We start from the raw sequence: 57,671 nt of genomic DNA on the forward strand, positions 1-57,671 counted from the left end.
TGGCATTCGCCAATGTGGGAAGAACCGATGGATTCAGGTAGCACATGTTCTCCCGTTACGCTCTGTTCAGCCAGGTGGTCGGAGTGTATTTGGTTTTTGGCGATATGCCGGCTGTGGATGACACTGTCCAAGAGATGATCACTGCGGACACTGTGCTGTCCCAATTTGCGGGAGGTGACGGATTCATCCGCCAGGTGCTCCGAAGTGACGGAATGAGCTTTGATTTTCTGGCTGGTCACGCTTTGATCCGCCAGATGAGCCTGTTGGATTTGATTGTCAACGATATGAGCAGCCCGGATGGACTCGGCTTGCAGATGTTGGCTGCCTACACTGTTATCAGCCAAATGGGAGGCTTGAATTTGGCATTCGCCAATGTGGGAAGAACCGATGGATTCAGGTAGCACATGTTCTCCCGTTACGCTCTGTTCAGCCAGGTGGTCGGAGTGTATTTGGTTTTTGGCGATATGCCGGCTGTGGATGACACTGTCCAAGAGATGATCACTGCGGACGCTGTGTTGTGCCAATTTACCAGAGGTAACGGATTCATCTGCCAACTTGGTACTGGTTACTGTATAATCGATCAGTTTATCCGTCGAGACGGATTCGGGGGATAGTTTGGAAGTAGTGACGGATCGGTCTGCCAGCTTACTTCCCGATACAGAATCATCCGCCAGATGGTGTTCGGTCACCGTGTTTCCTTTGATGTGGTAGGTATTGATGCATTCCGGCGTCAAGTGACGTTCATCTAACAACTGCTCAGTCAAGTGCTCTTTCGTAATGCTTTGTTCCGCGATCATAGAAGAACGGACAGAGCGAGGGGCGATTTTAGATTGGGTGACGGATTGGTCTGCCAAATGTTCTTCTTGGATGGTGCCAAAACGAAGGTGCTTCGGTTCGATGGTTTGTTCTTGAAGGTGATCAGAGCGAATAGAGGAAGTGGCCAGCTTATCTTGTGTGACAGACCCCTCCGTCAAGTGGCGTGCGGTTACGGACTGTTCAGCCAAGTGGTGACCGGTCACGGAATGAGGTTGCAAGTGGCCGGAACCGACGGAATCAGAAGCCAGCTTCTTTTCGGTGACGGCATCATCCTTCAGGTGGTATTCGGTCACCGTGTTTCCTTTGATGTGGTGGGTGTTGATGCATCCCGGCGTCAAATGACGTTCGTCTAAACACTGCTCAGTCAAGTGCTCTTTCGAAATGCTTTGTTCCGCGATCATAGAAGAACGGACAGAGCGAGGGGCGATTTTAGATTGGGTGACGGATTGGTCTCCCAAATGTTCTTCTTGGATGGTGCCAAAACGAAGGTGTTTCGATTCGATGGTTTGTTCTTGAAGGTGATCAGAGCGAATAGAGGAAGTGGCCAGCTTATCTTGTGTGACAGACCCCTCCGTCAAGTGGCGTGCGGTTACGGACTGTTCAGCCAAGTGGTGACCGGTCACGGAATGAGGCTGCAAGTGGCTGGAACCGACGGAATCAGAAGCCAGCTTGGAGGAGGTGACGGCATCATCCTCCAGGTTTTCAGCTCCCACCGCGCCAGTATCCAGGTGGGCCTGTTGGACCGATTTTTTGGCCAGCTTTTTTTCGGTGACGGATTCATCCGCAATATGCTCAGTGTGTACAACCCCCTTTTGAATATTTTCGGCCCCAACGGCGTGGCTGGCTAGTTTAGCCTGATCTACGGCATTGTTGGCCAAGTGCGCGTTACTAATCGCCCCATTGCGGATATGGCGATCCAGTATGGATTTATCCGCGATATGACTGGTTAAGACATGGCCGTGAGCCAAATGGTGGGATTGCACGGATCCTGTTTTGATTTTCTGTCCGTCAATACTGCCATCTTCCAGCCTGCTACCGGAAATGCCGTTTTCTTTGAGGTGTTTGTTTTCCACGGATTCTCTTTGCAGATGTTCTGAACGAACCGTTTCGGGAGCAAGGTGGGTTCCTTTAATGGAACAGGGTGCGATCTTAGCATCGGTCACAGCTTCATTGGCCAATTTGGAAGTACTGACGGACTGATCCTGAAGATGATCTTGACGAATGGCCCCAACTTGGATTTTGGTGCCATCGACACTGTTGGCATCCAGTTTTTCATTGGTGATTGACCCGTCTATGATATCATTGGTGTGAAGGAAAGGGTCGTGGGGCCGATTAGGTGCTCGTTTTTGCTGGATGTTGCGGAAGTACGATTCCCGCTGTTGGGTTGGTTCCGAAACCGGTGGAGATGAAGGCTCTGGTGGATTCTGTGCAAGACTTGTATTTGGGGGGGGCACTTGGCTGGATGGATGTACTGATGGCGTTGGGGCAGGGGATGGGTGTTTCGTCTTCCCTTCCTTCCGGTCCCGTTTTTCCTGTTGAATAGGTGGATTCTGTGCAAGACTTGTATTTTGGGGGGGCACTTGGCTGGATGGATGTACTGATGGCGTTGGGATAGGGGATGGGTGTGCCGCCTTCCCTTCCTTCCGGTCCCGTTTTTCCCGTTGAATCATTTGTTCCAAAGCCCATTCGTCTTCCCATAAATGAGCCGGCTTTTTTTTATAAGGGGATTTCTTTTTACGATAGGTCACGATGTCCATCCTTTCCTGATGGTGTTCACACCTATAGGTATATTCATCAGGGACGGGAGTGGAAACGTCTTAAGGAAAATCTGGGCCCTGGATTAGAAGAAAAAAGTCTCTAGAAAGTTTTCTGTTGACCGAAGGTTTGATTAACAAGAAAAAAGACTGGGATTAAATGTCCCTGTCCATGTCACCGTAAAGGTACATGTTCGTGAATTTGGAACAAAAGGAGCAAAAGGGATCGGTTTTAGGCCCGGTTCAAAAGAAAAAGCCCCTAGTCCTCGGATTAACGGCGTGATCCGCGGGCGGGGTCTTCGGTTACATCATGACGGTTCCAATTTCCGCCGCCAAGCCATAAGGTGGGCTTTCCCGTCGGACCGGTAAACATTCGGAAGGCAACCAATCCGGTGGAAAAGCACAGTCTTAGACTGGGGATATTGTCGCAGGCCACACGGGTGTACACCTTGTCGAGTTCCTCCAAGGCATGGTAGAGAAGCGTTTCCCCGACATTGCTTTTACGGTGGGAAGGATGCACTACGATCAATGCTTCATCCAAACCATACCGGCCAAAGGCGATAATTCCGGCGAGACGTTTCTGTATGATGGCGACGGAAATCAACGTTCCTTCCGGAAATTCGTCAGCGGATAAATCTCGTAGCCAACGTAGGGCCTGGTGGGTGATGCGTTTATCTCCATAGGTTTTGGCAAATCGAAGGAGCATCGGTTTCAGTCGGTTGAGCTGGGATGGGGTGAGTACCTGGATTTCCATTGCCATCACCCCCGCTCTTGTGCGGCAGCCCGGGAAAAGCCGCTTAGGTACAGGCAGTATTGAATCAGTTGCTGCAAGGAGCGCTCCCGGATATCCGGTTCATCAAATTTCATCGGCTTGGCGTTGGCTTCAAAAAACCACAGTTTTTCTTGGTTATCTATACCCATATCCATCGACATTTCCCCGAGAGTGTGTCCTTGTTGCTCTTCAATATGCCGGGCGATCCGGATGGCGGTATTCTCCAATTTTTCCATCTTCTCCGCCTGTCTTTCACTGAACAAATAACCTAGAACCACCTCAGCATCTTCAATGGACCCGCCCATCGGCACATGGGTGCTGATAGCCTTTTGTCCAGCCAAACGAATACCCTTGCCGGTTATCTGCCACGTGCCGGTTCCGTCTTTTTGCAACAAAAGGCGCAAATCAAACGGGCTGCCAAGATAGCGGGCGAGCGGGATTCCTTGTTGCAGCACATATTTACGGGACTGGATCAACGTCTGCAGCAAGCGGTAAAGTTCTTCCCGTGTTTGAGAGAGGAAGCGCTGCTTTTGTTTCAATGTCTGGTAGATCGTTTCAAAGTGTTGATCTTGCTTGGTTACACGGATCATTCCATGTCCTGCTTTGCCGTCAATCGGTTTGAGATACAGGATGGAGTGCCGCTGCAACAACTGAAAGAACGCTTCCCGATTGCCCCATTGGACGGTTTCGGGAAGCAGGTCGCATAATTCGGCTGAGCGCTTGAGATATAGATATAAGGTCCATTTATCGAAGAAGCCCGGATTGAACAGGTGGACGTTTTCCATTTTGGTCAGCAGACGGATCGCATCTTGCTCAGCCTGTTGTTGTTCGGCGAATCGGGAAGGAATTCGGTTATAGACCACGTCCGGAAACGGCAGGGTTCCGCTGATCCACCCTTTTCCTCCTTTGCGGGTATCCAGCATATATCCGCGGACGGTACGGGAATCAGGCTGTAATCCCTCTGGCGTGAGTACAAATACGGTGACGCCCATCCGTTTACCCATTCGGATGATATCGATAAAATTTTGCCGGTTTCCACAGAATGTGCTGCCATTTCCCTTGGAGGTAAGGATGGCAATGAAGGGTCCGGCTTTGTAAGTACCTTCTTTCCATTCTATCAGCCGGGTAGGTAACAGTCGCGGTGACGAGACAGGGATGGCTGGGGTTTGAACCGGCAGCGTTTTCAGCAGCCTGTGACCCAACAAGACACGAAGCGCTCCCGGATAGTCTGATCGGGGTTTGGAGCGCGGATGGGGAATAAAGACCAGTGAATTTGCTCCTTTTTGCAAAGCGATCCAGCCCGCTTTGGGATAAGACATGAACCCAGCTCCTTTCTTAAACGAAATTGGCTAACTTTAAGCTGTATTCAGTAATGTAGCGAGCGGATTGCTTTCCTGCATCCCGGAGAGTGGGATGAAGAAAGATATGCCGTCCCGGTTTGGAGTTAACCTCAAATAACCAAACATGTTGATACCGGTCTATACCGATATCCAGTCCGAGCTCCCCCAATGGGCCGTTTACTTCTTCTTCCAAAGTACGGGCGATCCGAATCGAAGCATCCCGAATTTTGTTTTCGATTTCGGATTCCGCTCCCGGAAATTTCTTTTGCAGCAGCTCCGACGTGGAAATCATGGATCCTCCGGTTCGGCCATGAGTCGTCACGCAGCCGACCCCGGCCACTTTGGCTCCAATGCCGACGACCTGCCATTCTTCGCTGCGATCTTTGTGCATGTGAACGCGAAAGTCCACGGGACGCCCGTCGTATTTGGCCAGCCGAATTCCTTGCTGGACCAGGTAACGGTTGAGGCGGTGCATCTGCTGCCCAAAAATGTGCCAGACCAATTTTTCCATCGAGTGGAACAATCGCAGCACATTTTTCTCCCCGTCCCGGAATCGGCAGTAGTAACCGCCTTGGGGGTGTCGCGTAATCCGGAAAATCCCCATCCCCAGACTGCCGCCGTCCGGTTTTAGATAGATCATCTGATGCCGGTCAACCATTTTCTTAATGAGGGGTATAGTCGGAGATGGATAGGTTTCCGGTATATTTTCTGAAGTTAAAGGGTGCTGATATAATTTTTCGTGGACGGACCACTTATTGAAGAATCCTTGGTTGAAAATCTGGCAACGGGTAATGGACTGTATACGCTCCCGGCACGCTTTCACTTGTGGGAGCGATTCGGCTTTCCGGTTGGGGATCCGTTCGTAGATCACTTCGGGCAGAGGCGCTGTCCGACGAAACCATTGACAGACTCCGTTTTTTCCTTTCCCGTAGAACCATCCGTTGACGGTTTGTGTATTCCAGTCCACCATTTCCGGAGTAAAAACATAGAAAAAGGGACGGTCGGTCTGTGCAGCCAACAGGAAGCTCTTAAATAGCGAACTTCGGTTACCGAAGGGGGTGGTGGAAGAACCAGTATATCCGGTGGTCAGGATGGCGAGAACGGGTCCGATGCGCAGCTCCCGGTTTTGCAGACTCGTTCTGATCTCTGAAAAGTAGGGAATCGCCAATTGGCGGGCGATATATTTTGGAAAATAGATGGCATATTCATTACGGTTGATACCCAAGATCCGGGTGATTAAGGTCCGGTTGCCCACCCGAATTTTGATGGACTGTCCGGGGTGGCATCCCCACTCTTTCATCAACGATGTGCTCAATTTCACGGCTTTTGCTGGCATGGTGGAAGACAACGCTTGTATTTTGCAGATAATCGAACTCATACTTACCCTCCTGTCTGCCTCTTCAACAACGATCGGGCGTATTGGATAGGAAGTTGAATGGAGCGCTGACGGGTTTCATTCTCTTTGGTGAAAAGAAAGACAGTACGCCCGGGCTTGGAGTTGACTTCCAACAACCATACGCGGCCTTTGCGGTCAATGCCAACGTCCAGCCCCAGTTCCAATAAACGGCCATGCATGCTTTCGATATGCCGGGGGACATGGGCGGCCAATTGGCGAAGGTCATGCATGATCGACTGTATCTGTTCCCGGGAATAGTAACGGGAAAGAAAGGGGCCAGGCCGTTTTGCTTGACCGCCCCCGTGCAGGTTGGATGTCAGTGAATGTTGTTTTCCTGCGCGGACGGCTGCACCGGTGGTGACCCAGTTTCCCTGTCCATCCTTTTGAACGAGAATGCGCAGATCAAAAGGGTAACCGTCAGCGGTGGTGAGCTCCAAGTACGGTTGGATGATATACCGGGTGGTGCCGACAAACCCCTTCACCCAGTGGACTAGCTGGCTGTGGGAACGAAGTGGAGCGGCAACCGTCCCGTTTTGTCGGGATCTCCCTTTGACCACCCATCCTTCATCTTGAGGGAGAATGGCGGCCACTCCTTTTCCGTGGCTGCCGCCGTTGGGTTTGATCACCACAGCGGAGTGCTGTTTCAAAGCGGTGATCACATCGGCGGGTGAAGTGTATTTGATGGTATCGGGCAGATACGGGCGTATTTCGTAATGTTTGTACAGCATCTGGTGGGTTTGCATCTTCCCTCCCAATGGCCGCCCGAGCAGCTGGATGGACGGATCTTGGGCAAAACGGGACACAAAGGGTTTGTATTTCATGTAGTGGGTTGAATCGAGGTAGTAGCATCGGTCGTAAATTAACGAAGGTAACGGCTCCTGGGAACATATCCACCGCTTCGCCTTCATACTGTATTGCCAGGCGGGAGTGCGACGCCGGCTCCAATCTACGTCCATCGGAGAGAAAACGATGATGCGGATGCCAAAGGGCTTCCCTGCCAGCGTCAGCTGTTTAAAATATCCTGTTTCTTGGAAGGGGGGGGGTGCTTTTTGTCGCACTTTGCACACAATGATGCCTAGTGTGTGCGGAAGACCGCCGCTCATCGGGATTTCCTCCTCCCCTTATTCAGGGGTTTTGATGACTTTTTACGGGGGATCGGGGGTTGAATAGGCCATCCTGTCGCATACAAAACATAATCGACTAAACGGTTGACCGACGGACGAATGGTGTGTACCGGCTGTGTGACCACGGTGTCGTCCGTTTTGGAAGGTTTGGAGTTCATCTCGATCATCCACAGACGCCCCCAGTTATCCAATACCAAATCGATTCCCAATTCTGCAAAATGTCCTCGTGCGAGCCTTTCGAAGGTTTGGGCGATCTCTAAAGCCGTGTTGCAGAGCATAGTTGCGGTGGGCTTGTTTGACAGGGCCGGAAGGGAGTTGAGAACTTCTGACGCTTTACGAAGAGTGCCGCCGCGGGCCAAATTGGATACAAACTGCTGATCATTGGCGATTCGTCCAACACAGGAAGTGACCCTCCATTGCCCGTAGCCGTTTTTTTGAATCAGCACACGAAAGTCCACAGGCCGTCCGTCATAGGTAACCAAATCCAACCCCTGCTGGATCACGTACTTGGAAGGAATCACTTTCCGACGGAGCTGCCGCAGTATCTCCTTAAAAGTAGCAAACTTGCGGGTAATGGTCCCTGTCGGTTCCGAGTGTTGGCAGATGAAGAAACCGTCGGCCCGGGTGATCCGGATAATCCCGTGTCCTAGACTTCCGTTTGTGGGTTTTAGGAAAACCACCTGATACTTTTGCAACATCGCTTGCAGCCGGGCCGGATGATACGGAGAGGTTTCAGGCAACATGCGCTTGGCTTTTTCATCCCTGCTCAATAGTTCATGGACTTCTTTTTTATCCAGAAACGTTTCGTTAAAAATTTTCACGCGTTGAGATCGGAGTTGCTGCAATTTCTGCTGGATATCCGCTTGTTGTTCCAAGCGGCGGGAGGTCAAACGATTGTAAACGATATCCGGCAAGGGAGACGGGGTCTGCTTCCATTTGCTGTTTTCATAGGTCCAACCTTGGATACATTTATTGGCCAAGGAGATATCTTCCGGGGCGAAGACGGTGAAGGATGCTCCTTTGTTATAGCAGGCTTGGGCGCATTCTTCGAAGAACCGGGTCATCAGACCATAAGGTTGATCCTCGGTTTCGCCCACTTTAGGATCCCGGTTCATCATGACTCCCAGCAACGGTCCCAACTGCAAACGGCGGCTTTGGGGATCGTACCGTGCATTCAGGGATCGTTGACCCAATAACTTCAGTTTCTGGGCCAGCGTGGGATGAAGGAGAATCCTTGGTCGCTGAATTTGAGATCGAAGGATAAAAGCGGTGTCTGCTGCGGAGCCGAAAGTGATCCAGATCGGATGGGTGGGAAGGTTGAGCCGGTTGGCGAGTGTATGGCTTATAATCAGATTGCTGTGGGGTGTAAAATATCGATACGCAACGACTTGCGTCATCACACGTGACTGCCCCATGAAGATCCCCTTCCGCTTTTGTGACTAATTCATGGTATGTAAGCATGTTTCTCCGGGTGAATAAAAGGGGCTAAGTGGACAGCGGACGGGATTTCGGTTTCAATGATGAAAGAGGGTTGAATGAAACCTGAAGTGGGAAATACATCATGTCGGGAGGGACTCTTGTGAGCAATGTATATGATCAGGCTCATGCTTTGGCCCGGGCATTGCGGGAATCTGAAGAGCTGAAGGTTCTGGAACAAGCTTGGACTTCCATTTCCAAGGACCAAGCCAAACGGCAGTTGTTGGATCAATTCCGGCAGTTGCAAATGGAAGTACAGATGGCACAGATGTCTGGGCAGGCACCGTCCCAGGAAGCAGTGAAACAGTTGAATGGACTGTTGGAAAAAGTTCAGGCAGATCCCGGATTGAAGTCCTTTTTGGAAGTGGAGCAACGCCTGGGGACGATGATGAATGACTTAAATCGAATCATTTCGGAACCGCTGGAACGGATATATCGTTCCTGATAATACAGAGAACAAGCGGCAAAGGAGGAAGCTTTGTTGAAAATCCTTTTCCATGGACACAGTTGTTTTGAAATTCGTCATGAGGGACATACCTTGTTGATTGATCCGTTTCTGACGGGAAACCCGGCAGCAAAGGTGAAGCCGGAGAAGTTGAAGCCCGACTTTATCCTGCTTACCCACGGTCACAACGATCATGTGGGGGATACGGTTGCGATCGCCAAAGCAAATGACGCGATGGTGATCGCTCCCTTTGAGCTCGCGACCTGGCTCGGCTGGCAAGGGGTCAATGTCCATCCGTTGCACATCGGGGGTGCGCATGAATTCCCCTTTGGCAAGGTGAAATTGACTCAGGCCTTCCACGGCTCCGGATACACCGTGGACGATAAACAACAGATTGTTTATCTGGGGATGCCGGCAGGCCTGCTGTTGACCCTGGGCGGAAAGCGAATCTACCATGCCGGTGATACCGGCCTTTTCTCCGATATGAAACTGATCGGAATGAAAGGGGGAGTCGACCTGGCGCTCCTTCCCATCGGCGACAACTTTACCATGGGTCCGGAAGATGCTTTGCTGGCTGCGGAGTGGGTCGGCGCCAAACGGGTGATCCCGATGCACTACAACACGTTCCCGTTGATTGAACAGGATGCTTCCGCTTTTGTAGCTGAGCTCGAGAAGAAAGGCATTCAGGGAGAGATCCTGCAACCCGGTCAAGGGACAGAGCTTTGACAGATCGATAAGAAAATGTAAATGGGATGTAACCTCGCTGTAATATGGGAGACCTAGCATAGAACTAGGATGAAAACCCCCTATTTTTTGAGACGGTGGTGGAAGCGCCATCGTTTTTTTTTTTTTTTGCATGTTTTCCCGACTCGTCCCGTAGATATGGGATGAGGGAAAGGGGGGTGGAACCTTGACCAAAAGCAAACACGCCATCGCTTTGGTACTGGCTTTGTCGATGCTGTTCTATGCCCTGCCGAAGCTGTCTGTATCCGGAGAGTGGTCGCCGTCTTCTCTGTTTGCCTGGCTGTGGCTGGCTTTTGCCTATTTGGTGATTGCAGCCAATTGGCGGGCGGTGCTTGAAGTGGACCGGGAGCAAAAAGTACAGCGGGAATACGCTCGCCGTCTTCGTTGGCTGGAGGTGCAAAAACAATCCCGGTACGGCAGTTGGAGAACGGGAGAACGCAGACGGATGTTTGGTGCAAGGCGTTGATGAATGCTTGGAGGTTCAACCTCCTTTTTTTTGTAAAAGAATCGCTTCCTTGTGTATAATGTGAGGGTAAACAGGGAGCCGATTCCATGCAGAAAGAAGTGAACACGTGTGGCCACAAAGCATGAACAAATTTTGCAATACATAGAAGGGTTGGATATCGGTCACAAGATTTCTGTGCGACAGATCGCCCGGGAATTGGGCGTGAGCGAAGGGACGGCATATCGCGCGATCAAGGATGCGGAATCCCAGGGATTGGTTTCCACTGTGGAACGGGTGGGAACCGTGCGGATCGAGAAAAAACATCGTTCCCAGATCGAACGCCTCACCTTTGCCGAAGTGGTCAATATCGTGGACGGCCATGTGTTGGGTGGGCGGAGCGGTTTGCATAAAACCCTGAACCGCTTCGTCATCGGCGCCATGAAGCTGGAAGCGATGATGCGATATGTGGAGCCGGGCAACCTCCTGATCGTCGGCAACCGGGACAATGTCCACCGGATTTCCCTCGAGCGGGGGGCAGCCGTCTTGATCACCGGGGGATTTGATGCCACGGAAGAAGTTAAGGCGCTGGCGGATCAATTGGAACTGCCGGTGATCTCCTGTAGCTACGATACCTTTACGGTGGCTGCCATGATCAACCGTGCGATTTATGACCGATTGATCAAAAAGGAAATCCTGCTGGTGGAGGATATGCTGTCACCGGATCATCCCCCCGAGTATTTGCGGCTGGATGAACCGGTATCCCGCTTTCATCAGCTGGTGCAAGAGACGGGTCACAGCCGTTATCCGGTTGTGGATGATGCCGGAAGGCTTCACGGGATCGTTACCGCCAAAGATGTGGTGGGTCATGATTCCGAGGAGATGATTGAACGGGTGATGACGAAAAATCCCATCACCGTCACTCCAAAAACCTCCCTGGCTGCCGCTGCCCATGAAATGGTGTGGGAAGGGATCGAATTGTTACCGGTTGTCAACAGCCAGCATCACCTGATCGGTGTGATCAGCCGACAGGATGTGATCAAATCCCTCCAATACATGCAAAAGCAGCCCCAGGTGGGAGAAACCATTAACGATCTCATTTTCCGGGGATTTGAAGAAGTGCGGGAGCGAAACGGGGGCATTGCTTTTCGGGGGACAGTAACCCCGCAGATGACGGATCCGTTGGGCACGCTGGGAACAGGGGTATTGACCGGATTGTTGACCGAGGCAGCCTATCGATTGTTGCGGCGGCATCACCGGGGCGATATGGTGGCCGATAATTTTACGGTCTATATGTTGAAACCCGTTCAGTTGGAAAGCGAAATCGAAGTGGTTCCCCGGTTGATCGATATGGGACGCAAATTCGGAAAAGTGGACGTGGAAGTGTTTCATAACGGACAAGTGGCAGCGAAAGCTCTTGTTACCGCTCAGATGATCGAACGGTGATATCGAATAATATGGTATAATGGACCATCGGGTTGGTGAAACTCACCAACCCTTTTTTGTTGAAGCGGTGAACAGGAGCGTTTAACAGGTTTTGCTTTGTGCAGGAAAAGGTATAGTTTTTGATGGACTCTTTTCACAAACACATAGGTAAAGGAGCGATCTACCAGTGGGTGGTATTTTGTGAAAAAGATTGAAGTGAAAGGTTTAACGAAGGTTTTTGGACGCAACCCCCAAAAGGCGCTGGAATTGCTGATTGAAGGAAAGACAAAAGAAGAAATTTTGCAGCAAACCGGAATGACCGTCGGGGTCAATCAAGCTTCTTTTTCTGTGAATGCCGGTGAAGTGTTTGTGATCATGGGATTGTCGGGCAGCGGCAAATCCACATTGGTTCGGCTCTTAAACCGGCTGATTGAGCCGACGGCAGGCTCTGTGCTGTTGGATGGGGAAGATATTACCCGGATGAATCGGCGGCAGTTGCGTACGATGCGGCGGACCAAAATGTCGATGGTGTTTCAGCGGTTTGCGCTCTTCCCCCATAAAAGTGTGCGGGAAAACGTGGAGTACGGTTTGGAGATTCAGGGCATCTCCAAAAAGGAACGACAGGAAAAAGCGCTGGAATCACTGGAACTGGTCGGTTTGAAGGACTATGCGGACAGCCGGACCAATCAGTTGAGCGGCGGGATGCAACAACGGGTGGGTCTGGCTCGGGCCATGGCCAACGACCCCGATATTCTACTGATGGATGAGGCGTTCAGCGCGTTGGACCCTTTGATCCGGAAAGATATGCAGGATGAGTTGATCGATCTGCAGGCCAATCTGAACAAAACCATCGTTTTTATCACCCATGATTTGGATGAAGCTTTGCGGATCGGTGACCGGATTGCATTGATGAAAGACGGCGTCATTGTGCAAGTGGGTACTCCCGAGGAGATCTTGACCAATCCGGCCAACAGTTATGTGGAGCGTTTTGTTGAAGATGTCAACTTAACCAAGGTATTGACAGCGGAAGCGGTAATGAAGCGTTCGGAAGTCATCATCTGGGATAAAGAAGGTCCCCGGGTTGCCTTGCAGCGAATGAAGGAAAAAGGGTTGTCCAGTGTCATGGTCGTGGACCGGGAGCGGAATTTTGTGGGTATCCTGACGGCAGAAGAAGCCCGTAAGGTGAAAGAGAAAGAAAAGTCGCTGGAGGATGCCGTGATCAAAGATGTTGTGACGGTACAACTGGATACCCCGGTCAGCGAATTACTTCCGTTGATGGCGGAAAAGCAGTTTGCCCACCCGGCGGTTGTCGTTGATGAAAACAACAAATTGCGTGGTGTGGTTGTGAAGGGTTCCGTTTTCGCCGCGCTGGCTGGAAATGGAGTGAATGCTCATGAAACTTCCTAAACTTCCCCTTGACAAGTGGGTCGATCACGGAGTTGCTTGGCTGCAGAACCACTTGAAGCCGTTGTTTCAAGGAGTTACTGCTGTCGTTCAACCTACTGTGGACTTTTTTCAGCACTTAATTCAATGGGGCTCTCCTGTCATTATCGCCGTGCTGTTCAGTTTGATCGCCTTTTTTGCCAGCAACTTTCGAGTAGCCTTTTTTACGTTGTTCGGGTTATTGTTGATCGATAATCTCGGCTACTGGGAAGAAAGCGCCGAGACGATCTCTTTGGTGTTGACGGCTGCCATTATTTCGGTGGTAGTGGGTGTTCCGCTGGGGATTTTGGCTGCCCGCAGCAAGGGTGTTCAGAATGTGTTAAATCCGATACTGGACTTTATGCAAACGATGCCGGCGTTCGTCTATCTGATTCCCGCCGTCTTTTTCTTCACTCTGGGGGCGGTTCCAGGGGTGATTGCTTCCGTGGTATTCGCGATGCCTCCGACTATCCGTTTAACCAATCTGGGCATCCGACAGGTGGCGCCGGATCTGATCGAAGCGGCGGAAGCCTTTGGATCTACCTCCGCGCAAAAGTTGTTCAAAGTACAGTTACCCTTGGCGAAGCCCACGATTATGGCGGGGGTGAACCAGACTATCATGCTTTCGCTGTCCATGGTGGTGATCGCTTCCATGATCGGGGCCGGCGGATTGGGTGCGGTCGTTTTGCAAGCGATCAGCCGACTGGAAGTAGGAAAAGGGTTTGAAGGCGGCTTATCCATTGTGATCATCGCTATTGTTTTGGATCGCATCACGCAAGGGCTGGGAACAACGAAACAGAAAGCGGTCTGAACGACCCCGAACAAAACCCGCACCTCGATAGGTGCGGGTTTTTTAGACTTAGCCGCTGACACTTTTCTTTTTATGTATGCCGATGGCAATTATGCTGACGGTGAGCAAGGCGTAGAGTCCCACTTTTAAATAGTTCCCTTCAACCAATAAGTTGTAAGTAGTCATAACGGCGAAACAACCGCCGATTGCATATTGGATTTTGGCATGAACGAGTACCTTGTCGTCGCCTTCACTTTTTCGGTAGGCAAACCAGAGTTGAATCGTCCAGATCAACAGGCCCAGCATGGCAGCGACACAGAGGAGTACGACAAGCGCTGTCAAGTCTTCACCTTCTTTCCAATATTTCAAACGGTCAATAACGCCCCCCCCCCCCCCCCCGCCGAAACGACAGGGGGGTTGTTTCTGATTCGGTTACGACGGGTTGCTTTCAGATGATGCAATTCTACGGTACTGCCGCATACCGTGAACCAGGTTGTACAAACCGACGGCTGCGATGGCCGACAGGAGAACCATCCGCAGACCGGCAGTCGGGAGAGCAAAGGCCTGCAAACCGGCCATGGCGATAAACATACTTCCCATGGCCATGTTCATTTTCGCACGGTTTCTGGGGCGGTCATTTCCTTCCGCCTTGCGTGAGCGCAGACTGTATACGAAGGTTAGCACCGCTGTCACCAGAATGATCAGGGTGAGGGATATCCACAAAAGTTTCATGCTATCGACGCGGTTGTCGGGCAATGTTGACGATTGCTCGTTCCGCACTTGCCTCCTTTGCACAAGGTCCGGCTATGTAGAAAGGCACCGCCATGATCACGCGGTGCCATGGAAAAGAAGGGCTTATTGCAAGGGCTCCTCCATGGAATCCGGGGGGCATTGGGAGGGAGTGATCATGTCGCGCCCCTTCGGGATAAACCAAGTGCCGACGGAGGTGCGGTCGATGTGGACTTGAAGGTCCAACCCGTCCAGTTCCTTTTCGATCAACTCGGCGACTTCTTCCGTTTCCGCAAAGGCAGAGTAACCACGCTTCAACTTTTCCAGCTTTGCTCGAGCCAGCTTTTTGCGGCTGATGATCAATGCCATTCCCCCCTTTACTTCATCTAGTATAATAATACAATGAAACGAGGGGAATTGCGAATCTCTTTCGACCGACAGTCACACCTTTTTCAGAAATTTCGCGTGCTTTTACCCATATTTTCAGGGTATTGTCGATAAAGGCCAAATATTTCAGCTCGATTTTCAGCTCCACCGGCCGGTTTTGCTCCGACAGTCGGATCGTACGTTCTTTGAACAACGTATCCAGCACGTCCGGATTGTTGCTGACCCATTCCACCGATTTACCCCGAAAGGGCTCTACGATTTCCTCCACTTTTTCTTTAATCAACTCCTGACCGAACTTTTCACTGCTCTCCACTTCCACCGCAATCTTCTGGATTTTGCTCGATGTTTCTCTGCGATGGGCATCCTGTTCTGCATATTTGTTCAATTCCTGTTGCAACAGCTGAATTTCTTTGAGCTTCTGGTTATTGGCGTAATAGATCGCATCCCGTTCCAGATACAGCCCGTCCAAGGTTTGGCCGTATAAAAGGGTCATCCACACCGCTCCACACAAGATTCCCAAAATAAAGGAAACCAATAGACGAAGCCGGGAGCCGTTCATTCGCATCATCCTCCCAGGTCTCCCTGAATCAGCCAGCGAATGAGCAGGGTGCCGAAATGGGCGCCGGAAAAGGCACTCAAAATAAAGATCAGCTGTTGAAACACCTGGCTCAGCTCCCCGCCCAGGATATGGACCTCAAAGGTGCGAATCGTATCAAAGGTTCCTCCCAATGCGGCAACCAAAGCCCAGATTTTCAGCTGTTCACTTAGATTCAACATCGCGTCCATGGGCGGCTTGTTTCCAAAAAAAGCCCCTATTCCTCCTAAAAAAGATCCGCCCAGGACGACTCCCAGGGCAATGCAATAGTTCAGGATGGTGGTGGACCAGAAGTCGCCCATACTTTCCCGCCTTCCTTCCGTATACCCAATCGTTACTATACACTCTATGATGGACAGGATGGAATTATGTGGACAGGGAGTAAATGGGGGAAAATGTGTTCGCATGGGGTCCGATTCGTTATAATAGGAAAAAAGAGTGATACAGGCACCGGAAGGTGACAAACATGAAACGTTCGTCTTTTGTTCACTTACATGTACATACCGAATACAGTTTGCTGGATGGCGCCGCCCGGATCAACGACTTGATCCGGGAAGCGAAAGCCCAGGGATTTGATGCGCTTGCCGTGACGGACCACGGAGCGATGTACGGGGTGATCCCCTTTTATGAGGCATGCAAGGAAGCGGGCATTCATCCTATTATCGGGTGTGAAGTCTACCTTGCCGAAGGGCCCATGGAAGAAAAGCCCCCTGCCAAGGATAAAGGGATTTATCACCTGCTGTTGCTGGCAGAGACTTTTGAGGGGTACCAGAACTTGATGAAGCTGGTATCCGAAGCACACTTGCGGGGGTTTCATTATAAGCCTCGCGTGGACAAGGCCCTTTTGCGCCGTCACAGCCGCGGGTTGATTGCGACCAGTTCCTGTCTGGCCGGGGAGATTCCCCAGGCGATTCTAAAGGGAAATCTGTCTCGCGCTCGGGAATTAGCCGAGCAATATCGGGAGATTTTCGGGCCGGAAAACTTCTTTTTTGAGTTGCAGGATCACGGTCTGCATGAACAGCAACAGGTTAATCGGCAATTGATCGGATTGTCGCAGGCGATGGGGATTCCCCTGGTAGCGACCAACGATCTGCACTATGTTCAACGGGAAGACGCAGAAGTGCATGATTGCCTCCTCTGCATTGGCACTGGCCGGAGGGTAGAGGAGGAGGACCGGTTTCGATTTCCGACGGATCAGGTTTACCTGAAACCGCCGGAGGAGATGGAACGGCTGTTTGCCCATGTTCCGCAAGCTATCCACAATACCCGCCGCATTGCCGATCGGTGCCGGGTGGAGATTCCGATGGGGGAGAGGCTGTTGCCTCGCTTTCCGGTGCCGGAGGGCCATACTTCCGCTACCTACCTGCGTCACTTGTGTGAAGCGGGAGCTCGAAAACGGTACGGGGAGCTTCGAGAAACGGTGCAAAAGCGCCTCGATTACGAGCTGTCGGTGATTGAGGGGATGGGGTTTAGCGATTATTTCCTAATCGTGTGGGACTTTATACGCTTTGCCCGGGAACGGGGAATCGCGACGGGGCCCGGGCGCGGCTCCGCTGCCGGAAGCTTGGTCGCTTATGTGCTGCAGATTACCGATGTGGACCCGATCCGTTACAAACTCTTGTTTGAACGTTTTCTCAATCCCGAACGGATCAGCATGCCGGATATCGATATTGATTTCAACTATGAGCGGCGGGACGAAGTGATCGAGTACGTTACCCGAAAGTACGGCTCCGATCGGGTGGCGCAGATTATCACGTTTGGAACGATGGCTGCCCGTGCCGCTGTGCGGGATGTGGGCCGGGTCATGGGCCTCCCTTATGCCGAGGTGGACCGTACCGCCAAAATGATTCCCGCCGGACCGGGAGTGAAGCTGAAGGACGTGATGACACCGGGGTCCGAGTTGGATCAATGGTGTAAGGAGCATCCCCGAATCGCCCGGATGATGGAAACCGTACGAAAGGTGGAAGGGATGCCCCGCCACGCATCCACCCATGCGGCGGGAGTGGTAATTTCCCCGGATGCGCTGACCAACCATGTTCCCTTGGAGCGGGGCAGCGAAGGCAACAGTTTGACCCAATATCCCATGGAAGCGTTGGAAAAGATCGGCCTGTTAAAGGCGGATTTTCTGGGGCTCCGCAATTTGACGGTGATTGAGCGGGCGATTGAATTGATCCGGAAAACAAAGGGAGAAGAGGTTGATTTTGCAGGTTCTCGATATGATGACCCGGCTGCCTACCGCCTGCTGTCGGAGGGAGAGACCACCGGAGTATTTCAGATGGAATCGACGGGGATGCGGCGGGTGTTGCGGGAGTTGAAGCCCAGCAACTTTGAGGACATCATCGCTGTACTAGCGTTGTACAGACCGGGCCCGATGGAGCAGATCCCCCGTTTTATCCGGGCAAAACACGGGCGGGAAAAGGTACATTATCCCCATCCTGATCTGGAGCCCATTTTGAAGGATACCTACGGAATCATCGTCTATCAGGAGCAGATCATGCAGATTGCGGCCCACATGGCAGGATTCAGCTTGGGGCATGCCGACTTGCTCCGGCGAGCGGTATCCAAGAAAAAGCGGGATCTTCTCGATCAGCAGCGCGAGGCATTTGTGCGAGGCTGCATGAAGCAAGGGTATGACGAGCAGACAGGGCGGGAAGTGTATGATTTGATCGTCCGTTTTGCCAATTACGGATTCAACCGAAGTCACTCTGCTGCATACGCTGTGCTGGCATACCAGACAGCCTATTTGAAAGCCAACTATCCGTTGCAGTTCATGGCTGCCCTCCTCACCACCGTCATGGGCAGTCACGGAAAGATGGCGGAGTATATCGAGGATTGCCGCCGGATGGGCATCAAGGTCCTGTTGCCTGACGTACAGGAGAGTGAACGGGCTTTCTCCGTCAAAGACGGTGCCATACGGATGGGACTTGCAGCTATAAAAAACGTCGGAACCCATGCGATTGAGTCCATTATCGGGCAGCGGAAAAAGGGACCCTTTGCCGATCTGTTTGACTTTTGCCGGCGAGTGGACTTGCGGACGTGCAACCGCCGGGTGATCGAATCTATTATCCAATGTGGGGCGATGGACTCTCTTCCCGGCCATCGCGCTCTGAAACTGGCCATGTTGGATGAGGCGATGGAACAAGGAGCTGCCTTCCAAAAGCGGCAAAAGGAGAACCAGCTCCGCCTGTTCGAAGAACAGCAAGAGAATAGTGCCCCGCGATACAAGTATCAGGTGCAACCCTTCACGGAGAAAGAGCAGCTGGAGCTGGAACGGGAACTGCTGGGTCTGTACGTTTCCGGCCATCCTTTGGACGCTTATCGGAACATCATTTCCCGCTTGACGGACCATTCCCTCGGCAGCCTGGGCGAGACACGGGACGGGGAACGAGTGCATGTGGCAGGAATCATCACGGAAGTAAAGCCTGTCACTACCAAACGCGGAGAAGCAATGGCCTTTGTCCATTTGGAAGATCACTCCCGCCAAGCGGAAGTGGTGATCTTCCCCCGCGTGTTGCGGCAATATCGGACCTTATTGCAAACAGATCGTCCCGTCAAAGTCTCGGGCAAGGTGAATCATCACGAGGAGGGCGTCAAGATTTTGGCCGATACGTTGGAAGACTTGGAGAGATTGGCGAGATCGGGAGAGCAAAGGGATGATGGGTCCGCTCATAGAGAGCCGAAGGTTCCTTCTGCTTCAGATCAAACGGATTCTTCTCCGCCGAACCCGATACCCGCCAGGGGAGAGGTCCTCTACCTGCGGATCGCACCGAAACGAGAAGACGCTGCCACTTTGGAACGGCTGAAGCAATGGCTGACCTCCCATTCCGGGAACATGCCGGTGGTGTTGGTGTATCAGCGTTCACGGAAAGTGTTGGCTCTTCCTGTAGCCAAGTACGGGGTCCATCCCTCACAAGAATGTCTTGCGGGCATCGAGGAAATCCTAGGAAAACATTCCTATCACCTAAAGGGTTGATTCCTTCGGTACCTTGCCGGGAAAACAGACATAGGATGGTTTACGACTTGTTTTCAGAAGAGGGTGGAAACCGTTGTTTTACCACCACGTAACGAAACTGTTGCAACAACGGGGTGTCCCATTGGAATCCATCGCCGATATCGTCTATGATCTGCAACGGCCATACAATGATGAACTGAAAAAGGAACAATGTTTGGAAAGTGTACGCCAGGTGTTGAAAAAAAGAGAAGTACAAAACGCGATTATCACAGGCATCGCCATCGATGAATTGGCTGAAAAGAAATGTTTGCCGGAGCCGCTGCAACAGATGATGGAAGTGGATGAACCCTTGTACGGGGTTGATGAGATTCTCGCTTTGAGCATAACCAACGTATACGGTACCATCGGCTTAACCAGCTTCGGTTATCTGGATAAAACCAAGCAAGGAATTATCCATCAGCTTAACAACCATTCGGGAGAGGTGCATGTTTTCCTGGATGATCTTATTTCCGGCATCGCCGCTGCCGCTTCTGCCCGCATCGCCCACCAGAACCCCGACTGGGAACGATACCATGCGGATCGGGATCCTTTGCCCGACAAGGGGGAAGCAGACTCTTCCCAGGGGAAGTGATGTCTCTTTAGTCGAACAACCGGACCTTATCCCAGGTCCGGTTGTTTTTTGCGGTGTGTTTGTAACTAAAGGAATAAATCCGATCAAAAAACTTGGGAAAATGGGTTGACTTTGTGTCAGGCAGTCGTTAAGATTAAGAACAAATCGAACCATCTTATCAAGAGCGGCGGAGGGAACTGGCCCCATGAAGCCCGGCAACCTGCACGGATGTTGTATGTAAGGTGCCAAGTCCAGCCATTTTGGGAGATAAGGTAGGTACCCATATGTATCGCCTCGGTCTTTCCAAAATGGGAAGGCTTTTTTCATAGCCGTGAGTATAGGAGGACGCAGAGGTGAGTCAAAACAACCGGCAATCCTTTGAAGAGGTGGTCGAGCATATTCGGGCGATGTTGGAATCCATGCGGTATGGCTCCATCACCTTGGTCGTACAGGACGGAAAAGTGATTCAGTTGGAAAAAAACGAAAAAGTACGTATCAAATGACAGGGATACCCCGTGAAAAGGTTGCTGACTAGACAAACTAGAGGCGCCTTTATTCCGGGCACCGGCCGGTGCTGTGCCCACGGCTTTAAAGCTGTGGCTTTAGCGGAATAAAGGTGCCTTTTTCGTTGTTTGGAAAAGGAGGGGAACCAAGTTGGCACCGTTGACGTATCACAATTGGGATGACATCAAAAAACCGGTTTTCTCGATCAACGATCCAACCCATGGTGCTCAGAAAGTACTGGAATGGGCCTTCAGGGAGTATGGAGAGCAGGTGCTGTATGCCTGCAGTATGGGAGCTGAAGGGATGGTACTGCTCGATTTGATTTCCCGAATCCAGCCGGATGCGCATGTTCTTTTTCTCGATACGGGGCTGCATTTTCAGGAGACCTATGAAGTGTTGGAACAGGTACGGGAGCGTTTTCCCCAATTGCGGCTGGAGAGCCGACAACCGGCCCTGACGGTAGAAGAGCAAGCAGAGAAATACGGGGAAGCCTTGTGGAAAACAGCACCGGATCAGTGCTGCCGCCTGCGGAAGCTGGAGCCGCTGACGGAAGCGCTGCAAGGTGTGGAAGCCTGGATTTCCGGTTTGCGCCGGGAACAGTCCCCCACCCGCCGGTGGACGCAGTTTTTGAACAAAGACGAAAAATTCCACACAGTAAAAATTTGCCCCTTGATTCATTGGACATGGGACGAAGTTTGGCAGTATATCCGGGAGAGAGATCTGCCGTATCACGTGCTTCATGATCAGGGATATCCCAGTATCGGATGCGCTCCCTGCACTCTTCCGGTAGCGGATGGAGAAGATTTTCGGGCGGGACGCTGGGCCAATTTTGCAAAAACGGAATGCGGTTTGCACTCCAAGTAGGAAGAATGTGAGTCTATGTCTTTGATGATCATTATCGCTTACAGCGTGGCTTTTTTCTTCGCCATGAACATTGGTGCGAGCGGAGCTGCTGCCTCGATGGGCATTGCCTATGGCGCCGGTGCTGTTCCCCGAAGGAGATGGGCTCTGCTCTTGTGCGGAATCGGGGTGTTCCTCGGGGCGGTGTTCGGCGGGGGCGAAGTGGTGAAAACGATCGGTTCCGGACTGATCCCTTCCTCTCTGATCACAGTGAAACTGGCGGTCATTATCCTTTCTTCCGCGGCGTTGTCTTTGTTTCTCGCCAATCTGTTGGGAATTCCTTTATCCACCAGCGAGGTGACCGTCGGGGCTGTGATTGGGGCGGGAATCGCCTTTCAGTCCTTTTATGCGAAAAAACTACTGGTGGTCGTCTCCTTTTGGGTGCTTGTCCCTGCAGCTGCCTTTCTGTTGGCTCTGGCGGCGGGGAAATGCGCTGCTTATCTGGAAGGACGGAGATTTCGGCGGCCGGGGTGGAAGAAAGGGCTGACGTTTCTGTTGGCAGGAGCCGGATTTCTCGAGGCCGTCTCCGCCGGAGCCAATAACGTGGCCAACTCCGTCGGCCCTCTGGTGGGTGCGGGGCTGATTTCGGTGAATCAGGGTGTGATATTCGGCGGGGCGTTTGTCGCTTTGGGTGCTGTATTGATGGGCGGAAAAGTACTGGAGACCAACGGAAAGCGGATTACGGACATTACCTTGTTGGAGGGGACGTCCATTTCCGCTACTGGTGGCGCTCTGGTGCTGGCGGCCTCCTTTATGGGGATGCCGGTTCCTCTGACGCAAGTGACGACATCCGCCATCATCGGGATCGGGACAGTCAAAAGAGGGATGTCCATCTGGCAGAAACGTGTGATTGTTCAGATGATGAAGGTCTGGTTGGTTTCTCCGGTGATCTCGCTGGTCATCGCTTATGGATTGGTCAAAGTGCTGATCGACGGGGACCTTTATTCCCTGATTGTTGTCAGCAGTGTCTTTATTGCCACGGTGGGCACGATCAGCTTGTGGCAGTCGGTTCGTAGGGAGAGAAGGTCCCTGCATGAGCATGGAGGCGGCATTTGAACGAATGATGAAGGAGGATGATTCATGAGTGGCAACAACAGTATTCCTCACGGAGGACGCTTGATTTACCGGTGGCAGCCCGATTTGGCTTATAAGGATGTGCAGCACCAAGTAGAGTTGGACGGGATGGCCTTGAGCGATCTGGAGTTGATCGGGATCGGGGCATACAGTCCGTTGACCGGATTTATGGGGCAGCGGGACTATGAATCCGTGATTCATCAGATGCGTCTGGAAAATGGCCTACCGTGGAGCATTCCTATTACATTGCCGGTCAGCGAAGAGCAGGCGGAAACATTGCCGCTGGGAGAACAGGTGAAGCTGGTCAAAGACGGCGTGGTTTACGGAGTGCTGGAGTTGACCGAAAAGTATGTGCCGGACAAAGAAGTGGAAGCAGAAAACGTCTTTCGTACCACGGAATGGGCTCATCCCGGTGTGAAGAAGCTGTATGAGCGCGGTCCCGTTTATCTGGCGGGACCGATCACCTTAGTCAACCGGCCTCGGAAGGATCGTTTTGTCGAATTTTATTTGGACCCTGCGGAGACCCGTGCCCGGTTCGATGAGCTGGGGTGGAAGACGGTCGTCGGATTTCAGACACGCAATCCGGTTCACCGGGCCCACGAGTATATCCAGAAAACCGCTCTGGAGATTGTAGACGGTCTGTTTTTGAATCCCTTGGTGGGAGAAACCAAATCCGATGACATTCCCGCCGATGTTCGGATGGAAAGCTATCAAGTTCTGCTGAAACACTATTATCCGCAGGATCGGGTATTTTTGGCGGTATTCCCTGCTGCCATGCGCTACGCCGGTCCCCGGGAGGCGATCTTCCACGCGCTGGTTCGAAAGAACTACGGGTGTACACATTTTATCGTGGGGCGTGATCATGCTGGCGTAGGCAACTATTACGGCACGTATGATGCGCAACGGATCTTCAGCCATTTTGAACCGGAAGAGTTGGGGATTACGCCGCTCTTTTTTGAACACAGCTTCTACTGCAACCGATGCGGCAATATGGCTTCCACCAAAACCTGCCCTCACGGGAACGAGGACCGGGTGATCCTGTCCGGTACCAAGGTGCGGGAGATGTTGCGCAGCGGCGAAAAGCCTCCGGTCACCTTCAGCCGGCCGGAAGTGGTGGAAGTGTTGATCCGGGGGATGCAAAAAACACCTGTCACTCAGAGTTGAAAGGGGAAGTAGAGGATGACCACTGCCAACATCGTCTGGCACGAAACTTCCGTTACCAAAGAAGAACGGCAACGGAAAAACGGCTACCGCAGCAGCTGCATCTGGTTTACGGGGTTGTCCGGTTCGGGGAAATCCACTCTGGCCAATGCACTCAGCCGGGCTCTTTTTGAACGGGGAATCCAGAGCTATGTGCTGGATGGGGACAATATCCGACACGGCTTGAATCAAGGACTGGGCTTTTCCCCGGAGGATCGCAAAGAGAACATTCGGCGGATCGGGGAGGTGGCCAAACTGTTTGTGGACAGCGGGCAGTTTGCGCTGACAGCTTTTATTTCTCCGTATCGGGAAGACCGTGCACGCGTGCGGGAGCGGCTGGAACCCGGCGAATTCATCGAAGTGTATGTGAAGTGCGGTTTGGAAGAATGCGAACGGCGGGATCCCAAAGGGCTGTATCAAAAGGCGCGTCAAGGAAAGATTCCGGAATTCACCGGCATCAGTTCGCCGTATGAAGCACCGGAGCAGCCGGAACTGGTGTTGGAAACCGACCGAAAAAGCTTGGATCAATGTGTGCAGGATTTGCTCGTCTATTTGGAAGAGCATGACTATATTCCCGCCGGTTAACGGATTGCACCCAGGAGCATGACGATTGGAAAGGAGCCGATAAGATGGCTTATGTAAAACATTGGGCGAACGAAGAAAAGCTGAACGCCACAGAAAAGCAAAAACTTGCCCGGGATGGTCTTAAGATCTTTGAAGACATTCCCCGCTATGCAAAGGAAGGGTTTGAGGCCATTCCCAAAGAAGAGTGGCCGATGTTCAAATGGGCGGGGCTGTACCTCCAACGTCCCAAGGAAGACGGCTACTTTATGATGCGGGTGTGCGTCCCTTCCGGTATTTTAAACTATGAGCAAGCGGTCGCTTTGGCAAAAATTAGCCGGGATTACGGACGGGGGATTTTTGATGTGACCACCCGTCAAGCCGTTCAATTTCACTGGCTGCGTATTGAAGAGATTCCCGATATCTTTGAGCGGTTGAAGAAAGTGGGCTTGTCCACCGCAGGAGCCTGCGGCGACATCGCCCGGAATATCACCGGCAACCCTTTGGCAGGGATTGATCCGGCAGAAACAATGGACACTGCGCCGATTGTGGAAGAAGTGTTCCGATTCTTCCAGCATAACGAAGACTTTTCCAATCTTCCACGAAAGTATAAAATGTCCATCAGCGCCAATGTGCATAATGCGGCCCACGCAGAAATCAACTGTCTCTCTTTTGTACCGGCGGTCAAAACGATCGATGGTGAGGAAGTGCTCGGCTTTCATGTGAAAGTGGGCGGCGGTTTGTCGGCCAAGCCCTATCTGGCACAAACATTGAACGTGTTTGTCCGCCCGGAACAAGTAAAAGAGGTGGCCGTGGCCGTTACCACCATTTTCCGGGATTACGGATACCGGATCAAGCGTCACCGGGCCCGTCTCAAGTTCTTGGTAGCGGATTGGGGTGCAGAGAAGTTTACCGAAAAGCTGCTGGAATACACAGGACCCCTGCCGGAAAAAGGGAAAGAGCTCACCCGGGAGTGGAATGCCGGCTATTTTTACGGGGTGCATCGGCAAAAGCAACCGGGTCTCAACTATATCGGCTTCAATGTCCCCGTCGGCAGACTGACGGCAGAAGAAGTGTTGGAGCTGGCCCGTATCTCCAAAAAATACGGAACAGGCGAGATCCGCAACTGCAACTCGCAAAATATCATTTTGCCCAACATCCCCGATGAACACGTGGAGGCCCTTCTCGCGGAAGAGATCTTTCAGGAGCGCTTTCGTATCGATCCTCCGCAGTTTACCGCATTTTCTGTCTCCTGCACCGGTATTGAATACTGCAATCTGGCGATTGTGGAGACCAAAGAGCGGATGCGCCGCTTGGCGGAATACCTGGATGAGCACGTTTCTGTAGATGTCCCTCTTCGCTTGCACATGGTGGGTTGTCCCAATTCCTGCGGTCAACGGCAGATTGCCGATATCGGGTTGCAGGGTATCAAAATGCGGACTGCCGACAAACGGATGGTGGAAGCATTTGAGATTTATGTGGGGGGCACATTGGATCACGGAGGCGAGTTCAACCAGAAGTTGAAAGGGAAAGTGGATGCTCAGATTCTCGGACCCGTCTTGAAAGAGTTGATCACGTACTTTAAGGAGCAAAAAGAGCAGGGTGAATCCTTTTATGATTTTGTGCAGCGCGTGGGAACGGAGCCGCTGCAGGAAGAGTTGACCCGTATTTTGGACGAGATCACTGCACCTGCTTCATAAGGGAGAGGGACTCTGTGTATTTATATCGTTTTGAAGTCACCCTTGAGGACGGGGTGGTTCCGGTCATCATTGTCGCGGAGAATGATGACCGGGCGTTCGGTCAAGTGGATGTGGAGCTGGAAAAGCATTTTCTAAGTGTGCCGGATGTTGAAGAGATCACATTACATGAGAAAAAAAGAATCGGTAAAGGATGCGGGTTTGTCTTACAGCCCGCATCCGAATGAGGATTAGACTGAAAAAGGAGGGATCGGGTTGGGGAAAGTTTATCTGGTGGGGGCGGGACCGGGCGATCCTGAACTGATTACCATCAAAGGGGTACGGTGCATCCGGGAAGCCGATGTCATTTTATATGACCGCTTAATCAATAAAGAGTTATTGGAGTATGCCAAACCGGACGCTGACCTGATTTATTGCGGCAAGCTGCCCCATTACCATACAATGAAACAGGAAACCATTCATCATTTTCTGGTCAAACATGCGGCCGCCGGAAAAGTGGTTACGCGCCTGAAGGGCGGTGATCCCTTCGTTTACGGAAGAGGCGGCGAAGAAGCGGAAGCACTGGTACGACACGGGATTCCTTTCGAAGTGATCCCCGGGATTACGGCGGGCATTGCCGCACCCGCCTATGCCGGCATTCCCGTTACTCACCGGGATTACGGATCCACCTTTGCTTTTGTGACAGGACACAGGAGAAAGGGAGAAGAAGAGTCCCTCCGCTGGGAAAGTCTGGCCAAGGGGATTGATACGCTGGCCATCTACATGGGGGTCAGCAACCTTCCCTATATCCAAGACCAGCTGATCTGTCACGGCAAAGATCCCTTTACCCCTGCGGCGTTGGTACAATGGGGCACTACCCGGGGACAAGTGACGGTGACGGGGACGTTGGGCAATTTGACCGAAATCGCTGAAAAACACCGCATACAAAACCCGACCATGATCCTGGTGGGTCCGGTGGTGGCGTTGCGGGAAAAGCTGCGCTGGTTTGAACAAAGTTTTGAGCCGGGCAAGATGGGCGAAATGGCTGTAGCGGAGTCGGGAGGAGTTGGTTAAGGAGGCAGAAACATGAGTGAATACCCCCTTATGTTGTCGCTGGAAAAAAAGCCTGTTCTGGTGATCGGCGGCGGTAAGGTGGCGGCCCGTAAAATCGCCGGTCTGACAGAGGCTGGAGCGAAAGTGACAGTGGTGGCTCCGACACTTTCTCCCCCGTTGGATCAATGGCATCGGGAGCAACGGTTGGTGTGGCGGAAGAAACCGTTTGCTCCTGAAGATGTCCAAGGGTTTTGGGTGGTGGTGGCCGCGACGGATTCCGCCGAAGTAAATCAACAGGTGGCGGACAGCGTACAACCTCATCAACTGGTAAACATCGCTGACCAACCACAGTCCGGCAACTTTACCATTCCGGCTCATTTTCGACGGGGAAGGTTAACGGTTGCTGTGTCCACGGGTGGGGCCAGTCCCTCTCTGGCCGTTCGAATTCGCGACCGTTTGGCCGCGATGTTCAGTCGGGATTGGGCGGATGCACTGGATACCTTAATGGAAAAACGGAACCGATTGTTACGAGAACCAACCGATAAGAAGGAAACCCGGGCGAAGCTTCGCCGTATGGCGGATGAGGCGTTGGAAAGCTTATGGGACACCCGGGTGGATTGATGCTGATAAAGTCCATCTTCGGGAACGAAAAATTCGGGAACGAAAAAGCTCTTCTACCAAGAAGCGACCTTTGAACGACGTACCTAGCGATGAAACGGGACCAAGGCAAAAATGGCACGATCTGGAGCGAAAGAGAGGCCTATGGGTGCTCATCATGCCTGTGGGTGCAACACGGGCTTTTCCTTTTGCTTACCCCTTGGTTATTGCACTCAAAAAGCGCAAGTCGTGCTTTTTGTCGCTCCGCTCCAAAGTCACGCTATGTTTCGGAGCGGATCGTATCGCATCGGTGACGTCGGAGAGGGAGTGACACGGGTAGAAGAGCTTTTTGCTGGGTTCAGAGGTTTGTCATCAAGCGGGATTCCGGGTGTTTTTGTGGATCAAAGGAACAAGATTCGCGCAATATTCGTTCCTATAGAAAAGGAAACGACGAACAAAAGACCCTGAGAGAACAAAGTTTGTCATCAAGCTGATCCGTTTCTTTTGTTGCGGGGGAAAGGAGTTTGGTCGCAAAGAGCGAAAAAGTATCACAAAGGTGCGGCTGTGGGTCCATGCATCCGTATTTTCTTCCTTTTGGGTTTCTGCTATAATGAAAAACATTGTGAGTGGTCAGACCACCGTCTCGGAAAAGGAGTTGAAAAGGCTTGGCCTCTTTACGCGAAGAATCGTTGAAACTGCACCGTGAACATCAAGGAAAGTTGACTGTAAGTTCCAAGGTCGCTGTTCATAACGCCCATGATCTTAGCCTGGCCTATTCTCCGGGGGTGGCTGAGCCCTGTAAGGAGATTCACACCGATCTCGGCAAAGTGTTTGACTATACCATGAAAGGAAACTTGGTAGCGGTGGTTTCCGATGGCACTGCTGTGCTGGGACTGGGCAATATCGGTCCTCACGCGGCGATGCCCGTGATGGAAGGAAAAGCGGTTTTGTTTAAAGCTTTCGCCGGTGTGGATGCTTTCCCGTTGTGCGTGGACACTTCGGAGGTGGACCGAATTGTGGAAACGGTTAAATTGTTGGCTCCCACCTTCGGTGGGATCAATTTGGAAGATATTGCTGCTCCGAAATGCTTTTTGATTGAGGAGCGATTAAAGAAAGAGATCGACATTCCCGTATTCCACGACGACCAGCATGGTACTGCGATCGTTACTTTGGCCGGACTGATCAATGCACTGAAAGTGGTAGACAAGCGGATGGAAGAGATCCGTGTAGTAGCCAACGGAGCGGGTGCGGCCGGGATTGCGATCATTAAGTTGCTCTTAAATCTCGGTGTCCGGGATGTCATCATGTGTGACAGCCGCGGCATTATCTTCGAGGGACGGGCTGAAGGAATGAACCCCGTGAAGGAACGAATTGCCCGCATGACCAACCGGGAAGGCCTGCAGGGGAGTTTGGCAGATGCCATGAAAGGGGCCGACGTCTTCATCGGTGTATCGGTGGCAGGTGCGGTTACCAAGGAAATGGTGGCCTCGATGAACCGGGATCCGATTATTTTTGCCATGGCCAACCCGGTGCCGGAGATTATGCCGGAGGACGCGTATGAAGCGGGAGCCAAAGTCGTGGGCACCGGACGATCCGACTTTCCGAACCAGGTAAATAATGTGCTGGCTTTCCCGGGGATTTTTCGGGGAGCACTGGATGTTCGCGCCCGTAGTATAAATGAAGAGATGAAAGTGGCCGCCGCATATGCCATTGCCGATCTGATCCAACAGGAAGAGCTGTGTCCGGAATATGTGATTCCCGCTCCGTTTCATCCTCAAGTTGCTCCGCAAGTCGCCCGGGAAGTGGCACGTGCGGCCATGGAGACCGGCGTGGCCCGGATTCAAGTGGATCCACAGGAAATCTATGAAAAAACAATGAACCTATCAGCGATTACACAGGACTCATCATTGGGTTGATTCATAACAGGTGGGTGAACGATGTTTCCTGAAGCTGGCTCCAACAAATTTCAAACCATTTTACGCGGTATTCATCAGATCATCGAATCAGACGGCTTACAACCGGGAGACCGGCTTCCGTCAGAGCGGGAGCTGGTCTCCCGCTTGCAGGCGGGCCGTTCTTCCGTTCGGGAAGCGTTGCGGGCGTTGGAATTGCTGGGTATCATTAAAACCCGCAGAGGAGAGGGAACGTTTCTGCAACCCCGCAACACCCATCATTTGGTGGATTTATTGGCGTTTTACATTTTGCGAGACCCCCCTTCCCGCCGGAACTTGTGGGAGATTCGCGTGTTGTTGGAAGTGGCGGCGGCGGGAAAAGCTGCCGTCCTCTCCGATAAGAAAGAGATCAAAGAACTGGAACATCAGCTGAACCAAATGGAGAGCCTGGTGAAAAAGGGAGAGACACTAAACGCGGCAGACACAGAATTTCACCGCCGGGTGGTGGAAGCATCAAAAAACGACTTAATGCTTCGGATTTGGCACCCCGTCCATCAATTGATCCATGCAGTCCAAACCGAACCGATGGATCGGGAAAAAGCGCTCCAGGTCTTGGAGGAACACCGGGGAATTTATACGGCTATCCGGTCGGGCCGTCGCGAACAAGCAGAATCGCGCATGCGTTCGCACCTGCTGAAGGAAAGTCCACTGAACACCGATTGAAATAGGTGAAAAGAGGAAAACCTGCTGTATAATGAAACATGTACCGGATCGTCTACTCATGGATTTGAGACAATCGTTCATCTGTGCTATGATGTCTCCGGTGTGAAGCGGCCGAAGAAGGAGTAGGTACGTATGTGGACGGTGATCTACATTTCTCCCACATTGAAATTGGCCGAACGGATTCGGGACAGGCTCACCCAAGAAGGCTTTTTGGTTCAGATCCGGTCGATAGGTTCCCGTGGGGAACAATATGAAATCCGTGTACCTGAGAGCGAGCTGCATGATGTACGGGAGTTGATCAGTTCCCTTTTCGGGTAGACGGCGGCACCGGAAAGTATACGTTTGGATGAGGTGTTATCGTGTTAAAGGACCTGTTTCGAAAGCAACGTAAATACGCAACCATCCCTTCTGAACAAGCCAAACGGGATATTCCAGAAGGCCTGATGCAGAAGTGCCCCCGTTGCGGTACGATCGGATATACCAAGGAGTTGGAAAAGAACTTGAAGGTCTGCAAATCCTGTGACCATCACTTTTCCATGACCGCACCGGAACGAATTCGGGCCACAGTCGATGAAGGGCGTTTTTTTGAATACGATGCGGACCTGATGTCCGAAGATCCTTTGGAGTTTCCCAACTATCGGGAAAAAATCAAAGCCGACATGGAAAAGACCGACCTGACGGAAGCAGTGGTCACCGGTGAAGGAACGCTGGGTGGCTATCCCGCGGTTGTCGGCGTGATGGATTCCCGCTTTCGCATGGGAAGCATGGGGTCTGTCGTCGGAGAGAAGATCGCTCGAGCGGCGTACCGGGCAGCAACCAAGCGATATCCTTTTATCCTGTTCTCCGCATCCGGAGGCGCCCGTATGCAGGAGGGCGTTTTGTCTCTGATGCAGATGGCCAAAACTTCTGCAGCTTTGGAACGTTTGCATCGGGAGAAAGTGTTGTTTGTATCCGTGATGACCAATCCGACGACAGGGGGCGTATCGGCCAGCTTCTCCTCCCTCGGAGATATCAACCTCGCCGAGCCGGGTGCGCTGATCGGTTTTGCAGGCCGGCGTGTGATCGAACAGACGGTGCGGCAAAAGCTCCCTGATGATTTTCAAACCGCAGAGTTTCTGCTGAAACACGGTCAGTTGGATCAAGTGGTGCACCGTGCCCAGATGCGGGAGACCCTGATTCGCATTTTGGACCTTCACGCCGATGGGAGGGAGCGTAATGAGTAGCGGACAGTTGCCTTTTGAGCGGCCGCTCGTGGAACTTCGTCAAAAGATCGCAGAGCTAAAAAAATTTACCTCTGAAAAATCCATTGACCTTTCCGATGAAATTGCTACGCTTGAAGAGAAAGCGAAGCGGCTGGAAGAAGAGATCTACGGCAATCTGACTACATGGCAGAAGGTTCAAATCGCCCGCCATCCCTCCCGGCCAACCACATTGGACTATATCCAACGCATTTTTACTGACTTTATGGAGTTGCATGGAGATCGTCTTTACGGGGATGACCCTGCGATTGTCGGAGGAATCGCCAAATTCAACGGCATGCCCGTAACCCTGATCGGGCATGAACGAGGGAAAGACACGAAGGACAAAATCGCACGCAACTTTGGTTTGCCACATCCTGAAGGCTATCGGAAAGCTCTCCGCCTGATGCAGCAAGCGGATAAATTTGGTCGTCCCATCATCTGCTTTGTGGATACTCAGGGGGCCCATCCCGGAGTGGAGGCAGAAGAGCGGGGACAAAGTGAAGCGATTGCCCGCAATTTGCGGGAAATGGCCGGATTTTCGGTTCCGATCATCTGTGTGGTGACTGGAGAAGGAGGCAGCGGAGGGGCATTGGCGATCAGTGTGGGCAACCGGTTGCTGATGCTGGAGCATGCATATTACTCCGTCATCTCCCCCGAAGGCGCTGCAGCGATTTTGTGGCGGGATGCAGGGAAAGCGCAGGAAGCGGCGGAAGCATTGAAGATTACGGCCCAAGATCTGAAAAAGCTGGGCGTTATCGATCAGGTGATTCCGGAACCCAGAGGCGGAGCCCATCAAGATCCGGATATGCAAGCCCAACAGATCAAGGCTGCGATTGAGGAAGCTTTGCCTCCGCTGTTGGCGATGGAGCCCCACCAACGGGTGGAGGATCGTCACCGGAAGTTTGAGAAAATCGGTACATTCACGACCGTGGGCTGAACAGCCTCCACGGTTTCTCTTTTTGTCCCGCATGGACAAAAAACGTCCCGCGGGTTGTTGAGGATTTTTGGGGAATCTATATAACGAGGTGATAGGAACATGAAGCGAATCGCTGTGTTGACAAGCGGAGGAGATGCACCAGGCATGAATGCCGCGATTCGTGCGGTGGTGCGGAGCGGCCATTACCACGGGTTGGAAGTATACGGCGTTTATCGGGGATACAGCGGTTTGATTCAAGGGGATATCGTTCCCTTGAAATTAGGTTCTGTGGGCGATATTATTCACCGGGGAGGAACGGTGCTATATAGCGCTCGCTGCGAGGAATTCAAAACCGAGGAAGGCCGTGCGCGAGCAGTCGAAAACCTGCGTCGGGAAGGTATCGAAGCGCTGGTTGTCATCGGAGGGGACGGCAGTTTTCGTGGAGCACAAAAGCTGACGGCTCTCGGGTTCCCTACGATCGGTGTTCCGGGTACCATTGACAACGATATTCCAGGAACCGATTTTACTATCGGTTTTGATACAGCCGTCAATACGGTGATTCACTCCATCGATAAGATCCGAGACACGGCTACATCCCACGAACGCACTTATATTGTTGAGGTAATGGGTCGTGATGCGGGAGATATCGCATTGTGGGCTGGATTGGCCGACGGCGCCGAATCGATTTTGATTCCGGAAGCACCCTATAATCTGGATGAAATCGTGGAACGGTTGCAACGCGGGAATAAGCGGGGCAAACGCCACAGCATCATTATCGTAGCAGAAGGTGTCGGCAGCGGTGTGGATATCGGTCAGCAAATCAAAGAACGGACCGGGATGGAGACGCGTGTCACTGTACTGGGACATATTCAGCGGGGTGGATCGCCGACTGCCTTTGACCGTGTGCTGGCCAGCCGGATGGGAGCCAAAGCAGTCGATCTGTTATTGGAAGGCAAAAAAGATCAGATGGTCGCGATTCGCAATAACCAAGTGATGGGTATTGAATTTGAAGAAGCATTTAACTCCAAGCACCAGCCGGACATGTCGTTGTATGATTTGGCTGGGATCTTAGCGATTTAGGGGGAAACACCATGCGGAAAACCAAGATCGTATGCACCATCGGACCAGCCAGTGAAGACTTGGAAACCCTGCGACAGCTGGCATATGCAGGAATGAATGTCGCCCGCATGAATTTTTCTCATGGCTCCCACGAGGAGCACGGACGCCGGATCGAACGAATTCGTCAAATTGAGCAAGAAACAGGAAAAACCATCGCTTTACTGCTGGATACCAAAGGGCCGGAAATTCGAACCGGTGATCTGAAAGAGGGAGAAGTGGAGCTGAAAGAAGGGGAAAACATCACCCTGACTACCGAGCCGATGCTCGGAGACGCCTCCAAGGTGTCCATCACCTATAAAGGATTGCCGCAGGATGTTCATCCCGGTTCTACTATTTTGGTGGACGACGGTCTGATCAGCCTTCGCGTGGAAGAAGTGGAAGGCACTGAAATCCGGTGCATCATCGAAAACGGAGGTCCTCTGAAGAACAAAAAAGGAGTCAACGTTCCGGGTGTTTCCATCAATCTCCCGGGCATTACGGAAAAAGATGCAGAGGATATACGCTTCGGCATTGAACAGGGTGTCGATTTTATCGCGGCATCTTTTGTGCGGAAGCCGGAAGATGTGCTGGAAATCCGTAAAATTCTGGAAGAATATGATGCTGACATCGACATTATCGCCAAAATTGAAAACCAGGAAGGGCTGGATAATCTGGATGCCATTCTGGAAGTGGCGGATGGCCTCATGGTGGCACGGGGCGATCTAGGTGTGGAAATCCCGGCAGAAGAAGTGCCCGTTGTACAAAAAGAGATGATCCGTAAATGCAACCACTTGGGCAAACCGGTTATTACTGCGACACAGATGCTGGATTCGATGCAGCGCAATCCCCGTCCGACCCGTGCCGAGGCCAGTGACGTGGCCAATGCGATTTTTGACGGGACCGACGCCGTCATGCTGTCCGGTGAAACGGCCAGCGGAAAATATCCGGTGGAGGCAGTGACCACGATGGCGCGCATCGCTGCCCGGGCAGAAGGATCTCTCCGCTATCAGGATATTTTCAAGGAGCGGATTCGCTCAGTGGATGTCAGCATTGCGGATTCGATCAGTCAATCCGTTGTGCATACTGCGGGACAGCTAAAGTCTTCTGCGATTATTACTTCTACCGAAACGGGACGGACGGCGCAGATGGTATCGAAATACCGCCCGCAAGTACCGATTATCGCTGTTACCCGCCATCCCAAAGTGATGCGGAAATTGTCACTCCTCTGGGGCGTGTATCCGGTAAAGGGCCGTCAAGTGAATACAATCGACGAGATGTTGCAAACGGCCATCACGGCTTCCCTGGATTCCGAGTATGTCCACCACGGGGACCTCGTGGTGATTACCGCCGGTGTTCCGGTGGGACGGTCGGGAACCACCAACATGATGAAAGTTCACGTGATCGGTGATGTGATTGCCAAAGGTCAAGGGGTCGGCAAGCAAATCATCAACGGGGAAGTTATCGCGGGAGTGACCGCTGACGAACTTCGGTCCAAAATGAAAGACGGGGCTGTTTTGGTCACTGTCAGCACGGACAAAGATATGATGGACGTGTTTGAACGGGCGGGGGCTGTCATTGTGGAAGAGGGCGGATTAACCTCCCATGCTGCTGTCGTAGGACTCAACCTGGGAATTCCGGTTATTGTCGGTGTTCAAGATGCGACGGAAATCTTGAAAGACGGTATGGAGATCACCGTGGACCCCGGACGGGGACATATTTACTCCGGCCGCGCCCAGGTATTATAAATTCAGAGGACGGGGATTCCGTCCTCTTTTTCATACATAAAAAACACCGACATGCACCGGTGCTATATCAGGACCGTTTAGATCGTACGCAAACGGGGATAAATCCACCAGCGCAACTTTTTGCGCCGTTTTTTGCGTCGACGAAGTTTCACTGGCGATTCCTCCTTTCTGAAATCAGCACATCTTTAAGCGTTCCAAGTGTTTGTATCTATATTGTAACTGGAGTCCGCAGGTTTGGCTATTCACATTATGTGTGCTGTTCCCTCAAAATATGTAATCAGCCGGCTGGAATAAGGTTTAACAAGCGATATCTGCCGGATGATTTTGCTAAAATGGTAATGGGTAGGGTTCAGTTTGTTAAATGGAGGCACTCGCAATGAAATCCAAAACATTTGCAACATCATTCCGTGTAAGATATCAGGAAACGGATCAGATGGGTGTTGCTCACCACAGTGTATATGCTGCTTGGTTTGAAGTGGGGAGAACAGAGATGATCCGGCAGTTGGGCATCTCATATAAGGAATTGGAGGAGCAAGGGGTGCTCCTCCCGGTGGTGGATCTGCATTGCCGATTTTTACAGCCGGCCCACTATGACGATGAAATTACGGTGGTCACCCGGGTGCTGGAAGCGGCCAAGGCAAAGCTCACCTTTGGTTATAAGGTGATCCGTACCGCTGATGATGTGCTCTTAACCACGGGGAAAACCATTCACTTATGGGTGGATCACGAAATGAAACGGGTGAACTTTGAGCGCCGATTTCCAGAGGTGTTCCGTGTTTTGTCGGCCCAAATCGATACATCCCGGAAAAACAAAACGATTACGTAATGGTTTAAGGCGTGTCTGTTAACGGGGAGGGTCGGTGTGATCGGCGAAGATCCTTTGCGCTTTTTGCAAGAGATCGGAGACGGCCACACCGGACGGACCCCTAACAAACAATCAGACAGACCCTAGACTAGACTTTTTTTAGGAAGGTTGAGGGTACTGCCATGAAAAAAATCGACTGGTAATGATTAGATGACGACGATAAGTAAGAATCTTGATGCCAAGGAACCAATTTGCTAATAAGCGAATGAGTTAACGGATCAAACGCGTTCTTTATTGTTACAATAGAAACGATCCAGTTCTTTGTTTTTAGGACTTTCTTCCAATAGAGGGAAGATCCGTTTCGCAAGGAGGCCAATAACGTGTTTCGTATCCTCGTTCTCCTATTGATCCTTATCCCTGCGTTGGAAATCTGGGGTTTAGTCTCTGTGGGGAAGGTGATCGGCCCGGTGCCGACGGTGCTGGCCGTGATCGCGACAGGAGTGATCGGCGGTTGGCTGGCTCGCTGGCAGGGCTTGAATACATGGCGGCTGGCCCAGATACAATTGCGTAATGGAGAATTGCCGGGAGAAGCTTTGTTGGACGGGGTTTGCATTTTGTCCGGGGGGCTGATGCTCCTGACTCCGGGATTTTTCACGGATGCGCTGGGATTGTTGCTTTTGATTCCCTATACACGTACGATTGTGAAACACTTTCTTAAAAAATGGCTCACGAAGAAGGTGAAGGACGGTACGATGATCTGGATTCATCGCCGTTGAGACCCGCATAGAACGAAGGACCCCCTTCCAATCGGAAGGGGGTCGCTTATCCTCTGCCCCCTGCCGTCTCTCCCTTGATATATTTCCAGGAATCCACAAATACATGGGCCCGGTGAAGTGCCATTAAAATGACTACCGCTACAGGTCCGAGGATGAGCCCGAAAAAGCCGAACAGTTTCAGCCCGACAAACAAGGCGATCAAGGTAACCAGAGGGTTGAGGCCGATATTGGTAGCAACCAGCTTTGGTTCCAAGAATTGTCGAATAACGATGAGAACAAGGTACAATACCCCAATGCTGACACCCAACTGAACTTTTCCGGTAAGCAACAGATAGAGTGACCAAGGGACGAGAACAGCACCGACTCCCAGGTAAGGTAGTAAATCCACAATCCCGATAATGATGGCTAGAGTCAGTGCGTAATCGACACCTAATATCATCAGGCCCACCCAGACTACCAGGGTTGTGATGGAGATAAGTGTCAATTGGGCACGGATGAAGCCCATCAGTGCTCGTTTTAGGTCGCGAATCACCAAACCGCCGGTGGTTTGGATCCGTTTCGGCAGGATATGGGTAAACCGTTTTTTGATCAGCGGCCAATCCACCCCGATGAAAAAGGCAGCCAAAATAATAAATATCAGCACGGTGGCATAATAGGGGAGGTCTCTCAAGAACGAGCCGATCCCTGAGATAATGTCCGTGATCAATTGCGTGCCTTTGTTGGTGATAACCCCTACATTGTCCCGGATGCTGTTGATAATCTCTGTTTTTTGTTCGGGATTGTTTTTCATATAGTCCTGAATATGATGGATTATCAGCGAAATTTCCCGATTATCCTGGGTAAGCAATTGGACGATATATTGATTCACCTTGTCAATGGCGGAAGGCAGATATTCCGCCAAATTTGTCAATTCCACGACAATTTGCGAGGTGAGAAAAATGAGCAGTGTCAAAAAGCTTCCTACCAACACCAGTAAGGAGAGCGTAACGCCAAGCCATCGGGGCAAGCGCAGCCGTCTTTCCAAAAATCGTACAGCGGGTTCGGCGATCATGGCGATTAGCCATCCGATGAAGAAAGGGTATATAAAGGGGAAGATCCAGATCAGACCCCAGTAGAGAGCAAGAATGGTGATAGCGACGATAATCGCCCGCAAAAGGATTTCCGCGGTTTCTCTTCGGATCAAGACAATCCCTTCTTTCGTTTCAATACATCCGTATTCATTCCCTTGTATAAAAATTTTAAGCCGCTGACTGCCTGGGATCAAACATCCATTCACAGACTTTTCGCAACTGTCGGCGTGATGATAACGTTTTTTTTTTATGGTAAACTGGGAGAGGGCGATGTATAAGGGCACGAACAGCCAACCTCGACAGAATAAAGAAACGGGCGTCTAAAGCTCACGTCCGGCCCTTATATTCCTATTCGCAAAAACGGACGTTTTGGTGTGACGCCGCGGGTGATTGATAAAACGCCATTTTATGACTGGTTGTTTCAAAAATTCAGCATCCCCAAACTCTTTAGAGTATCAGGTGGCCCGACAACGTGCCCGAAATAGTACCATATTTACAGCAAAGGAGCGATTATATGACGGTTGCTAAAGGATTGGAGGGTGTCGTAGCACTCACTTCTAAAATCAGCTCGATTATTGATGGAGTACTGACCTACCGGGGCATCGACATCGACGAACTGGCAGACCACGCCAACTTTGAAGAAGTGACCTTCCTGTTGTGGAACGGCCGTCTGCCTTCCCGTTCGGAGTTGGATGAGCTGAAGAAACAACTGGGCGCTCATGCTGCTCTTCCTGAAAGCGTATTATCGCTATTGAAGAGCTACCCGAAAGACATTCATCCGATGGCGGCCCTGCGAACGGCTGTGTCCGCATTGGCTCTCTATGATCCGGAAGCGGATGATAACAGCCTGGAGGGCAACCGGCGCAAGGCGATCCATTTGACCGCCCAGCTGCCGACCGTCGTTGCTGCCCTCTATCGGATCCGGAAAGGCCTGGAGCCGGTGGCTCCGCGCCCGGAATACGGTGTAGCGCAAAACTTTGTCTATATGCTGCACGGGAAAGAACCGGATGAAGTTGCCGTCAAAGCACTGGATAAAGCTCTGATCCTTCATGCCGATCACGAATTAAACGCTTCTACTTTTGCGGCACGTGTCACCACTGCAACCTTGTCTGACATGTATTCCGCCGTCACGACGGCCATCGGTACCTTGAAGGGCCCGCTTCATGGAGGGGCCAACGAACAGGTGATGAAGATGCTGGAGGAAATCGGAAGTGTCGACCGGGTGGACGAAGTGATTCGGCGGAAACTGGATAACAAAGAAAAAATTATGGGCTTCGGTCACCGGGTATATAAAGAGGGCGATCCCCGTGCCAAGCACTTGCGTGAAATGTCCCGGCAATTGGCCGAGCAGACCGGGGATCGGAAATGGTTCGAAATATCTGCCAAAATTCATGAGGTGGTGGAGTCTATGAAGGGTCTGAAACCCAATGTGGACTTCTATTCCGCTTCTACCTACCATTACCTCGGGATTCCCAGGGAGCTGTTCACACCTATTTTTGCCATGAGTCGCATGACGGGCTGGACGGCTCATATCCTTGAGCAATACGCGGATAACCGGTTGATCCGCCCGCGTGCCGAGTATGTTGGTCCGGTCAACCAGTCTTATGTCCCCATCGAGAACCGCTGACGAGGTTATCACCGACAGGGGACGGGGCTTGTGTCCCGTTCCTTGTCGTTTTTCCCAAACAGAGAGCAAGGAGTGGTAGCATGTCTCGTTTTGAAGCACCGCAATCCGGTGAAAAGATCACCCTGAAAAACGGCGAACTGCAAGTTCCGGACAATCCGATTATCCCCTTTATCGAAGGCGACGGCACCGGTCCGGATATTTGGGCTGCGGCAAAGCGGGTGTTGGATGCCGCCGTGGAAAAAGCCTACGGTGGAAAGAAGCAAATCGCCTGGTACGAGATTTTTGCCGGGGAAAAAGCGTACAATCGCTTTGACGAATGGCTTCCCGAGGAAACGCTGAATGCGATTCGTGAATACTTTGTCGCCATCAAAGGCCCCCTGACAACCCCGGTAGGCGGCGGGATTCGTTCGTTGAACGTGGCTCTGCGCCAGGAGCTGGACCTGTATGTTTGCTTGCGTCCGGTCCGATATTTCAATGGGGTTCCTTCACCGGTCAAAAAGCCGGAGGATGTCGATATGGTAATTTTCCGGGAAAATTCGGAAGATATTTACGCCGGTGTGGAGTGGCAAGAGGGTACGGAGGAAGTGAAGAAGTTGATTCGCTTCCTGCAAGAAGAAATGGGCGTCAAAAAGATTCGGTTCCCGGAAACCTCCGGCATCGGAATTAAGCCGGTATCCCGGGAGGGCACCGAACGTCTGGTCCGTTCCGCCATTCGGTATGCATTGGATCACGGGCGTAAAAGTGTTACCTTGGTCCATAAAGGAAATATCATGAAATTCACAGAAGGGGCTTTCAAAACCTGGGGGTACGAGCTGGCTGAGCGTGAGTTCGGCGATCAGGTATTCACTTGGGCCCAATATGATCGCATCAAAGAAGAACAAGGCTTGGACGCTGCCAATACCGCGCAGGCCCAGGCGGAAGCGGAAGGCAAATTGATTGTGAAAGACTCCATCGCCGATGCGTTCCTGCAGCAAATCCTGACCCGTCCGAAAGAGTACGATGTGATCGCTACGCTCAACTTGAACGGGGATTACGTGTCAGATGCCTTGGCGGCCCAAGTGGGCGGTATCGGGATTGCGCCGGGGGCCAATATCAACTTTGACACCGGGCATGCCATCTTTGAAGCCACTCATGGAACGGCACCCAAATATGCCGGGATGGATAAAGTCAACCCGGGATCGGTCATCCTCTCCGGTGTGTTGATGCTGGAGCACCTGGGCTGGCAAGAAGCGGCCGACCGCATTTACCATGCCATGGACAAAACCATCGGCCAGAAAACCGTCACGTATGACTTTGCACGGCTGATGGACGGCGCAACAGAAGTCAAATGCTCCGAATTTGCCGACAAGCTGATTGAAAATCTTTAAGTTTGGGTAGAGCATGAGAGAGTGGACTTTTACGACTAGGAAATCCAACAACAGGAGGAAAAGGACAGATGTCGATCCGCAGAAAGAAAATTTCCGTGATCGGTGCAGGATTTACCGGTGCAACCACTGCTTTGATGCTGGCGCAAAAAGAGTTGGGGGATATCGTCTTGGTGGACATTCCCCAAGTGGAAAATCCGACCAAAGGAAAAGCGTTGGACATGTTGGAAGCCGGCCCGGTACAAGGGTTTGATGCCAACATTATCGGCACGTCCAACTATGAAGACACCGCCGATTCGGATCTGGTCATCATCACGGCCGGAATCGCCCGCAAACCGGGAATGAGCCGGGACGATCTCGTGGCTACCAATGCCAAAGTGATGCGTGCCGTAACGGAACAAGTGGTCAAATATTCCCCGAACAGTATCCTGTTGGTACTGACCAACCCGGTGGACGCGATGACCTATGAAGTGTTCCGTACATCCGGCTTCCCGAAACACCGGGTCATCGGTCAATCCGGGGTGTTGGATACCGCTCGTTTCCGGACCTTTATCGCTCAAGAGCTGAATGTGTCCGTAGAAGACGTGACCGGTTTCGTGCTGGGTGGTCATGGCGATGACATGGTGCCGTTGGTGCGCTACTCCTATGCCGGCGGCATTCCGCTGGAAAAATGGCTGCCGAAAGAGCGGCTGGATGCCATCGTGGAACGGACCCGCAAAGGCGGCGGTGAGATCGTCAACCTGCTGGGCAACGGCAGCGCCTACTATGCTCCTGCCGCTTCCCTGGTGCAAATGGCCGAAGCGATTCTGAAGGATAAGCGGCGGATCCTACCGGCCATCGCTTATTTGGAAGGCGAATACGGCTACAAGGACATGTACCTTGGCGTGCCGGTCATCCTCGGCGGCAACGGTCTGGAACAAATCATCGAATTGGATTTGACCGAAGAAGAGAAAAAGGCGCTGGACAAATCGGCCGACTCAGTTCGCAACGTGATGAAAGTATTAAACTGATTCAAAAACACCCGGGAAATTCCGGGTGTTTTTATATGCAAAAAATGGGATTTCCCCGACGCAAATGAAGGCGCTTTCATCCCTTTCGTTTCAAGTTGGATCCCGCTTTCCTTCACAGGCTGCCTCCGTTCATCGAGACGGTGCTTTACCTGCATCATGTTAAAATTCCCTTTACGTTTCGAGGAATTTGTAGTTACTATGAGGAAAGATGAATGAAGCTCTATTCCCGTTGGGAGGCTAGTAACGATTTTGCTTCCACCGCGGGAAATAGCGAGACACCCGAACGAGCCGGGAAACAGAAAAGCGGAGGATAGAAGATGGATAAGCGAATCTTGGTTGTGGACGACGAGCCTTCGATTGTTAAACTGGTTCAGTTTAATTTAGAAAAAGAAGGGTATCTTGTGGATATTGCTGAAGATGGACAAACGGCATTGGATAAGATCAAGGAACAACGGCCGGATCTGCTGGTGCTCGATTTAATGCTGCCCAAAGTAGACGGATTGGAAGTATGCAAGCAGGTGCGAAGGGAGAACCGGCAGCTGCCCATCTTGATGTTGACGGCCAAGACAGAGGAGTTCGATAAAGTTCTCGGATTGGAATTGGGTGCCGATGATTACATGACCAAGCCCTTCAGTCCGCGGGAGCTGGTGGCCAGGGTAAAGGCGATTTTTCGTCGAACCGAAGCGATCCGGGAAGTGTCGCGGGAAGAGCCCAAACAAGTGATTCAAGTCGGGGACCTCACGATTGATACGGATGGTTATGAGGTTCTTCGAAACGGTGAGCCCATCGACTTAACGCCCAAGGAATTTGAGTTGTTGGTTTATTTGGCCAATCATCGGGGGCGGGTGTTGTCACGGGATCAGTTGCTGAATGCCGTTTGGGATTATGATTACATCGGGGATACCCGTATCGTGGATGTTCATGTGAGCCATCTGCGGGAGAAGGTGGAGGAAGATTCCCGCAATCCAGTGTATATCAAAACGGTACGCGGTATCGGATATAAGTTTGAGGGACCGAAAGAATGAGATCCTTGCGTGCTCGCCTCACCATCATGTTTCTTTTGTTGGTGGGGCTATCCGTGTTGGGTTCGGGGGTTTTTGTTTCACTGCTGCTCAAGGCGTCGTACATCGATTCCTTGACGGATCGGTTGACCAAAGAAGGGTATTTGTTGGCAGGTACGATAGATTGGTCGGAAGCGGAAAAAAATCCGAGGCGTTTTCAAAAGCAGGCCCAAGTCAATGGGAAAGCATTGAAGGCCCGTGTAACCCTGATTAACCGGGATGGGACGGTGCTGGGAGATTCCCAGGAGGATCCGCGCCAGATGGGCAATTTGCGGCGGGATCGAGAAGTGCAAAAAGTATTGCGGAAGAAAACAGGCTACACCCGCGTAACGACCAAAGACCGCTTGCATGTCTATATCCCTGTCCAGCAGGACGGACAAGTGCTTGGTGTCATTCGCCTATCGCTGTTCTTGGAAAACATCAATCGATCCTTGAGCCAGGTTTGGTTTTCTTTGATCGGGGGGTTGGCGATGGCCTATGTAGCGGCTGCTTTGCTGGGATCGAGAATCGCATCACGGATCACCAAGCCGATCGAAGAGATTACCCAAGTCGCAGTGGATATCGCCCGGGACCGGTATTACCGTCGGGTTTCCGTGAAGGAGCGGGATGAAATCGGCCGCCTGGGCTCAGCGATCAACCGGATGGCGGCGGGGTTGAAAAATCAGCTGGACATCATCCGCAAAAGTGAGCGGCGGTTGATTTCCGTGATTGAAACAATGGAAAGCGGCTTGTTGCTGGTCGATGCGGAGCGGCGGGTCAATCTGGCCAACCAGGCTATCCACCGTTTTTACGACTTAAAGCCGGGAGAGCTGGTCAACAAAATCCTTCCCCGGCGGGCAGTGTTTCATGAACTGCATACGCTGTTGGATCGGTGTTTGTACAGCGGGGAGCGGATTCGCGAAGAGTTGCACCTGTATTACCCGGAAGAACGCATCCTCGAAGCCAGTCTGACGCCCATCTGGGGGGAGAGCGAGGGCATGGGGGTAGTGGTATTGCTGCACGATATCACCCCGATCCGCCGGTTGGAAAAGATGCGGACAGATTTTGTTGCCAATGTATCCCATGAATTAAAAACGCCGGTTACCTCTCTTCGGGGATTTGCGGAAACCTTATTGGACGGAGCGGATGAAGATCCTCAAATGCGTCGTGAATTCCTGGAAATTATCCAAGCCGAAAGTTTACGGTTGGAGCGGTTGATCGGTGACTTGTTGGACCTATCCCGCATCGAGTCCAAAAAATTGAGTCTCAACTTGCAGGAAATACCGATCCACGAGCTCATCCAATCGATTGTGAAAACCGTGGAAAAGCAAATCAAGAAAAAGGATCTGGAGCTGCAAGTGAAGGTGGATGGAACATTTTCTGTCCGGGTGGACAAAGACCGTTTTTCTCAGATTTTGATCAACCTTCTGTCCAACTCGATGGCTTACACACCCGCAGGAGGAAAGATCACCGTTTCAGCCGGAAAGGAAGGCGAGGAGTGGGTGGTTTCCGTGGCAGATACCGGAATCGGGATTCCTGAAGAGGATTTGCCGCGCATTTTTGAGCGGTTCTATCGGGTGGACAAAGCCCGTTCCCGACAGTCGGGAGGAACAGGCCTGGGACTTGCGATTGTCAAGCATTTGGTAGAAGTGCATCATGGAAAGATCCATGTGAAAAGCCAAGTCGGCAAAGGAACGGAGTTTATCTTGCGGTTTCCCTTATAAACCATAAGCATCCAGAGGGAGACGGAGGCTGCTGATAAAGTCTTAGAAGTTGTATAGTAGAGCAGCTACTTTGAACGACGTACCTGGGACTAAGACAAATAAGCGGCGCATAGCACGACCCGGGAGCTTGCGACCAAGGCGTGATGTGTGCCCTGTGGGTGCTTGTGCCCGTAGGTGCGCATCGAGCATGTTCTTTGGCTTGCGCCTCGGTCACCGTTGGTCACTGTCCCCCCTAGGGCCTTTCGTCGGGCTTAGTGTCGCACAGTCACGCTATATTTTAGGAGTGATAGTCCGACATCTCTAATCGCAAAGGGAGCGACGGGTAAAAAGGGGATTCGCTGTTTGACCGGACATGTTTGTCATTCATGTACACCCATGATCGGGTGTTTTTTTTATCCCCGTTTCCCGATGCCTTTACAAAACCTTAACAATCCATTCATTCTAGGGCAAAAGTCTACCTCTATAGTCGTAATCAGTGAGACATAGAAAACAAAACGACTTTCTCTAGGGGGAAACGAGGTTATGTGGAAGAAAAGCATGTTGATCGCCGGAGTTGTAGCAATGTCCATCTCCGTATTTGCAGGTTGCTCTTCCAATGCAGGCCAAGGCAGCGGGGGTGGAAACGGCAGCGGCCTCTCCGGTGAAATCAAGATTGACGGTTCCAGCACCGTGTATCCTATTTCCCAAGCGGTAGCTGAAGAATTTATGAAAGAAAATCCCGGGGTAAACGTCACGGTTTCCCAGTCCGGTACCGGTGGCGGCTTTGAAAAATGGGCCAAGAAAGAAACGGACCTCAGCGACGCTTCCCGTCCGATTAAAGATGATGAAAAAGCGGCCGCAGAAAAAGCCGGTCGCAAGCCGGTCGAAATCCCGGTCGCATATGACGGAATTTCCGTTGTGGTGAACAAGAAAAACAACTTTGTGGATAATCTGACCTTTGATCAGCTGAAGAAAATTTGGGAGCCCAACAGCAAGGTGAAAACCTGGAAAGATGTCAACCCGAAATGGCCAGACAAGCCGATCAAACTGTACGGCCCGGGAACCTCTTCCGGAACCTTTGACTTCTTCACCGAAAAAGTGGTGGGTGAAGAGGGCAAAAGCCGTACCGACTACACCCAAAGTGAAGATGACAACACCCTGGTACAAGGGGTTGCCGGTGACGAGTTCGCCTTGGGTTACTTCGGATACGCCTACTATGAAGAAAACAAAGACCAACTGAAAGTCGTCAAAGTGGATGGCGGTAAAGGGGCAATCGAACCGAGTCAAGATACCATCAGAGACACCTCCTACCCGTTGTCTCGTCCGATCTTCGTCTACGCAGACCAGAACGACCTGAAGAAGAAAGAAATTCAGGAGTTCCTGAAGTATTACCTGACCGTGGGTAAAGAGCTCGTCTCTGAAGTGGGCTTCATCCCGCTGCCGGATGAAGAGTACAAAAAAGGTTTGGATCAGCTTCAAAGCAAGTAAGCCTTTGGTAGATTGACGATAGACGGCTTGACAAGGGTGTGTGTGGCTCCTCTCCCTGCCTAAATCTGGCGGGAGAGGTAGCCACATTTTGGCATGTTATTGGGAAGGGAGAGTCAAAGTGATGATGCAATCAGGTCAATCCGGCGAGGGTGTTATGGCCGGCAGCCGGTTTAAAAAAGAGCGTTCCCTACGAACGGTATGGGAATGGATGATTCCCAAGCTGTTGTTCATCTGTGCATTGTTGTCTGTGGTGACTACCATCGGAATCATCTTTACTCTGTTGTCTGAGACCTTGTCCTTCTTTCAAAAAATCCCTTTTATCGACTTTATCACCGGCACCAAATGGACGGCCCTGTTCTCTGAAAGTCAACGCTCTTTTGGGGTGCTGCCCTTGATCACCGGCACCCTGCTGGTAACGGTAACGGCAGCAATCGTTGCTGTGCCTCTCGGCTTGGCAAGTGCGATCTATCTGAGCGAATATGCACCGAGCCGTGTTCGTCGCGTCTTGAAGCCGGTTTTGGAGATTCTGGCAGGAATCCCCACGATCGTATACGGCTTTTTTGCGCTCACCTTCGTGACACCGCTGTTGCGTTCGTTCATACCCGAAATGGGTGTCTTCAACGCCCTCAGTGCTGGTATCGTCGTGGGGATCATGATTATCCCCATGATTGCATCCCTGAGTGAAGATGCCATGAGCTCCGTTCCCCGCAATATCCGGGAGGCGGCATTGGCCATGGGTTCTACCCGGTTGGAGGTATCCTTCCGTGTGGTTTTGCCCGCTGCATTGTCCGGTATTGTCGCCTCGTTCGTGCTCGGTATCTCGCGGGCCATCGGGGAAACGATGATCGTTACCATCGCAGCTGGGGCTACCCCCAACATGACCTTGAATCCGACGGACTCCATTCAAACCATGACCGCCTATATTGTGCAGGCTGCCTTCGGCGATATCAGCACGGGCGGGATTGTGTACCAATCCATCTATGCGGTGGGAATGACCCTGTTTCTCTTCACCTTGGTTATGAATTTACTGGCACAGTTTATCTCCCGCCGCTTTAAGGAGGAGTACTAATGAGCACGGATGAAGCAGTGATTCGTCAAGCGTCCAAAAACCGCGTTTCCGCCAATCATCAGGATTGGGCCAAAAAAGAGCGAACGGTCCGTGTTCTTTATCGCCGATTCAAAAACAAATTGGCGCACGGGGTGTTTTTGCTGGCCACGTTGGTAGGCGTGGCCGTGCTAGCCGTGCTGATCACGGATATCGTTCAAACCGGCTGGAAGTGGCTGAGTGCGGACTTCTTCAATAATTTCGCCTCCCGGCTGCCGGAACGTTCCGGGATTAAGGCGGCCTTTTGGGGCTCCTTGTGGATGTTGGGTGTAACCGCTCCGCTGACTTTTATTTTGGGTGTGGCCACGGCTCTGTATATGGAAGAATACGCACCGAAAAACGGGTTTACCCGGTTTATCCAGTTGAACATTAGCAACCTGGCGGGCGTTCCCTCCATCGTGTTCGGGATTCTGGGATTGACGCTGTTTGTTCGCGGGATGGCACTTGGAAAAAGTGTGTTGGCCGGTTCGTTGACCATGACGCTGTTGATTCTTCCCGTGGTGATTGTGGCCGCCCGGGAAGCGATCGCCGGGGTCCCGAACTCCCTGCGGCAAGCTTCCTATGCGATGGGAGCGACCAAGTGGCAAACCATTCAAAAAGTGGTGCTGCCCTATTCGATGCCGGGGATTTTGACGGGGACCATTTTGGCACTGTCCCGTGCAGTAGGTGAAACAGCCCCGTTGATCATGGTGGGTGCGGTGACGTTTATCGCCTTTACTCCGGGATATGTATTGGATCCCTTTACGGTGATGCCTATCCAGATCTATCGGTGGATTAGCGAACCACAGACTGCGTTCCATGAACTGGCCGCTGCAGGGATCATCGTCTTGCTGGCGATGTTGCTTACCATGAACGCATTGGCAGTGTTCCTGCGAAACAAATTCCAGCGGAGAGACGGTTAAGGGGGAGTTACCAGTGAGTGAAGCAGTGATGACCAAACAAGCGATTGAAGTGAAAAACCTGAATCTGTATTATGGTGAAAAGCAGGCCTTGAAAGAGATATCCATGGATGTGGATGAGAATACCGTGACCGCTCTGATCGGCCCTTCGGGCTGCGGAAAGTCGACCTTTCTCCGTACGCTCAATCGGATGAACGACCTGATTCCCGGCGTTCGGATCGAGGGCGAGATCCAACTCCACGGGGAAAACATCTACAGCAAAAACATCGACGTGGAAGTGCTGCGGAAGCGGGTGGGAATGGTATTTCAAGCACCCAACCCGTTCCCCAAGAGCATTTATGACAACGTGGCTTACGGACCCCGTATTCACGGAATCAAGAGCAAAAAAGTGCTGGATGAAATCGTGGAAAAAAGCTTGCGGGGAGCGGCTCTGTGGGATGAAGTGAAAGACCGCTTGAAGGACCGGGCCACCGGCCTGTCCGGCGGACAGCAGCAACGTCTCTGCATCGCTCGCGCCCTCGCAGTGGAACCGGAAATCGTGTTGATGGATGAGCCGACATCCGCTCTGGACCCCATCTCCACCTCTAAGATCGAAGAGCTGGTTCAAGAGTTGAAAAAGAAGTATACGATTGTCATCGTGACCCACAACATGCAGCAAGCGGCTCGGATCTCCGATAAGACGGCGTTCTTCCTGAACGGGGAACTGATCGAGTATGACGATACCAAGACCTTGTTCTCCAACCCGAAAAATCAGAAGACCGAAGACTATATTACAGGTCGTTTCGGTTAAGAAAGGGGCTCAAACATGGAACGGCAATTCGATCAGTCTCTGAAAGAAGTGAAACGTCTACTCTTGGAGATGGGGGAAAAACTGGAGATTGCCATCGACAAGTCGGTTAAATCTCTCGCGTCCCTGAATGGGATCATGGCTCGGGACGTGTTGGAAAAGGATCATAAGATCGATGAATTGGAAGACCGCATCGATGAAAAAGTGGCCCAACTCATCGCCACCCAGCAGCCGGTGGCCAAAGATCTCCGCAAACTGATCGCAGCCATGAAAATCGCTTCCGATATGGAACGTATGGCGGATTTGGCAGCCAATGTGGCTGAAGTGACCGTCTATTTTGTGGAAAACGACCTGAAGCTTTTCACAGAGCTGAAAGATATCCCAAACATGGCACGGATTACACAAAAAATGGTGCACGACGGGATTAACAGCTACATCGACGGCAATGTGGAAATGTCGAAAAAAATGGCTCAAACCGATGATCAAGTGGACGACCTGTACGAAAAAGTGGTGAAAGAGCTGTTGCAAATGGTTTTCCACAAAGTCGAAAGCACCGATGCAGAAAAAGATGTCGCCCTCCGTCTCTGCTTTGTCGCCCGTTACCTGGAACGGATCGCCGATCACGCGACCAACATCGGCGAAAGCATCGTCTATATCGAGACCGGTAAACGGGTGGATTTGAACTGAAAAGCTATGGATGAACCAAACAGTAGCTCTAGATAGAGCTGCTGTTTTTTTTCAGGTGCTTTCGACGTGGTTTAGTTATATCACGGGAGAAAAGGGAGCCGACAATCTCTTTTTCTTTTCCCTTGCCCTTTCTGGAAGTCCCGCAATGCCTCATGATACAATAAACCTGTTCATTTTCACGAACGGAACCATCTTTTACGAATGGAGAAGCGGAGGCGCGTTCATGGATAAACTGGTCTTGATCGACGGGAACAGTATTGCGTTTCGGGCGTTTTATGCACTGCCCCTTTTGACCAACAGCGCAGGAACTTACACCAATGCGGTGTATGGATTTACCATGATGTTGATGAAGGTGCTGGAAGAAGAGAGGCCGACCCATATGTTGGTTGCCTTCGATGCGGGCAAAACCACCTTTCGGCATAAAGATTATCAAGAGTATAAAGGAAAGCGGGAGAAAACCCCCGATGAGCTGTCCGAGCAGATTCCCTTAATCAAAGAGGTGCTGGATGCCTTTGGCATTCATCATTTCGAGCTGGAGGGATATGAGGCGGACGATATTATCGGCACATTGGCCAGGGAAGCGGATCAAAAAGGAATTCCCGTTACGATTGTGTCCGGAGACAAAGATTTGCTCCAACTCGTTACTGACGGAGTTCAGGTGCTTCTTACCCGCAAGGGTGTGACGGAGACGGAAAAGTACGATGTTCAAGGGGTAAAGGATCGTTACGGCTTGGAGCCGAAGCAAGTGATCGACCTGAAGGGGCTGATGGGAGATACTTCCGACAATATTCCCGGGATTCCCGGCGTAGGGGAAAAAACAGCCCTCAAGCTGCTGCATCAGTTTGGTACGGTGGAAAATGTCTTGGATCATCTAGCAGATCTGCCAGGCAAAAAACTGAAAGAACGTGTAGCGGAACATCAGGAGCAGGCGCGGGTCAGCAAAGAATTGGCGACGATTTACTGCGAGGTGCCGATGGAGATTTCGATTCAAGACATCAGCTATACTCCTTTTGATCCGGAAAGAGTAGCCCCCTTATTCAAACGGTTGGAATTTAAAACCTTGTTGGAAAAAGTGCAGGCAGACGGTCCGGAGGCACCGGAAGAACTGGAAGCGATCCGGTATCATATCGTGACGGCGGAAGATCAGGATGAATGGGAGCCGCTCCTGAAACAGGACTGCTTGGCGCTGTTTGTCGAGTTGACGGAGGAAAATTATCATAAGGCCGAAGTGATCGGGATGGCGCTTTCCGATGGGAAAGAATACCTGTATATTCCACTGGAAACCGCCATGCAGTGGGAATCGTTGCAAAAGTGGCTGGCAGATGAGCGGCAAGAAAAAATCGTGTATGATGTGAAGCGGACACGAGTGGCATTGAAGCGGCGAGGTTTGGAATTTAAAGGATATGTCTTCGATCTGCTCTTGGCTTCCTATCTTACCAATCCGTCGGAGTCCGGGCATGAGCTCGCCGATATTGTGGAACGGAAACTGGATGGCTCCCTTCCCGCCGATGAAAAGGTGTACGGAAAAGGGGCCAAACGCCGTCAACTGGAAGGGGAGGAGTTGGCGGAACACCTGGCTCGTAAGACATCGGCGATGATTCGGCTTTATCCCGTGCTGGAAGAAGAGCTGAAGGAAGCAGAGTTGGACGAACTTTTTTACGATCTGGAGCTGCCGGTGGCGGATGTATTGGCCCGCATGGAATGGCACGGAGTCAAAGTAGATCGGGAGCGGTTAAAAGCCCTCGGAGAAGAGTTGCAGCAGCAGTTGGACGAACTGACCGACAAGATCTACGATTTGGCGGGAACGGAGTTTAACATCAATTCTCCCAAACAGCTGGGGGAAATTCTGTTTGACAAGCTGGGGCTGCCGGTGTTGAAAAAGACCAAGACGGGCTACTCCACCAGTGCCGATGTGCTGGAGAGGCTGGCTCCCCAGCATGAGATCGTGGAGCAAATTCTCCATTACCGCCAAGTAGGGAAGCTGATCTCCACGTATGTGGAAGGATTGCTGAAAGAGATTTATCCGGAAACAGGCAAGATTCACACCCGTTTCAATCAAACGATTACCGCCACCGGAAGGCTGAGCAGTACCGATCCCAACCTGCAGAACATCCCGATCCGGCTGGAGGAAGGACGGCGCATTCGCCAGGTATTTGTCCCCTCGGAAAAAGGGTGGTACATTCTGGCGGCCGACTACTCACAAATTGAACTCCGGGTGCTGGCCCATTTGTCCAAAGATGAAAATCTAATGGCGGCTTTCCGGAAGGACATGGATATTCATACAAAAACGGCGATGGATGTATTTGGTGTATCGGAGGATGAGGTGACCCCGTTGATGCGCCGTCAGGCCAAAGCGGTTAACTTCGGGATTGTTTACGGGATCAGCGATTACGGATTGTCCCAAAACCTGAATATCCCGCGAAAAGAAGCGGCTGCTTTTATTGAGCGTTATTTTGAAAGCTATCCGGGAGTCAAGCGCTACATGGACGAAACCGTGCAGCAGGCCAAAAAACAGGGGTATGTCACCACTATGCTGAACCGTCGGCGTTATCTGCCGGACATCAACTCCCGCAACTTCAATCGGCGCAGTTTTGCTGAACGGACGGCGATGAACACGCCGATTCAGGGTACGGCGGCGGATATCATCAAAAAAGCGATGGTACGCATGGATGAGGTGTTGCGGGAAGAAGGGCTGAAAGCTCGAATGTTGCTGCAGGTTCACGATGAATTGATTTTTGAAGCGCCGGAAGAAGAGTTGGCGACACTGTCCCGGCTGGTGCAACAAGTGATGGAGGAACCGGTGGAGCTGTCCGTTCCCCTGAAAGTGGATGTGAACACTGGGGAAACATGGTATGAAGCAAAGTGACAGGGAGAGAAGAAGACGTGCCAGAACTGCCTGAAGTAGAAACCGTTCGAAGGACATTGGAGAAGCTGGTGATCGGAAAAACGGTGGATCGTGTAAGTGTTCACCTGCCACGGATTGTGAAAGAGCCGCCGGACCCGGTACTGTTCGGACAGCTGCTTGAAGGGGAGACGATCAACGAAGTAGGGCGCCGGGGGAAATTTCTCAAAATCGGATTCAACTCCTGGGTGCTGGTTTCCCACCTTCGGATGGAAGGACGTTACCGGGTAGTCCCGCAGGAAGAACCGGTGGAGAAGCATACCCATGTGATTTTTCACTTTACGGACGGAACAGAACTCCGATATAAGGATGTGCGCCAATTCGGCACGATGCATCTCTATCCGCGCGGAGAAGAGGAACATCAGCCACCTTTGAACAAGTTGGGTCCCGAGCCCCTTTCCGAGGAGTTTACCTTGGAGCTGTTCCGACAGCGTTTAGCGGGACGGAGAACAAAAATCAAAGCTCTTTTGCTGAATCAGGAGTTTTTGGCGGGCTTGGGGAATATATATGTGGACGAGGCCCTGTATCAAGCGGGGCTTCATCCGGAACGGACGGTCTCTTCACTGTCCGATGATGAGGTGAAACGCCTCTTTAACAGTATTCGTTCCACACTAATGAAAGCCGTCGAAGCAGGAGGGTCCTCTGTTCGCTCCTATGTGGACGGGAATGGTGAAATGGGCATGTTTCAGTTGCAGATCCAAGTCTACGGGCGAAAAGGGGAACCTTGTCACCGATGCGGGGAACCTATTTCCCGGCTGGTGGTGGCGGGCCGGGGAACGCATATCTGCACCCGTTGCCAAAACTAAAAAGGATCCGCACGGAAATCCCTCTTCTTCATAGGATGTAGGTATCCATCCACCTGTCTGAAGGAGTGGGTAAAGGGTGTGGAGCCTGTTTTCCTTGATCTTTCTTACATTGGCTGTCAGCCTGGACAGCTTTGGAGCGGGTATCACTTACGGGTTGCGCAAAATTCGTTTGCCCCTGTTATCGGTGATCATCATTGGATGTTGTTCCGGTGCGATGATCGTGTTATCCATGTACACGGGACAATGGCTGGCTCAGTGGATAGCACCGGGCACGGCGGAAAAAGCAGGCGGCACCCTTTTGTGTCTGCTGGGGATATGGGGGTTGATTCAAGCCGGCCGGAACACCGTCTCCTCTTCTCTGCGGAAAGAAGATGCTTTAAGAGAGGAGACGGTCGCACCAGCGCGCCTGCTGTCTTTGGAAATCCGCAGACTGGGGTTGGTGATTCAAATCTTGAAGACCCCTGCGGTTGCCGATATCGACCGATCCGGTACCATCAGTCCCGGTGAAGCTGTATGGTTGGGTACGGCCTTGTCGTTAGATGCCTTTGGGGCGGGAGTGGGGGCGGCGTTGATGGGACATTCCCCATGGACCGCAGCCGGGATGATCGTATGCGCTTGCGCGGTATTTCTAATAGCAGGCATCAAGCTGGGGTTTTGTTTTGTCAGGCGGGATCCGGCGGGTATGCTGTCTTATCTGCCGGGTTTGTTGCTGTTAATATTGGGCCTGACAAGGTTTTTTTAACCTAAAAGGGTGTGATGAACCATTGATCGCAGGTTTGACAGGAGGCATAGCAACGGGAAAAAGTACCGTCTCCCGGATGTTGCAGGAGCGGGGAGCGGCGATCGTGGATGCGGATGTGATCGCACGTCAAGTCGTGGAACCCGGTACGGAGGGGCTTCGACGGATAAAAGAACGGTTCGGTCAGGAAGTGCTTCAACCGGATGGAACGTTGGACCGGAAAGCTTTGGGAGCTATTGTATTCAGGGATCCGGCAGCACGGCGGGAGCTGAATCGTTTGCTGCATCCTCTCATCATCGACCAAATGCAGGAAGAAACCCGGCAGGCGCAGCGGAGCAATCCCGCGCGTCCCGTTATATTGGACACGCCCCTGTTGATTGAGGAAAAATTGACGTCACTGGTTGAAAAAGTGATCGTGGTCTACATTCCCGAAGCGTTGCAGTTGCAACGCTTGATGGCGCGAGAAGGAATGGATGAAAAGGAAGCCCGACGCTTGATCCAATCACAGATACCGATCGAGGAAAAAAAACAGTTCGCCGATGTGTTGATTGACAATTCGGGCACGCTGGCGGATACGGAAAGACAGGTGGATCAGCTATGGGAAACTCTGGTCTTGCAAAATGGATCCGACCAGCCCTAGCGGCATTGCCGTCCAAACGGAAGCTGGTCATCGCATTTGCGTTGCTGCTGGTGTTTTTGCTGGTTGCTACTCCGCTCTTTAATCGTTGGATGTATCCATTGGATTATGAGGAGCAGATCATGTACAGCTCGGATGCCACCGGAGCAGATCCCTTTTTGATAATGGCCGTTATTCGAGTGGAGAGCAAATTTGATCCCAACAAAAAATCGCGCGTGGGTGCACAGGGTCTGATGCAGCTTATGCCCCATACCGTTGAATGGGTGATCGATAGGGGCCATTTTTCACCGGCATTCCGGGATAATGTCCACGATCCGGCGATCAACATTCACATGGGCTCCTGGTACCTGGCAGGGTTGATCCGCGAGTTTCACGGCAATGAAGTGGCGGCAGTTGCCGCTTACAATGCCGGTCCCGGGAACGTGAAAAAGTGGATCCAATCCGGCCAGTGGGACGGGACCCGGGAGAATCTAAAACAGATTCCTTACGGCGAGACTCGTCACTACATTCAACGGGTATTCTTTTTCCACGAAAAATACAAGTCGTTGTATACGCACCTAAACAAAAAGCAATAACCCTGCAGGGGAGGCGAGATAGTCTCCCCTTTGTTCAGGCTCCTTTTGTGAGCGCTTTCATAATGGTTCACTAAACTTTTGCAGGAAATTAGCCGTTACGCATTGCAATATATGACATACTGTTTATAATAAAAGTGGAACTAGTATGGAACATAATGAGGGAAGGGGTATCATAATGCCGGTACGCATAGCGATAAATGGATTCGGCCGGATTGGCCGTATGGTATTCCGCAAGGCACTGCAAGAGAAAGACTTGGAGATCGTGGCGATCAACGCAAGCTATCCTGCGGAAACCCTGGCTCATCTGGTGAAATATGACACGATTCATGGAAGATTGGATGAACCGATCACACCCGCCGGCGATCAATTGATGGTGAAGGGGAAAGCGGTCCAACTGGTGTCTGAACGAAATCCGGCCCAGTTGCCTTGGAAAGAGCTGGGGATCGATATTGTGGTAGAAGCTACCGGAAAGTTTCGCGATCGGGATGGTGCCGGTCTTCACCTGCAGGCCGGAGCGAAAAAAGTGGTAATCACAGCCCCCGGCAAACGGGAAGACGTAATGATTGTCATGGGAGTCAATGATAGCGCTTACGTCCCGAAAGAGCACCATATTATCTCCAATGCTTCCTGCACCACCAACTGTCTGGCACCGGTGGTAAAAGTGCTCCATGAGGCTTTCGGGATCCAGCAAGGTTTGATGACCACAGTCCACTCTTATACCAATGACCAGAAAAACTTGGATAATCCTCACAAGGATTTGCGCCGTGCCCGGGCATGTGCCCAATCCATCATTCCGACCAAGACCGGTGCCGCTAGAGCCATCGGTCAAGTGTTGCCGGAGCTGAAAGGCCGGCTCAACGGTTTGGCGCTCCGGGTCCCTACTCCCAATGTGTCCGTGGTGGACTTGGTGGCAGATGTTCAGACCGACGTCACGGTGGATAAAGTGAACGGTGTGTTGAAAGAAGCCGCCGAAGGTTCGCTGAAAGGCATCCTGGAATACTGTGAGGAACCTTTGGTTTCCTCGGACTTCAATGGCAATTCCCATTCCGCCATCGTCGATGGGCTTTCCACGATGGTGACTGGTGATCGCCAGGTGAAAGTGTTGGCCTGGTATGATAACGAATGGGGATACTCCTGTCGTGTGGTGGATCTGGTAAAACTGGTGGGATCGTCTTTTTTAGCCCCTGAAGGCCGTCCGGCGGAGGATGAAGTGGAAGCTTCCGTCGTTTAAGCGCCGGACGGTCTTCTGTGAAATTCTTTCGGGGGAAACAATCTCCCCCGCATTGGTTTGAAAACCCTCTGCCCCTTAAATGGGGCTTTTTTTGTCTGTCGATTTTACTGGTATTTCACAGAGTGGCAGGCAACCAACCACTGGTCCGCAGAATGTGGTATATTTATGACGATATCCTGAATGGACCGCCGAATTCAAATCAAAGGAAGGGGGGATTCCATGCGATGTCCGTTTTGTCAGTCCATCGGCAGCAGAGTACTCGACTCTCGTCCGGCCCACGAGGGCAAGTCGATTCGGCGCAGACGCCAATGCGAAACATGTGACCGCCGCTTTACCACCTTTGAAATAGTGGAAGAAAAACCGCTGATCGTAATCAAAAAAGATGGCAGCCGGGAGGAATTCAGCAGGGACAAACTGATGCGCGGATTAATTCGTGCCTGCGAAAAACGTCCCGTTCCCATGGAGCGCTTGAAGCAGCTGGTGGATGAAGTGGAACGCAACTTGCGGGAAAACAGCGAGGCGGAAGTTCCGACGCGGGAAATCGGGGAAATGGTGATGGAGCGGCTGGTGGAAGTGGATGAAGTGGCGTATGTTCGCTTTGCTTCGGTATACCGTCAATTTAAAGATATCAATGTATTTGTGCGGGAACTGGAAGAGCTCTTAAATCGCTCTCGGGAAAGGGTAAACCCGAATGATGTCTGATTTCCTCCATTTCTTCAGACAGAACGAGCTAATAGGTGATTGTCCCTGCTGGCTTCTCCTGATACAATAATAAAACCCATTTTTTGAATGGTTCGGGAGGCAGCACCCATGATCATGACCTGGAAAAACGGTTCCCCTCGTGACGGTTGGCGCAGCCGGAGTCGCCGTCCATTGCATGATCGGGATTCCAAGGGACTGTTCCATTTATATCAGCCTTTAATTGGCGCTGCCTCAGCAGGGTTGTACATGACACTCTATCATCAAGCGGATCGTGCACTGTCTTCTTCTGCTGAGGTGAAAACCCATCTTTATTTGATGA

The 57,671-nt window shown here is 51.8% G+C and carries 55 protein-coding genes, 1 pseudogene and 1 riboswitch (1 of these 57 running past the window's edge); of the genes and pseudogenes, 44 read left to right on the top strand and 12 right to left on the bottom strand.

Translation table 11 applies throughout. The features are described from left to right. The 6 genes and pseudogenes from IEW70_RS09065 to IEW70_RS09090 form a co-directional block, all read right to left on the bottom strand. Positions 1 to 2,564: pseudogene (locus tag IEW70_RS09065) on the bottom strand (hypothetical protein); the annotation flags it as partial. 277 nt (positions 2,565 to 2,841) lie between these two features. Beyond that, the gene (locus tag IEW70_RS09070) at positions 2,842 to 3,330 is read right to left on the bottom strand and encodes a GNAT family N-acetyltransferase (RefSeq protein ID WP_188647617.1); all 489 of its coding nucleotides are present in this window, start codon (positions 3,328 to 3,330) and stop codon (positions 2,842 to 2,844) included. Further along, complete coding sequence (locus tag IEW70_RS09075) at positions 3,330 to 4,661, bottom strand: YheC/YheD family endospore coat-associated protein (protein ID WP_188647618.1); 1,332 nt, start codon at positions 4,659 to 4,661, stop codon at positions 3,330 to 3,332. The genes IEW70_RS09070 and IEW70_RS09075 overlap by 1 nt, the downstream gene beginning before the upstream one ends. A 16-nt stretch (positions 4,662 to 4,677) precedes the next feature. Further along, positions 4,678 to 6,060, bottom strand: a complete 1,383-nt coding sequence (locus IEW70_RS09080) for a YheC/YheD family endospore coat-associated protein (RefSeq protein ID WP_188647619.1) — start codon at positions 6,058 to 6,060, stop codon at positions 4,678 to 4,680. 2 nt (positions 6,061 to 6,062) lie between these two features. Beyond that, entirely contained in the window at positions 6,063 to 7,181 is a 1,119-nt protein-coding gene (locus IEW70_RS09085) for a YheC/YheD family endospore coat-associated protein (RefSeq protein ID WP_188647620.1), read from the bottom strand. Further along, on the bottom strand, positions 7,178 to 8,617 hold the full coding sequence (locus IEW70_RS09090) for a YheC/YheD family endospore coat-associated protein (RefSeq protein WP_188647621.1): 1,440 nt from the start codon (positions 8,615 to 8,617) through the stop codon (positions 7,178 to 7,180). The genes IEW70_RS09085 and IEW70_RS09090 overlap by 4 nt, the downstream gene beginning before the upstream one ends. A 164-nt stretch (positions 8,618 to 8,781) precedes the next feature. Here IEW70_RS09090 and IEW70_RS09095 point away from each other — a divergent pair, with 164 nt between their 5' ends. The 6 genes from IEW70_RS09095 (at position 8,782) to IEW70_RS09120 (ending at position 13,967) form a co-directional block, all read left to right on the top strand. Next, on the top strand, positions 8,782 to 9,123 hold the full coding sequence (locus IEW70_RS09095; protein WP_188647622.1) for a YlbF family regulator: 342 nt from the start codon (positions 8,782 to 8,784) through the stop codon (positions 9,121 to 9,123). 36 nt (positions 9,124 to 9,159) lie between these two features. After that, positions 9,160 to 9,849: a metal-dependent hydrolase gene (locus IEW70_RS09100; protein ID WP_188647623.1), complete on the top strand. Its 690-nt coding sequence runs from the start codon at positions 9,160 to 9,162 to the stop codon at positions 9,847 to 9,849. Between the two features lie 184 nt (positions 9,850 to 10,033). Next, on the top strand, positions 10,034 to 10,333 hold the full coding sequence (locus IEW70_RS09105) for a hypothetical protein (protein ID WP_188647624.1): 300 nt from the start codon (positions 10,034 to 10,036) through the stop codon (positions 10,331 to 10,333). Positions 10,334 to 10,441: 108 nt separating this feature from the next. Beyond that, positions 10,442 to 11,755 carry a DRTGG domain-containing protein gene (locus tag IEW70_RS09110; protein ID WP_188647625.1) on the top strand — a complete coding sequence of 438 codons (1,314 nt, stop codon included), beginning with the start codon at positions 10,442 to 10,444 and terminating at the stop codon, positions 11,753 to 11,755. 180 nt (positions 11,756 to 11,935) lie between these two features. Then, positions 11,936 to 13,141, top strand: coding sequence for a quaternary amine ABC transporter ATP-binding protein (locus IEW70_RS09115; protein WP_188647626.1), 1,206 nt, complete (start codon positions 11,936 to 11,938; stop codon positions 13,139 to 13,141). Further along, on the top strand, positions 13,128 to 13,967 hold the full coding sequence (locus IEW70_RS09120; RefSeq protein WP_188647627.1) for an ABC transporter permease: 840 nt from the start codon (positions 13,128 to 13,130) through the stop codon (positions 13,965 to 13,967). The genes IEW70_RS09115 and IEW70_RS09120 overlap by 14 nt, the downstream gene beginning before the upstream one ends. Positions 13,968 to 14,015: 48 nt before the next feature. Here the strand turns inward: IEW70_RS09120 and IEW70_RS09125 are convergent, their stop codons facing one another. The 5 genes from IEW70_RS09125 to IEW70_RS09145 form a co-directional block, all read right to left on the bottom strand. After that, entirely contained in the window at positions 14,016 to 14,315 is a 300-nt protein-coding gene (locus IEW70_RS09125; RefSeq protein ID WP_188647628.1) for a hypothetical protein, read from the bottom strand. 63 nt (positions 14,316 to 14,378) lie between these two features. Beyond that, a complete protein-coding gene (locus IEW70_RS09130; RefSeq protein WP_188647629.1) occupies positions 14,379 to 14,726 on the bottom strand; it encodes a YtpI family protein in 348 nt (115 codons plus the stop codon). A gap of 75 nt (positions 14,727 to 14,801) precedes the next feature. After that, complete coding sequence (locus IEW70_RS09135) at positions 14,802 to 15,044, bottom strand: YtzJ family protein (RefSeq protein ID WP_229751909.1); 243 nt, start codon at positions 15,042 to 15,044, stop codon at positions 14,802 to 14,804. A gap of 13 nt (positions 15,045 to 15,057) precedes the next feature. Beyond that, positions 15,058 to 15,630: a sporulation membrane protein YtrI gene (locus tag IEW70_RS09140; RefSeq protein ID WP_188647630.1), complete on the bottom strand. Its 573-nt coding sequence runs from the start codon at positions 15,628 to 15,630 to the stop codon at positions 15,058 to 15,060. Next, the gene (locus tag IEW70_RS09145; protein ID WP_188647631.1) at positions 15,627 to 15,959 is read right to left on the bottom strand and encodes a YtrH family sporulation protein; all 333 of its coding nucleotides are present in this window, start codon (positions 15,957 to 15,959) and stop codon (positions 15,627 to 15,629) included. Before IEW70_RS09145 ends, IEW70_RS09140 begins: the two co-directional genes overlap by 4 nt. Positions 15,960 to 16,123: 164 nt before the next feature. Here IEW70_RS09145 and IEW70_RS09150 point away from each other — a divergent pair, with 164 nt between their 5' ends. The 20 genes from IEW70_RS09150 to IEW70_RS09245 all read left to right on the top strand — a co-directional run bounded on the left by IEW70_RS09150 (position 16,124) and on the right by IEW70_RS09245 (position 36,980). Continuing rightward, positions 16,124 to 19,630, top strand: coding sequence for a DNA polymerase III subunit alpha (locus IEW70_RS09150; RefSeq protein ID WP_188647632.1), 3,507 nt, complete (start codon positions 16,124 to 16,126; stop codon positions 19,628 to 19,630). 73 nt (positions 19,631 to 19,703) lie between these two features. Then, positions 19,704 to 20,240 (top strand): phosphatidylglycerophosphatase A family protein, encoded by a 537-nt coding sequence (locus tag IEW70_RS09155; protein WP_188647633.1) that lies wholly within the window; start codon positions 19,704 to 19,706, stop codon positions 20,238 to 20,240. Between the two features lie 151 nt (positions 20,241 to 20,391). After that, positions 20,392 to 20,493, top strand: a riboswitch (SAM riboswitch). A gap of 79 nt (positions 20,494 to 20,572) precedes the next feature. Continuing rightward, complete coding sequence (locus IEW70_RS18135; RefSeq protein WP_268234852.1) at positions 20,573 to 20,722, top strand: YezD family protein; 150 nt, start codon at positions 20,573 to 20,575, stop codon at positions 20,720 to 20,722. 151 nt (positions 20,723 to 20,873) lie between these two features. Continuing rightward, entirely contained in the window at positions 20,874 to 21,587 is a 714-nt protein-coding gene (locus tag IEW70_RS09165; RefSeq protein ID WP_188647634.1) for a phosphoadenylyl-sulfate reductase, read from the top strand. A gap of 24 nt (positions 21,588 to 21,611) precedes the next feature. Then, positions 21,612 to 22,679 carry a sulfate permease gene (gene cysP / locus IEW70_RS09170; RefSeq protein ID WP_188647840.1) on the top strand — a complete coding sequence of 356 codons (1,068 nt, stop codon included), beginning with the start codon at positions 21,612 to 21,614 and terminating at the stop codon, positions 22,677 to 22,679. A gap of 24 nt (positions 22,680 to 22,703) precedes the next feature. Continuing rightward, positions 22,704 to 23,861, top strand: a complete 1,158-nt coding sequence (gene sat / locus IEW70_RS09175) for a sulfate adenylyltransferase (RefSeq protein WP_188647635.1) — start codon at positions 22,704 to 22,706, stop codon at positions 23,859 to 23,861. 15 nt (positions 23,862 to 23,876) lie between these two features. Further along, on the top strand, positions 23,877 to 24,482 hold the full coding sequence (gene cysC / locus IEW70_RS09180; RefSeq protein ID WP_188647636.1) for an adenylyl-sulfate kinase: 606 nt from the start codon (positions 23,877 to 23,879) through the stop codon (positions 24,480 to 24,482). Positions 24,483 to 24,526: 44 nt separating this feature from the next. Beyond that, positions 24,527 to 26,158: a nitrite/sulfite reductase gene (locus tag IEW70_RS09185; RefSeq protein ID WP_188647637.1), complete on the top strand. Its 1,632-nt coding sequence runs from the start codon at positions 24,527 to 24,529 to the stop codon at positions 26,156 to 26,158. A 14-nt stretch (positions 26,159 to 26,172) separates the two neighbouring features. Further along, entirely contained in the window at positions 26,173 to 26,382 is a 210-nt protein-coding gene (locus IEW70_RS09190) for a DUF3906 family protein (RefSeq protein ID WP_188647638.1), read from the top strand. 28 nt (positions 26,383 to 26,410) lie between these two features. Beyond that, positions 26,411 to 27,208, top strand: coding sequence for a uroporphyrinogen-III C-methyltransferase (gene cobA, locus IEW70_RS09195; protein ID WP_188647639.1), 798 nt, complete (start codon positions 26,411 to 26,413; stop codon positions 27,206 to 27,208). Between the two features lie 12 nt (positions 27,209 to 27,220). Then, entirely contained in the window at positions 27,221 to 27,808 is a 588-nt protein-coding gene (locus tag IEW70_RS09200; protein WP_188647640.1) for a precorrin-2 dehydrogenase/sirohydrochlorin ferrochelatase family protein, read from the top strand. Positions 27,809 to 28,449: 641 nt separating this feature from the next. Next, positions 28,450 to 29,700 (top strand): NADP-dependent malic enzyme, encoded by a 1,251-nt coding sequence (gene ystJ / locus IEW70_RS09205; RefSeq protein WP_188647641.1) that lies wholly within the window; start codon positions 28,450 to 28,452, stop codon positions 29,698 to 29,700. A gap of 21 nt (positions 29,701 to 29,721) precedes the next feature. Further along, positions 29,722 to 30,399 carry a FadR/GntR family transcriptional regulator gene (locus IEW70_RS09210; protein ID WP_188647642.1) on the top strand — a complete coding sequence of 226 codons (678 nt, stop codon included), beginning with the start codon at positions 29,722 to 29,724 and terminating at the stop codon, positions 30,397 to 30,399. Between the two features lie 132 nt (positions 30,400 to 30,531). Next, entirely contained in the window at positions 30,532 to 30,717 is a 186-nt protein-coding gene (locus IEW70_RS09215) for a glutamate decarboxylase (RefSeq protein ID WP_188647643.1), read from the top strand. Positions 30,718 to 30,758: 41 nt separating this feature from the next. After that, positions 30,759 to 31,622 (top strand): acetyl-CoA carboxylase, carboxyltransferase subunit beta, encoded by an 864-nt coding sequence (gene accD / locus IEW70_RS09220; protein WP_188647644.1) that lies wholly within the window; start codon positions 30,759 to 30,761, stop codon positions 31,620 to 31,622. After that, positions 31,615 to 32,577: an acetyl-CoA carboxylase carboxyltransferase subunit alpha gene (locus tag IEW70_RS09225; protein WP_188647645.1), complete on the top strand. Its 963-nt coding sequence runs from the start codon at positions 31,615 to 31,617 to the stop codon at positions 32,575 to 32,577. Before accD ends, IEW70_RS09225 begins: the two co-directional genes overlap by 8 nt. Before the next feature lie 99 nt (positions 32,578 to 32,676). After that, positions 32,677 to 33,636 (top strand): 6-phosphofructokinase, encoded by a 960-nt coding sequence (gene pfkA / locus IEW70_RS09230; RefSeq protein ID WP_188647646.1) that lies wholly within the window; start codon positions 32,677 to 32,679, stop codon positions 33,634 to 33,636. Between the two features lie 11 nt (positions 33,637 to 33,647). Beyond that, complete coding sequence (pyk, locus tag IEW70_RS09235) at positions 33,648 to 35,399, top strand: pyruvate kinase (RefSeq protein ID WP_188647647.1); 1,752 nt, start codon at positions 33,648 to 33,650, stop codon at positions 35,397 to 35,399. A gap of 376 nt (positions 35,400 to 35,775) precedes the next feature. Continuing rightward, positions 35,776 to 36,225, top strand: a complete 450-nt coding sequence (locus IEW70_RS09240) for an acyl-CoA thioesterase (RefSeq protein ID WP_188647648.1) — start codon at positions 35,776 to 35,778, stop codon at positions 36,223 to 36,225. A gap of 359 nt (positions 36,226 to 36,584) precedes the next feature. Continuing rightward, complete coding sequence (locus IEW70_RS09245) at positions 36,585 to 36,980, top strand: FxsA family protein (RefSeq protein ID WP_188647649.1); 396 nt, start codon at positions 36,585 to 36,587, stop codon at positions 36,978 to 36,980. 46 nt (positions 36,981 to 37,026) lie between these two features. On the opposite strand, the gene ytvI is transcribed toward IEW70_RS09245, so the two are convergent. Then, positions 37,027 to 38,163 carry a sporulation integral membrane protein YtvI gene (gene ytvI / locus IEW70_RS09250; protein ID WP_188647650.1) on the bottom strand — a complete coding sequence of 379 codons (1,137 nt, stop codon included), beginning with the start codon at positions 38,161 to 38,163 and terminating at the stop codon, positions 37,027 to 37,029. Between the two features lie 401 nt (positions 38,164 to 38,564). Here ytvI and citZ point away from each other — a divergent pair, with 401 nt between their 5' ends. From citZ to IEW70_RS09340, 18 genes are all read left to right on the top strand, one after another. Further along, complete coding sequence (gene citZ / locus IEW70_RS09255) at positions 38,565 to 39,677, top strand: citrate synthase (protein ID WP_188647651.1); 1,113 nt, start codon at positions 38,565 to 38,567, stop codon at positions 39,675 to 39,677. Between the two features lie 80 nt (positions 39,678 to 39,757). Continuing rightward, positions 39,758 to 41,044 carry an NADP-dependent isocitrate dehydrogenase gene (gene icd, locus IEW70_RS09260; RefSeq protein ID WP_188647652.1) on the top strand — a complete coding sequence of 429 codons (1,287 nt, stop codon included), beginning with the start codon at positions 39,758 to 39,760 and terminating at the stop codon, positions 41,042 to 41,044. Between the two features lie 68 nt (positions 41,045 to 41,112). Beyond that, positions 41,113 to 42,051: a malate dehydrogenase gene (gene mdh / locus IEW70_RS09265; RefSeq protein ID WP_188647653.1), complete on the top strand. Its 939-nt coding sequence runs from the start codon at positions 41,113 to 41,115 to the stop codon at positions 42,049 to 42,051. A 317-nt stretch (positions 42,052 to 42,368) separates the two neighbouring features. Continuing rightward, a complete protein-coding gene (locus tag IEW70_RS09270; protein ID WP_188647654.1) occupies positions 42,369 to 43,076 on the top strand; it encodes a response regulator in 708 nt (235 codons plus the stop codon). After that, positions 43,073 to 44,815, top strand: coding sequence for a two-component system histidine kinase PnpS (gene pnpS / locus IEW70_RS09275; RefSeq protein WP_188647655.1), 1,743 nt, complete (start codon positions 43,073 to 43,075; stop codon positions 44,813 to 44,815). The genes IEW70_RS09270 and pnpS overlap by 4 nt, the downstream gene beginning before the upstream one ends. Positions 44,816 to 45,337: 522 nt before the next feature. Beyond that, complete coding sequence (locus tag IEW70_RS09280) at positions 45,338 to 46,282, top strand: PstS family phosphate ABC transporter substrate-binding protein (protein WP_188647656.1); 945 nt, start codon at positions 45,338 to 45,340, stop codon at positions 46,280 to 46,282. A gap of 121 nt (positions 46,283 to 46,403) precedes the next feature. Beyond that, a complete protein-coding gene (gene pstC / locus IEW70_RS09285; protein WP_188647657.1) occupies positions 46,404 to 47,351 on the top strand; it encodes a phosphate ABC transporter permease subunit PstC in 948 nt (315 codons plus the stop codon). After that, positions 47,351 to 48,289, top strand: coding sequence for a phosphate ABC transporter permease PstA (gene pstA, locus IEW70_RS09290; RefSeq protein WP_188647658.1), 939 nt, complete (start codon positions 47,351 to 47,353; stop codon positions 48,287 to 48,289). The genes pstC and pstA overlap by 1 nt, the downstream gene beginning before the upstream one ends. Positions 48,290 to 48,317: 28 nt before the next feature. Beyond that, a complete protein-coding gene (gene pstB, locus IEW70_RS09295; RefSeq protein WP_229751923.1) occupies positions 48,318 to 49,076 on the top strand; it encodes a phosphate ABC transporter ATP-binding protein PstB in 759 nt (252 codons plus the stop codon). A gap of 15 nt (positions 49,077 to 49,091) precedes the next feature. Next, the gene (gene phoU, locus IEW70_RS09300; protein ID WP_188647659.1) at positions 49,092 to 49,760 is read left to right on the top strand and encodes a phosphate signaling complex protein PhoU; all 669 of its coding nucleotides are present in this window, start codon (positions 49,092 to 49,094) and stop codon (positions 49,758 to 49,760) included. Positions 49,761 to 49,983: 223 nt separating this feature from the next. Then, the gene (polA, locus tag IEW70_RS09305; protein ID WP_188647660.1) at positions 49,984 to 52,626 is read left to right on the top strand and encodes a DNA polymerase I; all 2,643 of its coding nucleotides are present in this window, start codon (positions 49,984 to 49,986) and stop codon (positions 52,624 to 52,626) included. 17 nt (positions 52,627 to 52,643) lie between these two features. After that, positions 52,644 to 53,468 (top strand): DNA-formamidopyrimidine glycosylase, encoded by an 825-nt coding sequence (mutM, locus tag IEW70_RS09310; RefSeq protein ID WP_188647661.1) that lies wholly within the window; start codon positions 52,644 to 52,646, stop codon positions 53,466 to 53,468. A 76-nt stretch (positions 53,469 to 53,544) separates the two neighbouring features. Further along, on the top strand, positions 53,545 to 54,210 hold the full coding sequence (gene ytaF, locus IEW70_RS09315) for a sporulation membrane protein YtaF (RefSeq protein ID WP_188647662.1): 666 nt from the start codon (positions 53,545 to 53,547) through the stop codon (positions 54,208 to 54,210). A 22-nt stretch (positions 54,211 to 54,232) separates the two neighbouring features. Further along, positions 54,233 to 54,847 (top strand): dephospho-CoA kinase, encoded by a 615-nt coding sequence (coaE, locus tag IEW70_RS09320; protein ID WP_188647663.1) that lies wholly within the window; start codon positions 54,233 to 54,235, stop codon positions 54,845 to 54,847. Continuing rightward, positions 54,805 to 55,419, top strand: coding sequence for a lytic transglycosylase domain-containing protein (locus IEW70_RS09325; protein ID WP_188647664.1), 615 nt, complete (start codon positions 54,805 to 54,807; stop codon positions 55,417 to 55,419). Before coaE ends, IEW70_RS09325 begins: the two co-directional genes overlap by 43 nt. Positions 55,420 to 55,594: 175 nt before the next feature. Continuing rightward, entirely contained in the window at positions 55,595 to 56,650 is a 1,056-nt protein-coding gene (locus IEW70_RS09330; RefSeq protein WP_188647665.1) for a glyceraldehyde-3-phosphate dehydrogenase, read from the top strand. Between the two features lie 219 nt (positions 56,651 to 56,869). Then, on the top strand, positions 56,870 to 57,352 hold the full coding sequence (gene nrdR, locus IEW70_RS09335) for a transcriptional regulator NrdR (RefSeq protein ID WP_188647666.1): 483 nt from the start codon (positions 56,870 to 56,872) through the stop codon (positions 57,350 to 57,352). Between the two features lie 108 nt (positions 57,353 to 57,460). Next, on the top strand, positions 57,461 to 57,671 hold the beginning of the coding sequence (locus tag IEW70_RS09340) for a replication initiation and membrane attachment family protein (RefSeq protein WP_188647667.1). Its footprint extends 1,274 nt past the window's final position; 211 of the gene's 1,485 nt are visible here — the first part of the coding sequence; the start codon lies at positions 57,461 to 57,463; the stop codon falls past the right edge of the window.

The sequence above is a fragment of the Marinithermofilum abyssi genome, assembly GCF_014641195.1.
In the GTDB taxonomy this organism is placed as follows: domain Bacteria; phylum Bacillota; class Bacilli; order Thermoactinomycetales; family DSM-45169; genus Marinithermofilum; species Marinithermofilum abyssi.

Excerpts from the sequence above, each read along its gene's own strand:
- IEW70_RS09070 (WP_188647617.1), bottom strand. The coding sequence starts at position 3,330 with ATGGCAATGGAAATCCAGGTACTCACCCCATCCCAGCTCAACCGACTG.
- IEW70_RS09075 (WP_188647618.1), bottom strand. The coding sequence starts at position 4,661 with ATGTCTTATCCCAAAGCGGGCTGGATCGCTTTGCAAAAAGGAGCAAAT.
- IEW70_RS09080 (WP_188647619.1), bottom strand. The coding sequence starts at position 6,060 with ATGAGTTCGATTATCTGCAAAATACAAGCGTTGTCTTCCACCATGCCA.
- IEW70_RS09085 (WP_188647620.1), bottom strand. The coding sequence starts at position 7,181 with ATGAGCGGCGGTCTTCCGCACACACTAGGCATCATTGTGTGCAAAGTG.
- IEW70_RS09090 (WP_188647621.1), bottom strand. The coding sequence starts at position 8,617 with ATGGGGCAGTCACGTGTGATGACGCAAGTCGTTGCGTATCGATATTTT.
- IEW70_RS09120 (WP_188647627.1), top strand. The coding sequence starts at position 13,128 with ATGAAACTTCCTAAACTTCCCCTTGACAAGTGGGTCGATCACGGAGTT.
- IEW70_RS09135 (WP_229751909.1), bottom strand. The coding sequence starts at position 15,044 with ATGGCATTGATCATCAGCCGCAAAAAGCTGGCTCGAGCAAAGCTGGAA.
- IEW70_RS09140 (WP_188647630.1), bottom strand. The coding sequence starts at position 15,630 with ATGATGCGAATGAACGGCTCCCGGCTTCGTCTATTGGTTTCCTTTATT.
- IEW70_RS09145 (WP_188647631.1), bottom strand. The coding sequence starts at position 15,959 with ATGGGCGACTTCTGGTCCACCACCATCCTGAACTATTGCATTGCCCTG.
- IEW70_RS09150 (WP_188647632.1), top strand. The coding sequence starts at position 16,124 with ATGAAACGTTCGTCTTTTGTTCACTTACATGTACATACCGAATACAGT.
- cysP (WP_188647840.1), top strand. The coding sequence starts at position 21,612 with ATGATCATTATCGCTTACAGCGTGGCTTTTTTCTTCGCCATGAACATT.
- sat (WP_188647635.1), top strand. The coding sequence starts at position 22,704 with ATGAGTGGCAACAACAGTATTCCTCACGGAGGACGCTTGATTTACCGG.
- cysC (WP_188647636.1), top strand. The coding sequence starts at position 23,877 with ATGACCACTGCCAACATCGTCTGGCACGAAACTTCCGTTACCAAAGAA.
- IEW70_RS09185 (WP_188647637.1), top strand. The coding sequence starts at position 24,527 with ATGGCTTATGTAAAACATTGGGCGAACGAAGAAAAGCTGAACGCCACA.
- IEW70_RS09200 (WP_188647640.1), top strand. The coding sequence starts at position 27,221 with ATGAGTGAATACCCCCTTATGTTGTCGCTGGAAAAAAAGCCTGTTCTG.
- IEW70_RS09210 (WP_188647642.1), top strand. The coding sequence starts at position 29,722 with ATGTTTCCTGAAGCTGGCTCCAACAAATTTCAAACCATTTTACGCGGT.
- IEW70_RS09215 (WP_188647643.1), top strand. The coding sequence starts at position 30,532 with ATGTGGACGGTGATCTACATTTCTCCCACATTGAAATTGGCCGAACGG.
- IEW70_RS09225 (WP_188647645.1), top strand. The coding sequence starts at position 31,615 with ATGAGTAGCGGACAGTTGCCTTTTGAGCGGCCGCTCGTGGAACTTCGT.
- pfkA (WP_188647646.1), top strand. The coding sequence starts at position 32,677 with ATGAAGCGAATCGCTGTGTTGACAAGCGGAGGAGATGCACCAGGCATG.
- pyk (WP_188647647.1), top strand. The coding sequence starts at position 33,648 with ATGCGGAAAACCAAGATCGTATGCACCATCGGACCAGCCAGTGAAGAC.
- IEW70_RS09240 (WP_188647648.1), top strand. The coding sequence starts at position 35,776 with ATGAAATCCAAAACATTTGCAACATCATTCCGTGTAAGATATCAGGAA.
- citZ (WP_188647651.1), top strand. The coding sequence starts at position 38,565 with ATGACGGTTGCTAAAGGATTGGAGGGTGTCGTAGCACTCACTTCTAAA.
- icd (WP_188647652.1), top strand. The coding sequence starts at position 39,758 with ATGTCTCGTTTTGAAGCACCGCAATCCGGTGAAAAGATCACCCTGAAA.
- mdh (WP_188647653.1), top strand. The coding sequence starts at position 41,113 with ATGTCGATCCGCAGAAAGAAAATTTCCGTGATCGGTGCAGGATTTACC.
- IEW70_RS09270 (WP_188647654.1), top strand. The coding sequence starts at position 42,369 with ATGGATAAGCGAATCTTGGTTGTGGACGACGAGCCTTCGATTGTTAAA.
- pnpS (WP_188647655.1), top strand. The coding sequence starts at position 43,073 with ATGAGATCCTTGCGTGCTCGCCTCACCATCATGTTTCTTTTGTTGGTG.
- IEW70_RS09280 (WP_188647656.1), top strand. The coding sequence starts at position 45,338 with ATGTGGAAGAAAAGCATGTTGATCGCCGGAGTTGTAGCAATGTCCATC.
- pstC (WP_188647657.1), top strand. The coding sequence starts at position 46,404 with ATGATGCAATCAGGTCAATCCGGCGAGGGTGTTATGGCCGGCAGCCGG.
- pstA (WP_188647658.1), top strand. The coding sequence starts at position 47,351 with ATGAGCACGGATGAAGCAGTGATTCGTCAAGCGTCCAAAAACCGCGTT.
- pstB (WP_229751923.1), top strand. The coding sequence starts at position 48,318 with ATGACCAAACAAGCGATTGAAGTGAAAAACCTGAATCTGTATTATGGT.
- phoU (WP_188647659.1), top strand. The coding sequence starts at position 49,092 with ATGGAACGGCAATTCGATCAGTCTCTGAAAGAAGTGAAACGTCTACTC.
- polA (WP_188647660.1), top strand. The coding sequence starts at position 49,984 with ATGGATAAACTGGTCTTGATCGACGGGAACAGTATTGCGTTTCGGGCG.
- IEW70_RS09325 (WP_188647664.1), top strand. The coding sequence starts at position 54,805 with ATGGGAAACTCTGGTCTTGCAAAATGGATCCGACCAGCCCTAGCGGCA.
- IEW70_RS09330 (WP_188647665.1), top strand. The coding sequence starts at position 55,595 with ATGCCGGTACGCATAGCGATAAATGGATTCGGCCGGATTGGCCGTATG.
- nrdR (WP_188647666.1), top strand. The coding sequence starts at position 56,870 with ATGCGATGTCCGTTTTGTCAGTCCATCGGCAGCAGAGTACTCGACTCT.